Annotated in this window: 50 protein-coding genes and 2 tRNA genes (2 of these 52 cut by a window edge); 33 read left to right on the top strand and 19 right to left on the bottom strand. The window is 54.5% G+C overall.

The window, feature by feature from the left end; all coding sequences use genetic code 11:
* From DAQ1742_RS17985 to DAQ1742_RS17975, 3 genes are all read left to right on the top strand, one after another.
* On the top strand, positions 1–2,778 hold the 3' portion of the coding sequence (locus DAQ1742_RS17985; RefSeq protein ID WP_180706187.1) for a putative Ig domain-containing protein. It extends 3,276 nt beyond the left edge of the window; only the last 2,778 of its 6,054 coding nucleotides appear in the window; its start codon lies off the left edge, out of view; the stop codon is at positions 2,776–2,778.
* Positions 2,779–2,807: 29 nt separating this feature from the next.
* Positions 2,808–2,960 (top strand): hypothetical protein, encoded by a 153-nt coding sequence (locus tag DAQ1742_RS17980; RefSeq protein ID WP_180706186.1) that lies wholly within the window; start codon positions 2,808–2,810, stop codon positions 2,958–2,960.
* A gap of 117 nt (positions 2,961–3,077) precedes the next feature.
* Entirely contained in the window at positions 3,078–4,550 is a 1,473-nt protein-coding gene (locus tag DAQ1742_RS17975; RefSeq protein ID WP_051124249.1) for a TolC family protein, read from the top strand.
* A 90-nt stretch (positions 4,551–4,640) separates the two neighbouring features.
* Here DAQ1742_RS17975 and DAQ1742_RS17970 read toward each other — a convergent pair whose 3' ends face one another.
* Complete coding sequence (locus DAQ1742_RS17970) at positions 4,641–6,233, bottom strand: methyl-accepting chemotaxis protein (protein ID WP_035344428.1); 1,593 nt, start codon at positions 6,231–6,233, stop codon at positions 4,641–4,643.
* Positions 6,234–6,609: 376 nt separating this feature from the next.
* On the opposite strand from DAQ1742_RS17970, the gene DAQ1742_RS17965 reads away from it, so the two are divergent.
* Together DAQ1742_RS17965 and DAQ1742_RS17960 are read left to right on the top strand one after the other, a co-directional pair.
* Entirely contained in the window at positions 6,610–7,080 is a 471-nt protein-coding gene (locus DAQ1742_RS17965) for a MarR family winged helix-turn-helix transcriptional regulator (protein ID WP_035344426.1), read from the top strand.
* A gap of 115 nt (positions 7,081–7,195) precedes the next feature.
* Positions 7,196–7,621, top strand: coding sequence for an organic hydroperoxide resistance protein (locus DAQ1742_RS17960; protein ID WP_035344424.1), 426 nt, complete (start codon positions 7,196–7,198; stop codon positions 7,619–7,621).
* A 78-nt stretch (positions 7,622–7,699) separates the two neighbouring features.
* On the opposite strand, the gene DAQ1742_RS17955 is transcribed toward DAQ1742_RS17960, so the two are convergent.
* The 6 genes from DAQ1742_RS17955 to DAQ1742_RS17930 are packed head-to-tail and all read right to left on the bottom strand — an operon-like array spanning position 7,700 to position 13,329.
* Positions 7,700–8,518, bottom strand: a complete 819-nt coding sequence (locus tag DAQ1742_RS17955; protein WP_035344422.1) for an amino acid ABC transporter ATP-binding protein — start codon at positions 8,516–8,518, stop codon at positions 7,700–7,702.
* Between the two features lie 19 nt (positions 8,519–8,537).
* Positions 8,538–9,479 carry an amino acid ABC transporter permease gene (locus DAQ1742_RS17950; RefSeq protein WP_035344420.1) on the bottom strand — a complete coding sequence of 314 codons (942 nt, stop codon included), beginning with the start codon at positions 9,477–9,479 and terminating at the stop codon, positions 8,538–8,540.
* A 4-nt stretch (positions 9,480–9,483) separates the two neighbouring features.
* Positions 9,484–10,014 (bottom strand): GNAT family N-acetyltransferase, encoded by a 531-nt coding sequence (locus DAQ1742_RS17945; protein WP_035344419.1) that lies wholly within the window; start codon positions 10,012–10,014, stop codon positions 9,484–9,486.
* Between the two features lie 29 nt (positions 10,015–10,043).
* A complete protein-coding gene (locus tag DAQ1742_RS17940) occupies positions 10,044–10,991 on the bottom strand; it encodes an ABC transporter substrate-binding protein (RefSeq protein WP_051124123.1) in 948 nt (315 codons plus the stop codon).
* A 47-nt stretch (positions 10,992–11,038) separates the two neighbouring features.
* Positions 11,039–11,938 carry an ABC transporter substrate-binding protein gene (locus tag DAQ1742_RS17935; protein ID WP_051124248.1) on the bottom strand — a complete coding sequence of 300 codons (900 nt, stop codon included), beginning with the start codon at positions 11,936–11,938 and terminating at the stop codon, positions 11,039–11,041.
* A gap of 14 nt (positions 11,939–11,952) precedes the next feature.
* Positions 11,953–13,329, bottom strand: coding sequence for an LLM class flavin-dependent oxidoreductase (locus DAQ1742_RS17930; protein WP_035344417.1), 1,377 nt, complete (start codon positions 13,327–13,329; stop codon positions 11,953–11,955).
* A 433-nt stretch (positions 13,330–13,762) separates the two neighbouring features.
* Between DAQ1742_RS17930 and DAQ1742_RS17925 the strand changes: the two genes are divergently transcribed.
* A complete protein-coding gene (locus DAQ1742_RS17925) occupies positions 13,763–14,764 on the top strand; it encodes an LLM class flavin-dependent oxidoreductase (protein ID WP_035344415.1) in 1,002 nt (333 codons plus the stop codon).
* On the opposite strand, the gene DAQ1742_RS17920 is transcribed toward DAQ1742_RS17925, so the two are convergent.
* Positions 14,742–15,419, bottom strand: coding sequence for a hypothetical protein (locus DAQ1742_RS17920; RefSeq protein ID WP_035344413.1), 678 nt, complete (start codon positions 15,417–15,419; stop codon positions 14,742–14,744). The genes DAQ1742_RS17925 and DAQ1742_RS17920 overlap by 23 nt on opposite strands.
* Before the next feature lie 285 nt (positions 15,420–15,704).
* Positions 15,705–15,986 carry a hypothetical protein gene (locus DAQ1742_RS17915; protein ID WP_067487309.1) on the bottom strand — a complete coding sequence of 94 codons (282 nt, stop codon included), beginning with the start codon at positions 15,984–15,986 and terminating at the stop codon, positions 15,705–15,707.
* Positions 15,987–16,080: 94 nt separating this feature from the next.
* Between DAQ1742_RS17915 and DAQ1742_RS17910 the strand changes: the two genes are divergently transcribed.
* The 3 genes from DAQ1742_RS17910 to DAQ1742_RS17900 all read left to right on the top strand — a co-directional run bounded on the left by DAQ1742_RS17910 (position 16,081) and on the right by DAQ1742_RS17900 (position 17,477).
* Positions 16,081–16,156 (top strand) — tRNA-Gly (locus tag DAQ1742_RS17910).
* 100 nt (positions 16,157–16,256) lie between these two features.
* On the top strand, positions 16,257–17,183 hold the full coding sequence (locus tag DAQ1742_RS17905; protein WP_035344411.1) for a D-2-hydroxyacid dehydrogenase: 927 nt from the start codon (positions 16,257–16,259) through the stop codon (positions 17,181–17,183).
* A gap of 218 nt (positions 17,184–17,401) precedes the next feature.
* Positions 17,402–17,477: transfer RNA gene (locus DAQ1742_RS17900), tRNA-Gly, on the top strand.
* Between the two features lie 287 nt (positions 17,478–17,764).
* Here the strand turns inward: DAQ1742_RS17900 and queG are convergent.
* Complete coding sequence (gene queG / locus DAQ1742_RS17895; RefSeq protein ID WP_035344409.1) at positions 17,765–18,904, bottom strand: tRNA epoxyqueuosine(34) reductase QueG; 1,140 nt, start codon at positions 18,902–18,904, stop codon at positions 17,765–17,767.
* Positions 18,905–19,051: 147 nt separating this feature from the next.
* On the opposite strand from queG, the gene nnr reads away from it, so the two are divergent.
* The 11 genes from nnr to DAQ1742_RS17840 all read left to right on the top strand — a co-directional run bounded on the left by nnr (position 19,052) and on the right by DAQ1742_RS17840 (position 31,485).
* Complete coding sequence (nnr, locus tag DAQ1742_RS17890; RefSeq protein ID WP_083961097.1) at positions 19,052–20,632, top strand: bifunctional ADP-dependent NAD(P)H-hydrate dehydratase/NAD(P)H-hydrate epimerase; 1,581 nt, start codon at positions 19,052–19,054, stop codon at positions 20,630–20,632.
* Positions 20,629–21,102, top strand: coding sequence for a tRNA (adenosine(37)-N6)-threonylcarbamoyltransferase complex ATPase subunit type 1 TsaE (tsaE, locus tag DAQ1742_RS17885; RefSeq protein WP_035344407.1), 474 nt, complete (start codon positions 20,629–20,631; stop codon positions 21,100–21,102). The genes nnr and tsaE overlap by 4 nt, the downstream gene beginning before the upstream one ends.
* The gene (gene amiB / locus DAQ1742_RS17880) at positions 21,099–22,811 is read left to right on the top strand and encodes an N-acetylmuramoyl-L-alanine amidase AmiB (RefSeq protein WP_035344405.1); all 1,713 of its coding nucleotides are present in this window, start codon (positions 21,099–21,101) and stop codon (positions 22,809–22,811) included. The genes tsaE and amiB overlap by 4 nt, the downstream gene beginning before the upstream one ends.
* A gap of 28 nt (positions 22,812–22,839) precedes the next feature.
* Positions 22,840–24,741, top strand: coding sequence for a DNA mismatch repair endonuclease MutL (gene mutL / locus DAQ1742_RS17875; protein ID WP_035344403.1), 1,902 nt, complete (start codon positions 22,840–22,842; stop codon positions 24,739–24,741).
* Positions 24,734–25,696: a tRNA (adenosine(37)-N6)-dimethylallyltransferase MiaA gene (miaA, locus tag DAQ1742_RS17870; protein ID WP_035344401.1), complete on the top strand. Its 963-nt coding sequence runs from the start codon at positions 24,734–24,736 to the stop codon at positions 25,694–25,696. The genes mutL and miaA overlap by 8 nt, the downstream gene beginning before the upstream one ends.
* Positions 25,697–25,823: 127 nt before the next feature.
* On the top strand, positions 25,824–26,123 hold the full coding sequence (gene hfq, locus DAQ1742_RS17865; RefSeq protein ID WP_035344399.1) for an RNA chaperone Hfq: 300 nt from the start codon (positions 25,824–25,826) through the stop codon (positions 26,121–26,123).
* 89 nt (positions 26,124–26,212) lie between these two features.
* Entirely contained in the window at positions 26,213–27,493 is a 1,281-nt protein-coding gene (gene hflX / locus DAQ1742_RS17860; RefSeq protein ID WP_067487306.1) for a ribosome rescue GTPase HflX, read from the top strand.
* A 71-nt stretch (positions 27,494–27,564) separates the two neighbouring features.
* Positions 27,565–28,815, top strand: a complete 1,251-nt coding sequence (gene hflK, locus DAQ1742_RS17855; protein ID WP_035344395.1) for an FtsH protease activity modulator HflK — start codon at positions 27,565–27,567, stop codon at positions 28,813–28,815.
* A gap of 3 nt (positions 28,816–28,818) precedes the next feature.
* Positions 28,819–29,814, top strand: a complete 996-nt coding sequence (gene hflC / locus DAQ1742_RS17850) for a protease modulator HflC (RefSeq protein ID WP_035344393.1) — start codon at positions 28,819–28,821, stop codon at positions 29,812–29,814.
* Between the two features lie 71 nt (positions 29,815–29,885).
* Positions 29,886–30,086, top strand: coding sequence for a DUF2065 domain-containing protein (locus tag DAQ1742_RS17845; RefSeq protein WP_035344391.1), 201 nt, complete (start codon positions 29,886–29,888; stop codon positions 30,084–30,086).
* A gap of 100 nt (positions 30,087–30,186) precedes the next feature.
* Complete coding sequence (locus DAQ1742_RS17840) at positions 30,187–31,485, top strand: adenylosuccinate synthase (RefSeq protein ID WP_035344389.1); 1,299 nt, start codon at positions 30,187–30,189, stop codon at positions 31,483–31,485.
* 121 nt (positions 31,486–31,606) lie between these two features.
* Here DAQ1742_RS17840 and mpl read toward each other — a convergent pair whose 3' ends face one another.
* Positions 31,607–32,989 carry a UDP-N-acetylmuramate:L-alanyl-gamma-D-glutamyl-meso-diaminopimelate ligase gene (gene mpl, locus DAQ1742_RS17835; RefSeq protein WP_035344387.1) on the bottom strand — a complete coding sequence of 461 codons (1,383 nt, stop codon included), beginning with the start codon at positions 32,987–32,989 and terminating at the stop codon, positions 31,607–31,609.
* Between the two features lie 169 nt (positions 32,990–33,158).
* Here mpl and fbp point away from each other — a divergent pair, with 169 nt between their 5' ends.
* Positions 33,159–34,163 carry a class 1 fructose-bisphosphatase gene (gene fbp, locus DAQ1742_RS17830; protein WP_035344385.1) on the top strand — a complete coding sequence of 335 codons (1,005 nt, stop codon included), beginning with the start codon at positions 33,159–33,161 and terminating at the stop codon, positions 34,161–34,163.
* Between the two features lie 96 nt (positions 34,164–34,259).
* Here the strand turns inward: fbp and ruvX are convergent, their stop codons facing one another.
* From ruvX to metK, 7 genes are all read right to left on the bottom strand, one after another.
* On the bottom strand, positions 34,260–34,694 hold the full coding sequence (gene ruvX, locus DAQ1742_RS17825; RefSeq protein WP_035344384.1) for a Holliday junction resolvase RuvX: 435 nt from the start codon (positions 34,692–34,694) through the stop codon (positions 34,260–34,262).
* Entirely contained in the window at positions 34,694–35,257 is a 564-nt protein-coding gene (locus DAQ1742_RS17820; RefSeq protein WP_035346344.1) for a YqgE/AlgH family protein, read from the bottom strand. Before DAQ1742_RS17820 ends, ruvX begins: the two co-directional genes overlap by 1 nt.
* A gap of 86 nt (positions 35,258–35,343) precedes the next feature.
* Complete coding sequence (gshB, locus tag DAQ1742_RS17815; protein ID WP_035344382.1) at positions 35,344–36,297, bottom strand: glutathione synthase; 954 nt, start codon at positions 36,295–36,297, stop codon at positions 35,344–35,346.
* An 11-nt stretch (positions 36,298–36,308) separates the two neighbouring features.
* Positions 36,309–37,043 carry a 16S rRNA (uracil(1498)-N(3))-methyltransferase gene (rsmE, locus tag DAQ1742_RS17810; RefSeq protein WP_035344380.1) on the bottom strand — a complete coding sequence of 245 codons (735 nt, stop codon included), beginning with the start codon at positions 37,041–37,043 and terminating at the stop codon, positions 36,309–36,311.
* Between the two features lie 131 nt (positions 37,044–37,174).
* On the bottom strand, positions 37,175–37,873 hold the full coding sequence (gene endA, locus DAQ1742_RS17805; RefSeq protein WP_035344378.1) for a deoxyribonuclease I: 699 nt from the start codon (positions 37,871–37,873) through the stop codon (positions 37,175–37,177).
* 141 nt (positions 37,874–38,014) lie between these two features.
* Positions 38,015–38,551: a SprT family zinc-dependent metalloprotease gene (locus DAQ1742_RS17800; protein ID WP_035344376.1), complete on the bottom strand. Its 537-nt coding sequence runs from the start codon at positions 38,549–38,551 to the stop codon at positions 38,015–38,017.
* 119 nt (positions 38,552–38,670) lie between these two features.
* Positions 38,671–39,825 carry a methionine adenosyltransferase gene (gene metK / locus DAQ1742_RS17795; RefSeq protein ID WP_035344374.1) on the bottom strand — a complete coding sequence of 385 codons (1,155 nt, stop codon included), beginning with the start codon at positions 39,823–39,825 and terminating at the stop codon, positions 38,671–38,673.
* 883 nt (positions 39,826–40,708) lie between these two features.
* On the opposite strand from metK, the gene speA reads away from it, so the two are divergent.
* The 9 genes from speA to DAQ1742_RS17750 all read left to right on the top strand — a co-directional run bounded on the left by speA (position 40,709) and on the right by DAQ1742_RS17750 (position 53,033).
* Entirely contained in the window at positions 40,709–42,688 is a 1,980-nt protein-coding gene (gene speA / locus DAQ1742_RS17790) for a biosynthetic arginine decarboxylase (protein ID WP_035344373.1), read from the top strand.
* Between the two features lie 180 nt (positions 42,689–42,868).
* On the top strand, positions 42,869–44,059 hold the full coding sequence (tsgA, locus tag DAQ1742_RS17785; protein WP_035344371.1) for an MFS transporter TsgA: 1,191 nt from the start codon (positions 42,869–42,871) through the stop codon (positions 44,057–44,059).
* A gap of 212 nt (positions 44,060–44,271) precedes the next feature.
* The gene (tkt, locus tag DAQ1742_RS17780; protein WP_035344369.1) at positions 44,272–46,266 is read left to right on the top strand and encodes a transketolase; all 1,995 of its coding nucleotides are present in this window, start codon (positions 44,272–44,274) and stop codon (positions 46,264–46,266) included.
* 363 nt (positions 46,267–46,629) lie between these two features.
* Positions 46,630–47,646, top strand: coding sequence for an erythrose-4-phosphate dehydrogenase (epd, locus tag DAQ1742_RS17775; protein ID WP_035344367.1), 1,017 nt, complete (start codon positions 46,630–46,632; stop codon positions 47,644–47,646).
* Positions 47,647–47,713: 67 nt separating this feature from the next.
* Positions 47,714–48,877 carry a phosphoglycerate kinase gene (gene pgk / locus DAQ1742_RS17770; RefSeq protein WP_035344365.1) on the top strand — a complete coding sequence of 388 codons (1,164 nt, stop codon included), beginning with the start codon at positions 47,714–47,716 and terminating at the stop codon, positions 48,875–48,877.
* Between the two features lie 276 nt (positions 48,878–49,153).
* Positions 49,154–50,230, top strand: a complete 1,077-nt coding sequence (fbaA, locus tag DAQ1742_RS17765; protein ID WP_035344363.1) for a class II fructose-bisphosphate aldolase — start codon at positions 49,154–49,156, stop codon at positions 50,228–50,230.
* A 100-nt stretch (positions 50,231–50,330) separates the two neighbouring features.
* The gene (gene mscS, locus DAQ1742_RS17760; RefSeq protein ID WP_035344361.1) at positions 50,331–51,221 is read left to right on the top strand and encodes a small-conductance mechanosensitive channel MscS; all 891 of its coding nucleotides are present in this window, start codon (positions 50,331–50,333) and stop codon (positions 51,219–51,221) included.
* 107 nt (positions 51,222–51,328) lie between these two features.
* Positions 51,329–52,165, top strand: a complete 837-nt coding sequence (locus DAQ1742_RS17755; RefSeq protein ID WP_145916260.1) for an IclR family transcriptional regulator — start codon at positions 51,329–51,331, stop codon at positions 52,163–52,165.
* Between the two features lie 139 nt (positions 52,166–52,304).
* Positions 52,305–53,033 (top strand): oxidative stress defense protein, encoded by a 729-nt coding sequence (locus tag DAQ1742_RS17750; RefSeq protein WP_035344359.1) that lies wholly within the window; start codon positions 52,305–52,307, stop codon positions 53,031–53,033.
* Between the two features lie 43 nt (positions 53,034–53,076).
* On the opposite strand, the gene DAQ1742_RS17745 is transcribed toward DAQ1742_RS17750, so the two are convergent.
* Positions 53,077–53,970: a LysR family transcriptional regulator ArgP gene (locus tag DAQ1742_RS17745; protein ID WP_035344357.1), complete on the bottom strand. Its 894-nt coding sequence runs from the start codon at positions 53,968–53,970 to the stop codon at positions 53,077–53,079.
* A 202-nt stretch (positions 53,971–54,172) separates the two neighbouring features.
* Between DAQ1742_RS17745 and rpiA the strand changes: the two genes are divergently transcribed.
* The 3 genes from rpiA to DAQ1742_RS17730 form a co-directional block, all read left to right on the top strand.
* On the top strand, positions 54,173–54,835 hold the full coding sequence (gene rpiA / locus DAQ1742_RS17740) for a ribose-5-phosphate isomerase RpiA (protein ID WP_035344355.1): 663 nt from the start codon (positions 54,173–54,175) through the stop codon (positions 54,833–54,835).
* A gap of 320 nt (positions 54,836–55,155) precedes the next feature.
* On the top strand, positions 55,156–56,388 hold the full coding sequence (serA, locus tag DAQ1742_RS17735; RefSeq protein ID WP_035344353.1) for a phosphoglycerate dehydrogenase: 1,233 nt from the start codon (positions 55,156–55,158) through the stop codon (positions 56,386–56,388).
* Between the two features lie 738 nt (positions 56,389–57,126).
* A protein-coding gene (locus tag DAQ1742_RS17730) for a methyl-accepting chemotaxis protein (RefSeq protein ID WP_035344351.1) crosses the window boundary here: on the top strand, positions 57,127–57,671 show its start. It continues 1,159 nt past the right edge of the window; the window shows 545 of its 1,704 coding nt (coding positions 1–545); it begins with the start codon at positions 57,127–57,129; its stop codon lies beyond the right edge, outside the window.

The raw sequence follows: 57,671 nt of genomic DNA, 5'->3' as shown, positions 1-57,671 counted from the left end.
AAAACCCTCAACGAGGACACCCCTCAGAGTTTCAGCGCCTCGGATTTTGGTTTCAGTGATGTCGATAGTGCCGATACGTTGCAATCCATCACCATTGTCACCGCGCCGACCGCCGGTGAGCTGTTTATTGATAACGACAGTAATGGCGTGCGCGGCGGGGGCGATACCCTTATCAGCAATGGCTCGGTCGTCAGCGCTGCCGATGTCGGTAAATTAACCTTCCTCCCGGCGGCCAATGCCAATGGCACAAGCTATGCAAGCTTTAGCTGGAAAGTCAGCGATGGCACGGTGTCATCCACCGACACCGGCACCATGACGCTCAACGTCACAGCCGTTAATGACGCCCCAGCGTTATCGAGCGGTGCGACTGTCACATTGACGCCGACCAGTGAAGACGTGACATCATCCGCCGCTCTGGTGTCGTCATTACTCAGCAATGCCGGTTATAGCGATGCAGACAGCGCGGCTGCCAGCGGCATTGCCATTACCTCGGCAACAGGCCGTGGCGGCTGGCAATACTCTACCGATGGCGGAGCCCTCTGGTTCAACATCGGTACGGTTTCCGGCTCCTCGGCGCTGTTGCTTGGCCAGACGGCCCAGCTTCGTTATGTGCCAGACAGTGACAATGGCGAAACGGCAACTCTGGGCTTCCGGGCGTGGGATCAGACCAGCGGCACAGCAACGACAGGGGCCAGCAAAGGTCTGGCGGATACCTCGACATCTGGCGGCGGCAGTGCGTTTTCCGCTAACAGCGCCCTGGCATCGCTGGTAGTCACTGGCGTGAATGACGTGCCAACGCTTGGCAGCACGGTCAGCGGGCAAAGTGCGACCAAAGACATGCTGTTCAGCTTTACCGTGCCCGGCGGTACTTTTACTGACGTAGACAGCGGCGATGTGCTAACTTTAAGCGCCACGCAGGCAGACGGCTCGGCGCTGCCGGGCTGGCTCAGTTTCAACCCGGCCACACGCACCTTCTCCGGCACGCCGGGCAGCAGCGATGTGGGCACCCTGAGCCTTCGGGTGACGGCGATCGATAGCAGCAACGCGTCGGTGAGCACCACCTTCGGCCTTGCGGTCAATAACAGCAACCAGCAGCCGGTGCTGTCCACGCCTGTTGCCGATCAGTCGGTGGCGCAAAACGGCGCATTCAGCTTTACCGTGCCGGCCAACACCTTTACCGACGCCGACAGCGGCGATGTGCTGACCTTAAGCGCCACGCAGGCAGACGGCTCGGCGCTGCCGGGCTGGCTCAGTTTCAACCCGGCCACGCGTACCTTCTCCGGCACGCCGGGCAGCAATGATGTGGGCACCCTGAGTATTCGGGTGACGGCGACCGATGGCAGTAACGCGTCGGTGAGCACCACCTTTGCGCTGGCGGTGAGCAACGTCAATGACGCACCGGTGGTGAGCGGCACGCTGGCGGCGCAGGCAGTGGCGCAAAACGGCGCATTCAGCTTTACCGTGCCGGCCAGCACTTTCACCGACGCCGACAGCGGCGATGTGCTGACCTTAAGCGCTACGCGTGCAGACGGCTCGGCGCTGCCGGGCTGGCTCAGTTTCAACCCGGCCACGCGTACCTTCTCCGGCACGCCGGGCAGCAATGATGTCGGCAACCTGAGCCTTCGGGTGACAGCAACCGATGGCAGCAACGCCTCGGTGAGCACCACCTTTGCGCTGGCGGTGAGCAACGCCAATGACGCACCGGTCGTGAGCGGCACGCTGGCGGCGCAGTCGGTGGCGCAAAACGGCGCATTCAGCTTTACCGTGCCGGCCAACACCTTCACCGATGCCGACAGCGGCGATGTGCTGACCTTAAGCGCTACGCAGGCAGACGGCTCGGCGCTGCCGGGCTGGCTCAGTTTCAACCCGGCCACACGCACCTTCTCCGGCACGCCGGGCAGCAGCGATGTGGGCAACCTGAGCCTTCGGGTGACAGCAACCGATGGCAGCAACGCGTCGGTAAGCACCACCTTTGCGCTGGCGGTGAGCAACGTCAATGACGCACCGGTAGTGAACGGCACGCTGGCGGCGCAGTCGGTGGCGCAAAACGGCGCATTCAGCTTTACCGTGCCGGCCAACACATTTACCGACGCCGACAGCGGCGATGTGCTGACCTTAAGCGCCACGCGGGTAGACGGCTCGGCGCTGCCGGGCTGGCTCAGTTTCAACCCGGCCACACGCACCTTCTCCGGCACGCCGGGCAGCAGCGATGTCGGCAACCTGAGTATTCGGGTGACGGCAACCGATAGCAGCAACGCCTCGGTGAGCACCACCTTTGCGCTGGCGGTGAGCAGTGCGCCTTTGATGGCACCGAATATCACCCAGCTTATTCAGGATAGTAATGACACACCATCCCGCCTAAATACCGGTACAACCAGCCTGTCAGCGCCATCATTACCTTCGGTTGTGTCTGTCGGGAACGCCGCGCCGGTGACGTTAGGATCATTGTTGACCCCATCCTCTCTGGGCGCGTTAGAAGGCCGGGTTGAGAGCGCCAGCGCCACGGTAACGTCAGCGATTTTCCAGTCAACCCAGCGCACCTTGCCGCCGGAAAATGCGGTTGTCAGTCAGCTGGCAGGCGCATTCGCCCAGGTAGCGGGCAGCGGTGGGGCGAGTCTGTTTGATAGCTCGCTGGGATCATTTCCGAGCTTTAACACCGGGGGGCATTGGGCGGCAGTTCGTCGCTGGCCGGTTTGTTCTCCGGTATTCATTTACCTTCCCTGTCACCGATGGTGGTGTTCTCCGGCAGTAGCTGGCGCGATATCACCACCACTGTAACTCACACGCCACTCGCCATGCGTGCTGACGTGCTAACCGAATCGGCTGGCGCGCAGTTCTCACCGGGGCTGGATGTACAGTTACAGCAGATTGGCGTGCAGGAGTGGCAGCGTTTGTCGCTGATAGAACAGGCGTTGCAGGACATGGGAGCGGCTGAATCACATCACGGCGAGGCTTCTTAGCAACAAGGGTAAGGCAATTGAGAAAAACCAATAACAACGTAGAAAAACAATAACAGTCAGCTCAGGAACAGGAGTGGGATCGTGTCAAACTGTCGGAAGTTTTTTAGCCTTAGCGTGATGGTAATGGCCATGACCGGCTGTGCCGTTACCAGTCAGCCGCTATCAAAAGCGCAGCGCGAGCAGCACATCGCGCAGGATAAGGTCGCCATGTTCAGCCAGCAGGAGCCGGTGACGGCACCGATCACGCTGTATGACGCGATGGCCCGGGCGCTGAAATATAATCTGGAAGCGCGGCTCAAAGTGATGGAGCAGGCGTTGTCGCAGCAGCAACTGGAACTGGCCCGCTATGATATGTTGCCGCAGGTGGCGATGTCGGCCGGGTATGTCGGGCGCAGCAATACCAGTGCTTCGAGCAGCCGCAGTGTCTCCAGCGGTCAGCAATCCCTCGAACCCTCGACCTCGCTGGACAGAAACCGGGATGTGGCCGATTTGACGATGGTCTGGAACGTACTGGATTTTGGCGTCAGCTACGTTGGGGCGAAGCAAAAGGCCGACCAGCGCTGGATTGCTGATGAGCGCAAACGCAAAGTGGTGCACACCATTCTTCAGGATGTGCGCTCGGCGTATTGGCGAGCCGTTGCCGCCGAACGTCTGCTGGGGCGTATCGACAGCCTGATTGCGCGAGTGAACCAGGCGCGTGAAGCCAGTGAGCACATGAGCGCTCAGCAAGTTGGCGACCCGGTTGAGGCGCTGACGTATCGCCGTGCGTTGATCGAAGCGGTGCGCCAGTTGGAAGAGCAGCGCCGTGCCTTGTCGCTGGCAAAAACCGAACTGGCGACGCTGATGAACCTGCCGCTCGATACCCCTTATACGCTGGCCTTGCCAGACAGCCACGACATGGCGGTGCCTGCGCTGAATGTGGATGTCAACACGCTGGAGCAGGTGGCGTTACTGAGCCGCCCTGAGCTTCGCGAGCAAGAGTATCAGGTACGTATTCACGCCGCCGAAACCCGTAAAACCCTATTGCGTATGTTGCCGGGGCTGGAGGTGAGCGCCGGAGGGCACTACGACAGTAACTCTTTTATGGTCAACCAGAGCTGGGCGGATGTCGGGGTCAAAGTGACCTGGAACCTGTTTAACCTGATCTCCGGGCCCGCGGCCTATCAGGCGGCGCAGGCCGGTGAGCGAATTTCTGAGGTGCAGCGTCAGGCGATGTCGCTCGCGATTATGGCGCAGCTATATATTGCCCGGGCCAATTTCAATGAAGCGGTACGGCAGTATAAAACCAGCGCGGAATTGCGCGACCTTGACGGCCAGATAGCCGAACAGCTGAGAAACCGTTACAAAGCCAACAGCATTGGTGAACTGCAACTGATTCAAGGCGAACTGAACGCGCTGAATGCGAATTTGCGTCAGGATCTGGCGTATGCGGAACTGCGTAATACCTATGGTCAAATCCTCTCGACCGTCGGGCTGGATTTGCTGCCAAAAACGCTGCCGTCTACCCGTCTTGCCGATCTCAGCCGGGCATTACGCCAGTCTGAGGCCCAGTGGCAGCAGGGAAAAATCAGCGCGTTACAGTCGTTCTGAGAGCCGGTCGCGGAAATATTGTCGCTTTAGCCTGCCAGATGCAGGCTAAAGCGCGACAAGAGGGCAACAGACGCGTTGCCCTCATATTTTTTAGCGTGGTGCGCTGATGGCCAGCGCGTGCGAGCCTTCCAGGTGGAAGAACATCATGGTGTCATCCAGGCTTTTGGCCTGTTCGTGCAGCGACGTACTGGCAGAGGCTGACTCTTCAACCAGCGCCGCATTTTGTTGTGAAGCTTGTTCCAGCTGAGCAATAGCAATATTGACCTGTTCAATCCCTTTCACCTGCTCTGCCGAGGCCATGGCGATATGGGTCATAAAGTCGTGCACCCGGGCAATCTCCTCGACCAGACGGGTCATATCCTGCGTGGACAGTGCGGCCACTTTTTCCCCGAATGCAATTTCCTGTGCGGTTTTCTCGATTAACGCTTTGATTTCACGCGCTGACCCGGCACTGCGCTGCGCCAGGCTTCGCACTTCAGCGGCCACCACCGCGAAGCCTTTACCGGCTTCACCGGCGCGGGCGGCTTCCACGGCGGCATTCAGCGCCAGAATGTTAGTCTGAAAGGCAATGCCATCCATAATGCTGATGATGTCATTGATCTTGTTGGAGCTCTCGGCAATATGCTGGATCCGATCGATCATCTGGCTGAAATTGCTGGCGTTCTTCTGCGCCAGCGTGGAAACCGAGTCGGTCAGTGCCATCGCTTTACCGGTATTGGCGGTGTTCTCCTGCACCGATGAGGTTATCTGCTCCATGCTGGCCGCCGTTTGCTCTACAGAGGCTGCCTGTGCCTCGGTGCGGGCGGCAAAATCGCGGTTGGCGGCCGAGATTTGTTCTGCGCCTGTGGCAACCGAGCTGGCGGAGTCCCTGACGTTATGCACGATGTGGCGAAACGCCTGCTGCATATCTTGCAACGAGTGCATCAAGCCCCCCATTTCCGTATTGTGCTGCGGTGGAATATCCAGTGTCAGCACGCCTTTTTCCATCATGCCGAAATAGGTTCTGACCTGTTTTACCGGGCGTAGCACTACGGTGCGGATAAATTTCAGCGTAAACAGACTCAGGAGCAACACTGCCGCCAGCGTGGCGGTTAAAACCTTCAGCGTATGCTGGTAGAAATGGTCTGCATTCTCTGTTTCTTCGTGGCTGATGTCCTGAGCCAGCGTGACGAATTGGTTCAGCTTTTGGCGAAACATCGCGCCTTTTTCCAGCGCGGAGGGCACAAGCGTAGTGTAGAAGCGATCAACATTGCGCTCACGCAGGGTGGTCAGCATCGGGGCGATAGCATTGTTCATGTAGTCATTGAAATCATTGTCGATTTCATTGCGCAGCGTGCGGCCCTGTGCGCTCAGCGCGGGGGTAGCGCGCAGTTCCGTCATGGCGGCATTGGCCGAGTTGATGTAACCACTCAGGCGACCGAGCGCCGCTTCGATGGTGGCGTTATCTTTTTTATCCTCAATGGCTAATGCTGCATTAATACCCGCCAGCCGGGCATTGAGCATTTCGGCATACGCGGCATACAGCGGAACCAGTTGCTCGCCTTCAATGGCACTGACTTTGCGGATGGACTGATTACTTTGTACGGAAGAGTACAGACTGAATGTACATACCGTGAGTAACAACAGCGCAAATAAGGCGATAACGCCATACAGACCATGACTGATTTTGACTTTTGCTAACATCCCTTGTCTCCTTGGTACAACGGGTTTCCCTGCCTGACGCTACGATGTCTTCCGGCTGGCTGCCCGGAGAAACGACTGCTAAGGCATTACTTGGCGTGTGTGACATCAGATATAAGCGACACCAGAGATTGTCACGTACCCTGATTGCGCGCCAGCCTAATACTTTTATGACAAAGGGTTGTTGACGTAGATTAAAATGAGAATCCATCACGCTTGCGAATTGCGGTGATTGCGTAACGAATGAGCAGGCTGGTCGCTACCGTGTGTTGATAAAACCGTATTGGTAACAAGGTTTTAGTAAAGCAGTCTTCAGCGGGAGGCTGTTTTTCATCTAAATCGCTTGCTATTTAATTTCGAGCGATGTAGATTCAACGCCATGAACAGCAACGACACCCAAACGATGCCCACACTGAGTGATGACGCCTTCCGGCTGGACGGCCAGCTCTGTTTTGCGCTCTACTCGGCAAACCTGGCGATGAACAAGTTGTATCGCCGCCTGCTGAGTGAGCTCAATCTCACCTATCCTCAGTATCTGGTGATGCTGGTGTTGTGGGAGCGTGACGGGATAACCGTTTCTGAACTGGGCGAGCGTTTATTCCTTGATTCCGCCACGCTGACGCCGTTGCTAAAGCGCCTGCAAAGTGCCGGGTTGCTGAACCGGCATCGCGGCATGCAGGACGAGCGTCAGGTATTCATTATGCTGACAGACGAGGGCCGCGCGCTGCAACAATGCGCAAAAGCCGTGCCGGAAGGGGTGTTTTGCGCCAGTGAGTGCAACGCCGAACAGTTGCGCGCCATCAAGCAAGATTTAGAGACGCTGCGCAGCAGCCTGATACGGCATATTTAACCGACGGGATAAGCAGGTTGTACGATCTGCTTTTTTTAGACCCAACTAAGTAGTGTGCGATTTAATATTTAGCGATTTAAATTGCCCCATTTATTCACTCAACAGGAGTCACACCATGTCTATTGAAAACGTTCTCTATGTCGCTCATGCCCAGGCTAACGGTGGTCGTGATGGCCGCGCGGTCTCTTCCGATCAGCAACTGGATGTTAAGCTGACCACCCCGCGCGAGCTGGGCGGTGCCGGTGGTGAAGGCACCAACCCGGAGCAACTGTTTGCCGCCGGTTATTCAGCCTGCTTCCTCGGTGCGCTGAAGTTTGTCGGTGCGCGCGATAAAATCGCCATTCCGGCAGGCACCACCATTAATGGCAGCGTCGGTATCGGCGCGATTCCAAATGGCTTCGGCATTGAAGTGGAACTGAAAATCGCGCTGCCGGGGCTGGATCGTGCCGTGGCCGAAGCGCTGGTAGAGAAAGCACACATCGTTTGCCCGTACTCCAACGCCACACGCGGCAACATTGATGTCACGCTGACCGTTATCTGAGTCAGATGAAAAGTGGGCCCGACCAAACGGTGCGAGCGCCTGACATCGTCCCGGCTCTACCGAGAGCCGGGACGCAGCCTACAGTACCTTATTTAAAAAGCTGGCGGTGCGCGGATGGGCAGGGTGGTTCAGCACCTGATGCGCGTCGCCGCTTTCCACTATCTTGCCATCCACCATGAACACCACCCGATCAGCCACTTCACGCGCAAAACCTATCTCATGGGTGACAATCACCATCGTAACGCCCGATCGCGCCAGATCTTTGATCACGTCCAGCACTTCGCCCACCAGTTCCGGGTCGAGCGCGGAGGTTGGTTCATCAAACAACATCACTTTCGGGTTGAGCGCCAGCGCCCGCGCAATGGCAATCCGCTGTTGCTGCCCGCCGGACAGGTGGCGCGGGTAAGCATGCGCCTTGTGACGTAGCCCCACTTTGTCCAGCAATGTCAGCGCGACGTTCTTTGCTTCGGCGCTGGAGTACAACCGGTGCGCGCGCGGCGCTTCAATAATATTTTCCAGCACCGTCAGATGGGGGAACAGGTTGAAATTCTGAAACACGTAGCCGACGCCGATGCGCTGGCGCAGAATGTCGCGTTCTTTCAGTTCATACAGCGTATCGCCCTCGCGGCGGTAGCCGATGTAATCGCCATCGATGCGGATGGTGCCTTCGTCCACCCGTTCCAGATGGTTGATGGTGCGTAGCAAGGTGGATTTACCGGAGCCGGACGGCCCGATAATCACCGTGACCGAGCCGGGCGGCAGCGTCAGGTTAATGTTATCCAGCGCCCGGTGTGCGCCGAACCACTTGCCCACCCCCTGAATGTCTATCCGGCCCTGTTCGCTGATGGCGCGCGGCGCGGTACGTGGGATGGAATAGAGATCAATGGCTTCAGACATCGTGTTTCTCCCAGAAAATTCAGTGCGGGTGACGGGTTATCCGGCGCTGGAATAACCGCCACAGCGGATGTGTTGGCATTTCGCGCACGGCCCCGCGGGCCACGTAGCGTTCGACGAAATACTGCAACACCGACAGCACGCTGGTGATAACCAGATACCAGACGGTGGCGACCATCAGCAGCGGGATCACCTGTTGGGTGCGGTTGTAAATCACCTGTACGGTGTAAAACAGCTCGGGCAGCGCCAGCACGTATACCACCGAGGTGCCTTTGGCGAGGCTGATGATTTCGTTGAAACCGGTCGGCAATATCGAGCGCAGTGCCTGCGGCAGAATAATGCGCCAGGTACGGCGATACCCCGGCAGTCCGAGCGCGGCGGCCGCTTCGAACTGCCCGGCATCGACGCCGAGGATACCACCGCGAATAATTTCAGCGGTGTAGGCCGACTGCACCAGCGTCAGCCCCAGCACCGCCACGGCGAATGGGCCTAGGACATCAATGGTGGGGTAGCGAAAAAACTCGATGGATGTGAAAGGAATACCCAGCGCCAGCGCGTCATACAGGTACGAAAAGTTGTAGAGGATAATCAGCACCAGGATCAGCGGCAGCGATCGAAACAGCCAGATGTACAGCCACGCCAGCGTACTGAGCAGGCTGGATGACGACAGCCGGGCCAGCGCCAGACCGGTGCCCGCGATAACGCTAAACAGGGTGCCAAGCAGTGTCAGCAGCAGCGTGCGTCCAAGCCCTTCCAGAATCACCGGGTGAAAGAAATAGCTGGCGAACACCGGCCACTCCCAGCGGTTGTTGAACGCCACGGACTCGACGACGCCTGCGAAGATAAACAGTGAAAACAACGCCCCCGCGATACGCAGCGGATAACGCGCCGGTACCACGCGCAAGGGCGCTACCGGGACATCGGCCAGGTTCTGAGGCGCTGAAGAATGGAGCGATGATGTCATGAGCTTATACCTTTACCCGTTCTGGATGCCTTGCCTGAGTGGGCGTCGGCTCATACAGCGGTTTACGAAATGGCAACCGGCCATCGTGCGGGGGCAGGCTGTAATATTCGCTGTCGATGGCGGTATCAAACTGGGGCTGATAGCCTTCGCTCAGGTAGAGCCCGACCGCTTCCGGCTGGCGAAACCCGGTGGTGAGGAACACCTCGTTGTAGCCGAGCCTGCGGGCGTGATGCTCCAGTTCGCGCAGCACTCTCCTTGCCAGCCCCTGACGCCGCAGGGTTTTATCCGTCCAGATGCGTTTTAGCTCGGCCGTTGTTGCGTCATAACGTTTGAACGCACCGGTGGCAATGGGGCGATCGTCGCGCAGCAGCACAATAAAAATCCCGTCTGGCTGCTGATAAAGCCCTTGCGGCTCCGGTTCGTGGTTATCGAAGTAATCGCCGTAACGTTGTCGGTATTCGTCAAACAGCCCATCAATAATTGGCACGATACGGGCATCTTCCGGGTAAGTAATAATGAAACGGTCGTCAGACATGTTCTCCTCCTTGTTCGGTGGCATCCCGATTACGGCGCGACGTCACCCAGCCCCGGCGGGTTAATCTCCGAACGGCTGATGCGCTCGATGCTTTCTCCCCAGCGATTCAATACTTGGTCATATTCGCCCTGCTGGATCACGCCGTTGAGTGCGGTGTTAATGGCGTTCACCAGGCCATTGCCTTTGCGGGTTGCCACGGCAATGTGCGCCACCTGTGGCCAGCCGCCGTTGACCGTTCCGACCAGGCGGGTTTGCCCGTTCAGTGCGGCTTTGTACGCACCGGTAACGTTAGGGCCGAAGGTGGCGTCGGCGCGTCCAGACTGGAGGTTCAGGTTGGCGGCAGCGGTATCGGTAACGTAGACAGGCACAAACGCGGGCAGCCCGGCGGCGCGGTTTTGCTTGTCCCAGTCGAGCAAAATGGCCTCCTGATTCGTGCCGGAACCGACGATGATTTTCAGCCCGGCAATATCTTTCGCACTCTGAATCGCGGTGATTTTGCTGTTGGATTTCACGTAGAAGCCCAGCGTATCGGCGCGGTAGGTCGCAAAGTCAAAGCGCTCTTTGCGCGCTTTCGTGACGGTGACATTGGTGATCGCCACATCGTATTTGCCGGATGCCACGCCCAGCGGCCAGTCTTCCCACGAGGTTGATACCAGTTTCAGCTCCAGCCCGAGGCTGTCGGCCACCAGCCGGGCGATATCCGGTTCGCTGCCGATAAGACTCTTGTTGTCATCTGCCAGAAACATCAGCGGCGGTGAGGAGCCGGCTACCGCTACGGCGACGGTGAGTTTACCGGGTTCGACGAACGTGAACCCCGGCGGAATTTGTGCGATGGCCTGTGGGTTTTTGGCTGCATGAATCGGTTGCTGGTTGGCTTTGAGATCGATGCCAGCGGCATGGGCATTGGCGAGTAATAACCCGCCAGTCAGCAAGGCGGCGGCGAGCCGATAAAACGAACGAACGGTGAACATCTGCATAGCGTATTCCTTGAAGAGAAAAACATCAGCGGGGTGAGGGATGGGGGTTACTCATCCAGCCCGCGTGGATTGACCTCGGAGCGTGTGACTTTTTCGTCATTCTCACCCCAGCGATCGAGCACCTGTGCGTATTGCCCACCGGCAATGAGGCCGTTGAGGGCCGTGCTGATTGGCTGCGCCAGCCCATTGCCCTTGCGGGTGGTAACCGCGACTGGCGCGATGTTTGGGCCGATGCCGACCATGCGCGTTTGCCCGGTCAGCGCGGCCTTGTATGCCCCAATGGAGTGCGGGCCGAAAAACGCATCTACCCGGCCGGACTGAATACTCAGATTGGCGGCGGCATCATCGGTAACATAGATGGGTTGTACGGCAGGCAGCCCCTGGGCGCGATTCTGGCTATCCCAGCGCAGCAGGATGTTTTCCTGATTGGTGCCCGAGCCAACTATCACCTTTAGCCCCGCCACGTCTGCCGGCCCGCGAATGGCCTGAATCCGGCTGCTGGCTTTGACATAAAAACCCAGCGTATCGACGCGGTACGTCGCAAAGTCGAATTTCTCCTTGCGCGCTTTGGTAACGGCGATATTGATGATGGCGGCGTCATAGCGACCAGAGGCAATACCCAGCGGCCAGTCTTCCCAGGCCGTTGGCACCAGCCTGAGCTTGAGTCCCAGCGCGTCGGCAAGCAGCCGGGCGATGTCTGGGTCGCTGCCAATGCGGGTTTTGTTGTCATCGGCCAGCAAAGCCAGCGGCGGCGAGCTGAGATTGCTGATTGCTACCGTCAGTGTGCCCGGTTCGGCAAAAGCGAAGCCGGCCGGAAGCCCGGCAATCGCCTGTACATTTTTGGGCGCATGTATCGGCAACTGGTTGGCTTGCAGGTCGATACGGCCGGAGGTGGGCTCAGCCCGCCCACCAGCGCACACCAGCAGCCCGGTAAGCAGCACCGGCATCACGTAGCGCGTGCTCACGGTGCGGAACCCTCAGTGGGCTGACGCACGGTGGCATGGCGGTTTTGCGGATAATCCAGCGCCAGGCTCTCGCGTAGTGTGTGGCCGGGATATTCATGGCGGAACAGGCCGCGCTGTTGCAGCAGCGGCACGACGTTATCGACAAACCGGGTGAAGTTATCTGGCGTGGCGCTCTGGATGATGAAGCCATCGGCGGCACGCTGTTCGAACCACCATTGCAATCCGTCTGCCACGTCTTGCGGCGTGCCGCTAAACAGCGGGCGCGGCGTGGCCGCCTCCAGCGCCACCTGGCGCAGCGTCAGGCCGCGTTCGCGCGCATTACGCTTGATTTCATCGGTGGTGCTGCGAAAACTGTTCTGCCCCAGTGTGCCGATATCTGGAAACGGTTCATCCAGCGGGTGCTGTGAAAAGTCGTAATGTTCGAAATAACGGCCAAGATAATTGAGCGCTTCCTCAACCGTGACCAGCGCGGCAGTGTCCTGATACTGGCGCTCGACGTCCTCTGCGCTGTCGCCCACCAGCACGCTGACGCCCTGAAAAATGTGCAACTGGTCTTCGTGTCGCCCTTGTTCCACCAACTGTTGTTTAACGTCGCGGTAAAATTCCTGCGCTTCTGCCAGCGTGTGCTGGTGGGTGAAAATGGCATCCGCGTGGCTGGCCGCCAGTTTTTTTCCATCATCCGATGCGCCAGCCTGAAAGATAATCGGGCGACCCTGCGGCGTGCGGCCAATGTTCAGCGGCCCGGCAACCGAGAAGAATTCGCCCTGATGATTGAGCGTATGCAGTTTCTGCGGGTCGAAGAAGCGGCCGCTGGCTTTGTCGCGGATAAACGCATCGTCTTCCCAGGAGTCCCATAACCCTTTCACCACCTGTAAAAATTCGTCGGCGATGCGATAGCGCAGGGGGTGTTCCGGGTGCCGGGCGCGCGAGAAGTTTTTCGCCGAACCTTCCAGTGGCGAGGTCACCACGTTCCAGCCGGCCCGGCCGTGGCTCAGATGGTCGAGGCTGGCGAACTGCCGGGCAGCGGTAAACGGTTCACTGTAGGAGGTGGATAACGTGCCGACCAGACCAATGTGCCGGGTGGTCGCGGCCAGTGCCGACAGCAGCGTCAGCGGTTCGAAGCGGTTGAGAAAGTGGGGAATGGATTTTTCGTTGATATACAGGCCGTCTGCCACAAATGCGAAGTCAAATTTCCCTTGTTCAGCTTTTCTCACCGTATCGAGCACGAAGCCGAAATTGATGCTGGCGTCTGGCACCACGTTGGGGTGCCGCCAGGCCGACATATTACCGGCCGCGCCCTGCAATATTACCCCCAGCCTCAACTGACGCGGGGCTGTACTTGTTTTTTGCCTGTGAAGCGTTTGTTCACTCATCAACCGTATGCTCCCTGTAACGAAATCTGGTGAAAAGCAACCCGTCTGCGGCATGGATAACGCGCAGGAGAAGACTTATGTTCGGATGGTTAACCGATGGTTAAGAAAACTGGAAAATACTATTGACGAGAGGATACGGGATGTAAAACAACAAAATTGAATATGGCAAAGCACAAAAACGGTTCAGTGTCGGTTGTGATTTGTTTATTCAAAAAAATGAAATTGGACGGTGTCAGGGAATACGGTCTGACGCGCGATTTTATGATGAAAGATAAATCCATGAAAATAGGTAGTTCACTTCGCTGATTATTGTCACTCTCATTTTCCTGATAGTGAAAATTTTCACTAATCAAATCCTGTTTTGTTATTTATAAATTTTTACTGTCTATGAAAATATGCGGAAAATTTAATCGGGATCACAGAAGGAAAATATATGGGTTACCGTCTTGGTTTATTGGATCAAAGCCCGATAGCAGAAGGAATGACGGCGGCTGATGCACTGGCTCAGACTGTCGAATTGGCCTGTCTCGCTGAGGCATCGGGATATTTCCGTTTCTGGGTTTCTGAACACCATAATACCGATTTACTGGCGGGATCATCACCCGAGGTATTAATTGCCTGGTTACTGTCGCACACTCGCCATATCCGTATTGGTTCCGGCGGGGTTATGCTACAGCACTACAGCCCCTATAAGGTGGCGGAGAATTTTCATGTGCTGTCGTCGCTGGCTCCAGGGCGTGTTGATGTGGGGATTGGCAAGGCACCCGGCGGTTTTCCGCTGGCGACCCAGGCATTACAACAGGAAATCGCTCCGGCCCATCAGGTGCCGTTTGCGGATAAGCTGCGGCAACTGGATGCATTGCTGGAGCCTGCCTCGGCACAGCAGGCTGAGCTGCGTGCGACACCGTTGCCGCCACAGGCACCAGAGCGTTTTTTGCTGGGAGCCAGTGCAGAAAGTGCACGCCTGGCGGCGTCACTGGGGTGGCATTTCGTCTTTGCCGGGTTTATCCAGCCCAGTGAAAGCCTGCTGACAGAGACGCTGCTCACCTGGCGCGAGTATCAGCCTGAGCAGGCGCAGGCACTGTTGTCACTGTCGGTTATCGTCGCTGAGAGCCATGATGAGGCGAAAGCACTGGCCGGCGAGCGCTATAATTACAAGGTATATATTGAAGACCGTGCGCCGCTCAATGTGTTAACACAGGAGCAGGCGGATGTGCTGGTGCAACAGTCTGGCAGCACACGGTTTCGTATCGAAAAGCAGGCACAGAACATTTTGTATGGCACAACGCAAGAGGTGCACCGCCAGCTACAGCATTATCATCAGCGCTTTGGGATTAACGAATTCATCATTCACACCCCGGTTCATGACCCCGCCGCCCGGTTGGCCTCTATCCGGGGGCTGGCGGCCGGACTCAGGGAGCCTGATGCACGGTAGACGATGTCATCTCGCGTCTGGCGTTGTTTTGCTTAATGGTCAGCAACATTTCCAGCAGGCTTGGATAATCAAGCAGGCTGGAACAATCAAAGAGGTGCCCCCTGTCGCGGCTAGGTAACAAATGGCATTGTAATTCCCGCTCGTAGTGGCGCGGGTATTGTGCTTTTTCAATCGCCGGTAATGACCGGTAATTTTTTAGCACGTCAGTAAAAAAGCGTATCTGCCATTGTGGCTGGTGATAGTTCAGGCAAGCCTGCCTGACAATGTGCTGACGCCAGGCTTGATCTTGCGCATAGGCCTCACTCCAGGCGGCCCGTCGTTCATTGAGAGTAAATACGCCGCCTTCATCGTAAACAATCAGCGATAACTGGTGATACGTCAGCCCGCTAAATGGATTTGTGCTGCTGCCATTGACAAAGGCGGTAGCCTGCCGGGCACGCGTCAATCGCTCAGGAAGATGGCCTGCGGCGTGCGCGGGGATCTCATTTTGATAATCAGGGTGATTTTCTATGCCGGTGAGTTGATCGAGCAATTCGCGGGCTTTGTGATGTAATTCTTGTCTGCTCAGCGTGGCTTCACGGGCTCGGGCACGTACGGCCGCATCATGTAATTGCCTCTCGAGTAGGGAAGATAAAAATATATTGCTATCTGACATAGGCGTTCTCTCCGGGAATGAGCCAGCAACCTGCTTCTTAAAAGCCTGCGCGAAAAAGAATGAATAGTGGTTGTGGTGTTGTCAGGTAATAACGCTATGTGAAATTGACTGTTTTATTTTTGGTTTTTTCAGACAGTCATCGATATTTTATTTATTGTCGGCTTAATCTGCCAGAATGAGGGGTTGTGCTCAATCAGATTTTATAACCCTCACTCTTTATTTTTCCATAAGGAATATCAGCCACACTTTATGACTTTCTTGCTCTCTCCAGTCAATGATTAATATTCATGAATGTGCGCGCTGTTGCTGTCTTTTTGTCACATGAATAATTAGATATATGACAAGATTATATCCACAATAAATATTCACATGTGGTACGGATTCCGTTGACCAAAATAGACGGCATTGCGGCGTAGTAACCAAAGGGGCGTGCTGTTTTCGGCGGCTTTTGCTTTCTTGCAGGGCGATACCTGCAACACAGGCACTGACGAGTTTATAAACAAACAAAACCGATCGGGTGAAAAAGGGCTTGCCATCTGGGTTCAATACGTCCATAATCAGCGCCATTCCAAACGCCTTCAAGTGTTAAAGCCTTTATAATCAATCATTTATGATAGATTAAGAATTAGATGCTTCAGGGCGCTTTGAATACCTTTCCTCAGCGGGAATAGCTCAGTTGGTAGAGCACGACCTTGCCAAGGTCGGGGTCGCGAGTTCGAGTCTCGTTTCCCGCTCCAAATTCTTCTCTGTTTGTCATCACTTTTCTTTCCGTCTCAATTATTCAGCCCGATAGCAGTTTACGTTATCATCTGAATTATTTTTACGGCGATAAGTTCTATGACCTCTATTTTGTTGCTTGACTCTCGTGCGGATGAACTGCAAGCCATATTGAATCGCACACCATTAGCGCTGCCGCTGGTTATCGGTAATGGCGACGTGCGTCAGGCCGCGCAGTGTGACATTTGGGTTGGCGAGCCGGATAAGGCCGCGGGCCTGCTGGCGCAAGGGGTGAAACCACGCTGGCTGCAATCGACATGGGCTGGGTACAAACCGCTGCTGGCGACGACGTTGCCGCGTGACTACCGCCTCAGCCGTGCGGTGGGCGTGTTTGGTCAGGCGATAGCCGAATATGTGCTGGCCTATTTGCTGCACCATGAGTTGCACCTGTCTGCGCGTTGGCGCAGTCAGCAGGACGGCGAATGGAACAAGACCCTGCCGGGCTCATTGGCTGGCCGTCAGGTGTTGATTGTCGGGGCAGGAGAGATAGGCCGGGAGGTTGCCGGGTTTCTTCGGCCCTTTGGTGTGGTGTTACATGGTATTGCTCACACGCCGCGTGAGATAGCGCCGTTCGAGCGTGTTGACGGGCTTGGTGCGTTGACGGCAGCGGTGGCAGACGCGGATTACGTGATTAATATCCTGCCGGATACTCCGGCGACGACAGATATTTATCATGCTGAGGTCTTCGCGGCGATGAAACGCTCGGCGTTGTTTATCAATGTGGGGCGTGGCAGTGCGGTGGTGGACGCCGATTTGTGTCTGGCATTACAGCGAGGGGATATTGCAGCCGCGGTGCTGGATGTCTTTCGTCAGGAGCCGTTGGCGGCCTGTCATCCATTCTGGCACACACCGAACCTGACCCTGACCGCGCATGTGGCAGGCCCGCTGGTTCCGGCACGCCTTGTCAGGCTGTTGCTTGATAATGTGCCGCGTTATCTGGCCGGGCAAGCTTTGGAAGGCGAGGTGGACTTTTCTTCACCTTATTAAGCTCTACGGCCATTCGCTGACGGGAAGGCGATAAAATTATTTTTCCCCTCTTGTCAGCGCCCCCGGTTTGGTTCATAATGCTGCCCTCTTCGCGATGAAGTCTTTTAAATTACAGAAAAATCAAGCAGTTATCTGTAAATCGTTGAAGTAAATCAAAGTTGCCTTACGTCAGGCGTTGGCATTTTTCGTAAAAGCGCCAATACTTAGACGCCGTACATGCGGGAATAGCTCAGTTGGTAGAGCACGACCTTGCCAAGGTCGGGGTCGCGAGTTCGAGTCTCGTTTCCCGCTCCAGTTTTTTTCTCTCTCTCCCTGTTGTCTTTTTCATCAGCTTGTTGCTGACGTTTACATTTTCCTGAACAGACTTATCCACAGCTCTGGAACAGGATGTGAGTGCGATGCGTCCCGATCGCCTTAAGAGGCTTTAGTTTCAATGCATTGAAATAGAAAGATAATTTTATGATAAAAAACGCTATCAAAATCACTTGTACTTTTTGTGATGCTTGATTGACAACGTTTTTTTAAAATTATCCACAGCAAAATAGTGCGGTATCACCAGATCATCGCTGATGGGAAAAGTCTCAGGCATCACGGGGTAAACCCTTTTCAACGGCACGAACGAGTCGTTTCTTCTGCGGCAATTGCACGTCAATGGCGTGTTGTGCGCGGCGGGCCTGTTGCTGTGCTATCGCCCAGTGAATATGTTCATCAAGCAGGGCGTTTTCACCCAGCCGGGCTTGCAGCGCCAGCACAATCTGTGCGTCATACGGGGCGTTACCCAGTGCGACGGCAATATTGCGCAGCCAACGCAGATGGCCGATACGGCGAATCGCCGAGCCTTCGGTAATGCGTAAGAAATGCGCCTCATCCCAACCGAATAGCGTCAATAGTTCCGGGGCATGTAACGCCGCACGCGGGCTGAAGTCGGGCTCATCGGTCAGTTGTGAAAAGCGGTTCCAGGGGCAAATCAGCTGGCAATCATCACAGCCATAAATGCGATTACCCATCAAGGGCCTCAACGCTTCGGGAATAGCCCCTTCAAGCTCAATCGTCAGGTAGGAAATGCAGCGTCGCGCATCAATGGTATAGGGCTCGACAATCGCGCCCGTCGGGCAAGTGGTGATGCAGGCAACGCATTTCCCGCACTGTTCTTCTACCGGTTGGTCAACCGGCAAGGGAATATCCACGAGCAATTCGCCCAAAAAAAACCAGGAGCCCGCTTCGCGGTTTAATATCAGTGAGTGCTTGCCAACCCAGCCAAGCCCTGCTTTGGCGGCCAATGGCCGCTCCATGATGGGGGCTGAGTCAACAAACGGGCGGAATTGCAGTTCACCACAGTATTCCGCAATCTGTTCGCCCAGTTTTTTCAGCCGCTGACGCAGCAACTTGTGATAATCCCGTCCCAGCGCATAGCGGCTGACATAGCCCAGTTGCGGGTTTTTCAGTGTGCTGGCAAAGGCGGCTTTCGCGGGCAGGTAATTCATGCGTACGCTGATAACCCGCAAGGTGCCCGGTAGCAGTTCGTGCGGGCGGGCGCGCATCATGCCGTGGCGAGCCATCCATTCCATTTCACCGTGATATTGTTTATCGAGCCAGGCTTGCAGGCGCGGCTCTTCATGGGATAAGTCGGTATCACAAATGCCGACATGCTGGAAACCGAGCGCCAGCCCCCATTGTTTGATGTGCTGCGCGAGTGCGTCGAGATCGAAGGGATAAGTCATGGTGAATCATCAGGCAAAAATACAGCACCGGATTTTACCATACTGCTGTGCCGGCGTGTTTCACCTCTGGCGACAACCGGCATCCCTTGCTAACGTGAGTGATATCGTTGTTCATACCGCAGAGAAACTATGTGTCAGAACACGCCTATGTCTCAGAACACACACTTGCCCCACAATGCCTCTTTAGCTGAAAGCGACGGCGGCCTCTCACGCACCCGCGCGTTTTCCGCCAGACTGCCGGAGCCGGTTTTTTCATCCGAGTGGGTGCGCCGGGAAGAAAGCCGGGCGGCACAGGAAAGTGGCACGTCATTGGATGGGCTGATGCAACGCGCCGGGGAAGCGGCGTTTCACCTGGTATGCGAGCAGTATCCGGCGGCTCGTCATTGGCTGATTTTATGCGGTCACGGCAATAACGGCGGTGACGGGTATGTGGTTGCGCGGCTGGCCAACGCCGCAGGCATTGTGGTGACGGTGGTTTCCTGCCCCGGCGAACGCCCGCTGCCACCCCAGGCACAAGGCGCATATCAGGCGTGGCGGGCAGCAGGCGGTGAGGAACTGACGGCGGGTGCCAGATGGCCGCAAACAGTGGATGTGATTATTGATGCGCTGCTCGGCACCGGGCTAACCCGCGCGCCGCGCGCACCTTATGATGCGCTGATAGCCGAGGCGAATCGTCATCCGGCTCCGGTGGTGGCGCTGGATGTCCCCTCCGGGCTGAATGCACAGACCGGGGCTTGTCACGGTGAGGTGATCGTGGCGGCGCATACGCTGACGTTTATTGCGCTCAAACCCGGTTTGTTAACCGGTGAGGCGCGCAATGTGGTGGGACAATGCCATTATCATGCGCTGGGGCTTGAGGCGTGGCTCGCTTTGCAGCCTGCGTCCATACACCGGTTTGATGTGTTTTCACTGCCAAGGTGGCTGAAACCCCGTCGCGCGACAGCGCATAAAGGCGAGCATGGCCGGTTACTGGTTATCGGTGGCGATGAAGGCACCGGTGGCGCGATTTTCATGGCCGGAGAGGCTGCGCTACGTAGCGGCGCGGGTTTAGTGCGAGTGCTTACTCACCGTACCTATCTGGCGGCATTACTGGTGGCGCGGCCTGAATTAATGGTGCAGGAATTAACAGCCGAGACGCTGCGCGTTGGCCTCGAATGGGCTGATGTGGTGGTGATAGGCCCAGGACTTGGCCTGCGCGAGTGGGGGAAAAACGCACTGCGCAGCGTAGAAAATTGTAACAAACCAATGTTATGGGATGCGGATGCGCTCAACCTGCTGGCAATCAGTCCGCATAAACGTCAGAATCGCGTGCTAACGCCTCATCCCGGTGAGGCAGCACGTCTGCTAAACTGCCGCATTGCTGACATAGAAAGTGACCGCTTACTTGCAGCACAACAGCTGGTAAAACGCTATGGTGGTGTGGTGGTATTAAAAGGTGCCGGTACGGTATTGGCCAGCGCCGCAGGTGAAATGGCGATTGCCGATGTGGGCAACCCCGGCATGGCCAGCGGTGGGATGGGCGATGTGCTGTCTGGCATGATTGGTGCGATGCTGGCGCAAGGGCTGTCAATGTATGACGCGGCTTGTGCAGGCTGTGTGGCGCATGGTGCTGCGGCCGATGGGCTGGCGCACTTACGCGGCACGCGTGGGATGTTGGCAACCGATTTGATGGCGGTATTGCCGCAATACGTAAATCCTGAGCGGATATCCTTAGAAAAGACACAATGAAGACGCTTTTGTTACCTTTGCCCGATGAGGCAGCCACTGTCGCGCTGGGCGCGGCACTCGCCACCACTTGTGAACAGGCCACCACCCTTTATCTTTTCGGTGATCTGGGCGCAGGTAAAACCACGTTAAGCCGCGGCTTTTTGCATGCGCTTGGCCATCAGGGCAATGTAAAAAGCCCGACCTATACCTTGGTGGAGCCTTACGCGTTATTGCCCCGACCGGTGTATCACTTCGATCTCTATCGTCTGGCTGACCCGGAAGAGCTTGAGTTTATGGGCATCCGTGATTACCTGTCACAGGATGCGATTTGCCTCATTGAGTGGCCAGAACAAGGCGCGGGCATTCTGCCTCAGGCCGATGTCGAATTGCGCCTGGACTATCAGGGCGTGGGGCGTCAGGCGACCCTGATGGCTTGTACTTCGTTGGGTGAGGCCATGGTGACAGCGCTGGCAGAGCGCATGCGGTCATGATGGTGCGCCTGATAAATACCGTTCTGCTTGGGTTATTGCTGCTAACGTCGCCATTGTGGGCCAGTAACCTGACCGATATCCGGGTGAATAATGCTGCCAGTGAAGCGGTGATGACGCTCAGTTTCAGCGGCCAGCCGGTATATGACTATGCGGTAGCAAATAACCCGAGCCGTGTGACGATTGATATCAAGCAGTCTGGCGTAATGAAAGGGCTGCCGCTGGCATTCAACGGTCAGAACTTGATTGCCCGTATTCGAACGAGCCCGGCCAGCGATCCGAAAAGCCTGCGGCTGGTGCTGGATTTAACGCAGAAAGTGCAGGTTCGCGCAGCCAAAGAGAGCAATAGTGCGGTCTTTACACTCACGGCTGAACGCAAGCCACCACCGGCTAAACCGGTATCTTCGCCAGCGCAGCCCACCGCGCAGGCTGCACGTAACCCGATAGTGCCTCAGACGGCATCTGCTGCCGGGGCCTCAAACCGGGGGGGCGGGCGGATAGGTAACGGCGAGAAGATCACGGTCGCGATTGATGCCGGTCACGGCGGTCAAGACCCAGGGGCCATCGGCCCGGGGGGACTAAATGAAAAAACGGTCACTATCGCCATTGCCCGTAAACTGCGCGCTATCATGAGTGCCGACCCGGCGTTTAAACCGGTGCTCACCCGCGATGGCGATTACTTTATTTCCGTGATGGGGCGTTCTGAGGTTGCGCGTAAGCAAGGGGCGAATGTGCTGGTTTCGATTCATGCCGATGCCGCACCAAACCGCGGGGCTACCGGCGCATCGGTCTGGGTGTTGTCCAACCGGCGAGCGAACAGTGAAATGGCCGGCTGGCTGGAGCAGCACGAGAAACAGTCTGAGTTGCTGGGTGGCGCAGGCGATCTTTTGGCCAACAGCGCGGCTGACCCTTACCTCAGCCAGGCGGTGCTGGATCTCCAGTTTGGCCATTCCCAGCGCGTCGGGTATGACGTGGCGGTAAAAGTGTTGCGTGAATTACAGCGCGTGGGGAGCTTGCACAAACGCAGGCCGGAACATGCCAGTCTGGGCGTTCTGCGCTCACCGGATATTCCTTCTTTACTGGTGGAAACCGGGTTTATTTCTAATCCAAGCGAGGAGCGGCTGCTGGGCAGCAGTGAGTACCAGGAGAAAATTGCCAATGCCATTTATCAGGGATTGCGCAGTTATTTCCAGGCTCATCCGTTACAAAATGTCCCAAAGCAGGAAAACCGTCCGCTTCATACGCAGACGGTGAAAAACACAGCGGCTGAGCCACATCGCAATACGTCATCGGCCGCCGCCACAACCGGTGGCCAGCGTCATACGGTGGCTACCGGTGAAACGCTATCGGGTATTGCCGCGCGTTACGGTGTCAGTATGGCGGCGATTCGGGAGATAAATCGTCTAAAGAAAGACGGCGTGTGGGTCGGGCAGCGTTTGAAAATCCCCTCCGGAGCATTGGCCGCCAATACGCCGTCGTCTAAACCCTCATCGGCCAAAGCGTCATCCTCGAAGGCTGTCTCTACGGCATCAGTAAAAAAAGATGTCACCAGAAAAGAGGCAACGGTGAGAAAGCATAAAGTGGTACGCGGGGATACACTAAGTGCGATTGCCAGCCGTTATGGTGTGAGCATGAAAGCCATCCAGCAAGTCAACAATATGTCTACCGGTACCGTGCAGTTGGGCCAGACGCTGATAATCCCTTCTGCCTGAAACCCGAATGGATGAAATGAGGAGAGCCATGCCGATTCAGGTGCTGCCACCCCAGTTAGCGAATCAGATAGCCGCCGGTGAAGTGGTGGAAAGGCCGGCTTCTGTGGTGAAGGAGCTCGTAGAAAACAGTCTTGATGCCGGTGCCACGCGCATTGATATTGAGATTGAACGCGGTGGGGCCAAGCTCATTCGTATTCGAGATAACGGTTGTGGCATTGGCAAAGACGAACTGGCGCTGGCGCTGTCGCGTCATGCGACCAGTAAAATCGCCACGCTCGATGATCTGGAAGCCATCGTCAGTCTGGGGTTCCGGGGGGAAGCGCTGGCCAGTATCAGTTCGGTTTCCCGCTTGACCTTAACGTCACGCACCGAGGCCCAGAGCGAAGCCTGGCAGGCTTATGCCGAAGGCCGCGATATGGCTGTCACGGTAAAACCCGCGGCTCATCCGGTAGGAACAACGCTTGAAGTGCTGGACTTGTTTTATAACACTCCGGCACGCCGTAAGTTTCTGCGCACCGAAAAAACCGAATTCATGCACATTGATGAGGTGGTACGGCGTATCGCGCTGGCGCGTTTTGATGTTGCTATCACCTTGCACCATAACGGGAAAGTTATCCGGCAGTACCGTGCAGTGACGCAGGCCAGTCAGCGTGAAAAACGCCTCGGCAGCATTTGTGGCGCGGCATTTTTGCAACACGCATTGGCGATTTCCTGGCAGCATGGCGATTTGAATATTCACGGCTGGGTGGCAGACCCGGCAGGCTCTCGCCAGTTGCCTGAGATGCAATATTGCTACGTAAATCAGCGCATGATGCGCGATCGCCTCATCAATCACGCCATCCGTCAGGCTTATCAGGATCAATTGCAGGGTGAGCAGCAGCCAGCTTATGTGCTGTATCTGGAGGTCGATCCTCATCAGGTGGATGTGAATGTGCATCCCGCCAAGCATGAAGTTCGTTTTCATCAGGCCCGTCTGGTGCATGATTTCATCTATCAGGCGGTGATGACCGTGCTTCAGCAGGCACAGGCCGCATCGCCAGCACAGGACCAGGCCTGGCAGCAGGAAAACCGCGTTGCCGCAGGCGAAAATCACTTTGCCCGGCCTGCACCATCCCACGCCGAAGCGCCCTCTTTTGCCCCCTCTGGCCGTGCGCATTCGGCCACGCTGCGTGTCCGTGATAACCGTTATGACGGGGGGGGATATCAGAAAAAGCAGGGGGAGTTATATCAGCAATTGCTGCATGCCGTGCCTGCTGAACAGAGCCCGGCCCGCGAGGTACCACCGCTTGCCCCGCCAGCGCAGCAGGCCGCGGCGGGGCAGCCTGATGCGTCGAGTGTGCTGCATGATGACGACTCACCGCTGGAAAGCCATGCTTTAGGGCTTGGGCGGGTATTGATGGTCTGCCCCCCCTGTTATGCGCTGGTGGAGTATCATCAGCGTGTGGCGCTGCTATCCCTGTCTGTGGCTCAGCGTTATTTATGGCAAGCGCAACTGACCCCAACTGAACAAGACGGATTGCGGCCACAGCCGTTGCTTATTCCCCAGCGCCTGACACTGACGGCCGACGAGCGGGCGATGTTACAGCACCATCAGTCCTTGCTGGCGCATATGGGGATTGAGGTAGAGGCTGCTGCGGCACACGTCACATTGCGGGCAGTACCTTTACCATTGAGACACCAAAATTTACAAAACTTGATCTCTGAGCTGTTAGGCTATCTCACTGATTCTCATGATGTGAGCCCCACTGCGGTTGCTGTGTGGCTGGCCGGGCAGTTAGGCGGTGAACGTGATAACTGGACGCTGGCGCAGGCCGTACAACTGCTGGCAGATGTGGAGCGGTTGTGCCCGGCGTGTGTCAAAGCGCCGCCGTCAGAATTGTTACATGTGATGGATATTGAGGCCGCCATCAGGGCGTTAAAACATGAGTGAACTTGAAACAGCACATCAGCATCCGTGCACATCATCGTATCCACCGGCCATTTTTATCATGGGGCCGACCGCATCAGGCAAAACCGCGCTGGCAATGGCGCTGTGTGAACACTTGCCGGTCGAGATTATCAGCGTGGATTCAGCGCTGATTTATCGGGGGATGGATATTGGCACCGCGAAGCCAGGCCCGGATGAACTGGCCCGTGCCCCGCATCGGTTGATAGATATTCTCGACCCGGTGCAGGCCTATTCTGCCGCGGATTTCCGGCGCGATGCCCTGGCGGCGATGGCGGAAATCACAGCTGCCGGGCGTATTCCGCTGCTGGTGGGTGGCACCATGTTGTATTTTAAGGCGTTGCTGGAAGGGTTATCGCCATTACCTGCTGCTGATGCGCAAGTCCGTCAGGAGATAGAAAACCGGGCGCGTATCGAAGGCTGGGAGGCGCTACACCAGCAATTGAGTGTTATCGATCCTGTTGCTGCGGCTCGGATTCATCCAAATGATCCACAGAGACTGTCGCGAGCACTGGAAGTTTTTTTCGTTTCAGGTAACACTTTAACAGAGTTGACAAAGACATCCGGTGAAGCGTTACCCTACTGTGTTCATCAGTTTGCTATTGCACCTGCAAGCCGTGAACTGTTGCACGAGCGCATAGCGCTGCGCTTTCAGTTGATGTTGGACGCTGGTTTTGAAACCGAAGCCCGGGCATTGTTCGCCCGCTCTGATCTGCATCCTGCGTTACCTTCTGTCCGTTGTGTCGGATATCGCCAGATGTGGTCATATCTTTGCGGTGAGATCGATTACGATGAGATGGTGTATCGTGGCATTTGCGCAACCCGGCAGCTGGCGAAACGCCAAATGACCTGGTTACGTGGCTGGGAACAGGTTTGCTGGCTTGATAGCGATCGTCCCGACGAGGCGTTACACAAGGTGATACAGGTTGTTGGTGCATAGAACAGGCGATTGTGTACAATCGTTCGGGTCTACAATTGACTGATTCTCGGCACAAAATTTTTATAACGTTATTTTAGGGCCGCAAGGTTCTTTGTTACAAACAACAAGCAAATAAGGAAAATATAGAATGGCTAAGGGGCAATCTTTGCAAGATCCGTTCTTGAACGCTCTGCGTCGTGAACGTGTTCCGGTTTCGATTTATTTGGTTAACGGTATCAAGCTGCAAGGGCAGATTGAGTCTTTCGATCAGTTTGTGATCCTGCTGAAAAACACGGTTAGCCAGATGGTGTACAAACATGCCATTTCCACGGTAGTACCGTCACGTCCGGTATCTCATCACAGTAATAATCCTGGCTCAAGCAACTACCACGCCAATAACCAGTCTGCGCCGCAACAGCCGCAGCAGGAAAGTGATGACGCGGAATAACGCGTCTTTACCCGTTTACCACGGCGGAAAATGTGCTGATGACAGCCGTTTTCACCGCCGTGGTTGCTTTTATCTGAGAGGGTGCCCGGTTGTTTGACCGTTATGAAGCCGGTGAACAGGCCATACTAGTTCATATTTACTTTTCACAAGAGAAAGATACTGAAGATTTGCTGGAGTTCGAATCTCTGGTTTCTTCAGCCGGAATCGAGGCGATGCAGGTGATTACCGGCAGTCGCAAAGCCCCGCACCCCAAATATTTTGTTGGCGAAGGAAAAGCAGAAGAGATAGCGGCCGCCGTTAAGGCAACAGGGGCGTTTGTCGTTCTGTTTAATCACGCATTAACGCCAGCACAAGAGCGCAACCTGGAGCGGTTGTGTGAATGCCGAGTCATTGATCGTACCGGCCTGATTTTAGACATTTTTGCCCAGCGTGCACGTACTCACGAAGGGAAATTGCAGGTTGAGCTGGCGCAGTTGCGCCACCTGGCGACGCGTCTGGTACGCGGCTGGACTCATCTGGAGCGCCAAAAAGGCGGTATCGGCCTGCGAGGCCCGGGTGAAACGCAGTTGGAAACTGACCGTCGTCTGCTACGTAATCGCATCAGCCAGATTTTGTCGCGGCTCGAGCGTGTAGAAAAGCAGCGTGAGCAGGGACGGCGTGCCCGCATGCGTGCAGATGTGCCGACCGTTTCGCTGGTGGGATATACCAACGCCGGCAAATCAACCCTGTTTAATCATATGACGTCAGCGCAGGTGTATGCGGCTGACCAGTTGTTTGCCACGCTGGATCCGACACTGCGCCGTATTGAGGTTGATGATGTCGGTGATACGGTGCTGGCAGATACGGTCGGATTTATCCGCGACTTGCCACACGATCTGGTGGCGGCGTTCAAGGCGACATTGCAGGAAACCCGTGAAGCGTCGTTACTGCTGCATGTGGTTGATGCCTCTGATGCCCGTGTCGATGAGAATATCGATGCCGTGAACGATGTACTGTGTGAAATCGAGGCAGATGATATTCCGTTTCTTTTCATCATGAACAAGATTGATAGGCTGGAAAATTTTGAGCCCCGTATCGATAGAGATGAAGAGAATCGGCCCGTCAGGGTATGGCTTTCTGCCCAGTCAGGCGAAGGCATTGCGTTATTATTTCAAGCCCTGACTGAACGGCTTTGCGGAGAGATAGCACATTATTCTTTGCGCCTGCCGGTGCAAGCCGGGCGCTTGCGAAGCCGTTTTTATCAGCTTCAGGCAATAGAAAAAGAGTGGATTGAAGAAGATGGCAGCGTTGGGTTGATAGTCAGAATGCCGATTATCGACTGGCGACGTCTGTGTAAGCAGGAGCGGGAATTGCAGGATTATATTGTTTGAGTAACACAGACGTCTCATGACTCTGGGACATTGACCCCGAAAAATACCTATCATAATGAATGGAGCTAAACATGGCGTGGAATCAGCCCGGTAACAACGGACAGGACCGCGACCCGTGGGGGAGCAGCAATAACAATAGCGGCAACTCTGGCGGAAATAATAAAGGCGGACGAGATCAAGGGCCCCCTGATCTTGATGATATCTTCCGTAAGTTAAGCAAAAAGCTCGGTGATCTGGGTGGTAAATCGTCAGGGTCGGGTTCTCAAGTCGGTAATGGGAATACCGGGCGTATCGCAGGGTTGGTGGTTGCGGCGGCGCTGGTGGTTTGGGGCGTCAGTGGTTTTTATACCATCAAAGAAGCGGAGCGCGGCGTTGTCACCCGGTTTGGCAAGTTTAGCCATCTGGTTGGCCCAGGGCTTAACTGGAAACCTACGTTTGTGGATGCGGTGCGTGCGGTGAACATCGAGTCGGTACGTGAACTGGCGACATCTGGCGTCATGCTGACATCCGATGAAAATGTGGTGCGGGTTGAAATGAACGTGCAGTATCGCGTCACCCAGCCAGACAAATACCTGTTTAGCGTGACCAACGCAGACGATAGCCTGCGTCAGGCGACAGACAGCGCACTACGTGGTGTGATAGGTAAATACACCATGGATAAGATCCTGACCGAAGGGCGCACCATTGTGCGTACTGATACCCAACGCGTGCTGGAAGAAACCGTGCGTCCTTATGATATGGGGATTACCCTGCTGGACGTCAACTTCCAGACGGCACGCCCGCCTGAGGAAGTGAAGGCGGCGTTTGATGATGCGATTGCGGCGCGTGAAAACGAGCAGCAGTACATCCGTGAGGCTGAAGCGTATGCGAATGAAGTTCAGCCGCGCGCTAATGGCCAGGCACAGCGCATTCTGGAAGAGTCCCGTGCGTATAAAGATCGTACCATTCTGGAAGCTCAGGGTGAGGTGTCTCGCTTCTCGCGTTTGTTGCCGGAATATAAAGCCGCGCCAGAGATAACCCGTGAGCGCTTGTACATTGAAACGATGGAGCGCGTGTTGAGTCATACCAGTAAAGTGCTGGTCAGTGACAAGAGTAATAACCTGATGGTATTACCGTTGGATCAACTGATGCGTGGGCAGAATACCGGCACACCGTCTGGCAACGGCAGTGCCAATGCGGCTCCGGCCCCGTTACGCTTGCCAGCGGCAGGTAGCCCGGGTGCCAGCTATACGCCACGCACGTCTGGTGCGAATGGCAGCATTATGGAGCAGCGCCGCGCCAACGCGCAGCGTGACGAGATAATCCGCGTAGGGAGAGAATAATCAATGCGTAAGTCAGTCCTCTTTATTCTTATCCCATTACTGCTGGTGGTTTATGCCTCGCTGTTTGTAGTGCAGGAAGGCCAGCGCGGTATCGTGATGCGTTTTGGTAAAGTGCTGCGTGACAATGAGAATAAACCACAGGTTTATCTGCCCGGTTTGCATATAAAGATTCCGTTTCTGGAGTCGGTTAAAATGCTGGATGCCCGTATTCAGACGATGGAAAACCAGGCCGATCGCTTCATTACCAAAGAGCAGAAAGACCTGATTGTCGATTCTTACATCAAATGGCGCATCAGTGACTTTAGTCGTTACTATCTGGCTACCGGTGGGGGCGATGTGTCGCAGGCGGAAGTGCTGCTAAAACGTAAATTCAGTGACCGTTTGCGTTCTGAAATTGGTCGTCTGGATGTGAAAGGCATTGTGACCGATTCACGCGGGCAACTGATGTCTGATGTGCGAGAGGCGTTGAATAACGGCACCGGTGAAACAACGGAAGCCGACAATGCGATTGCTTCTGCGGCCGCACGCGTTGCGCGTGAAACCAACACTGACACCGCTCGTTTGAACCCAAACAGTATGGCGGCGCTGGGGATTGAAGTCATTGATGTGCGCATCAAGCAGATTAACCTGCCGACGGAAGTGTCCGATGCTATCTATCAACGTATGCGCGCAGAGCGTGAAGCCGTGGCGCGTCGTCATCGTTCACAAGGTCAGGAACAGGCTGAGAAGATAAAGGCAGCGGCAGATTATGAAGTCACCCGTACGTTGGCTGAAGCCGAGCGTCAGGGCCGTATTATGCGCGGTGAAGGCGATGCGGAGTCGGCGAAGCTGTTTGCCACTGCGTTTAGTCAGGATCCCGACTTTTACAGTTTCATTCGCAGTTTGCGTGCCTATGAACACAGCTTTAATAACGCGAATCAGGATGTGCTGGTGCTGAGTCCTGACAGTGATTTCTTCCGGTATATGAAGTCGCCGGAGAAAGCTATCTCTTCGCGTTAAGCGTGCGTTAGCGTCATTTATTGCTACTAAAAGCCCGTATCTACGGGCTTTTTTCTGTCCGGAGTCTTTGTATGAGTGTGAATATTTGGCTGGCGTTAGGGTTAGTGCTGGTGATGGAAGGGTTAGGGCCCTTGCTGTTTCCCCGTCTCTGGCGGCGTATGATCCTGACGATGGCCCAACTCCCTGACAACATTCTGCGTCGGTTTGGTGGCGCAATTGTGGTTGCCGGTTGTGTTATCTACTACATGTTGCGTAGCCGAATGAATGGCTGAAATTCTCATCAAGAAATGTGCGCAAACGTGTGCTAAAACTACTGAAAGCGAAAAGATGAGATGGTAGAATCCTTTTTTAACCAATCTGGTGATTCTTGAGATGGGTAAGAACGTCGTCGTACTGGGCACCCAATGGGGTGACGAAGGTAAAGGCAAGGTCGTAGACCTGCTGACTGAACGGGCCAAATATGTTGTGCGCTATCAGGGCGGTCACAACGCTGGCCATACGCTGGTTATTAACGGTGAAAAAACCGTTCTTCATTTGATTCCCTCCGGTATTCTTCGCGAGAATGTGGTGAGCATCATCGGTAACGGTGTGGTGCTGGCACCGGACGCACTGATGAAAGAGATGACCGCACTGGAAGCGCGTGGCGTGCCGGTGCGTGAGCGTCTGCTGCTTTCTGAGGCTTGCCCGCTGATTCTTCCGTACCATGTTGCACTGGATAACGCGCGTGAAAAAGCGCGCGGAGCCAAAGCCATTGGTACCACCGGACGGGGTATCGGCCCTGCCTATGAAGATAAAGTTGCCCGCCGTGGCTTGCGCGTGGGCGACCTGTTTGATCGCGAGACTTTCGCTGTCAAACTGAAAGAGATCATGGAATACCACAACTTCCAACTGGTGCAGTATTACAAAACTGAGCCGGTCGATTACCAGAAAACGCTGGATGATGTGCTGGCAGTAGCCGATATCCTGACGGCGATGGTTGTGGATGTGTCCGACCTGCTGCATAAAGCCCATCTGCGTGGCGATTTCGTGATGTTCGAAGGCGCACAAGGTACGTTGCTGGATATTGACCACGGTACTTACCCGTATGTCACCTCGTCCAACACTACCGCAGGTGGTGTCGCGACCGGTTCAGGTTTAGGCCCACGTTATGTGGATTATGTGCTGGGTATCGTCAAGGCGTATTCAACGCGTGTCGGTGCAGGCCCATTCCCGACTGAACTGTTTGATGACGTGGGTGAGCACCTGTCACACAAAGGCAATGAGTTTGGTGCCACCACCGGGCGTCGCCGCCGTACCGGCTGGCTGGATGCTGTGGCTGTGCGTCGCGCGGTACAGATTAACTCCTTGTCGGGTTTCTGTCTGACCAAGCTTGATGTGCTGGACGGCCTGAATGAAGTAAAAATTTGCGTTGGTTATCGTATGCCTGATGGCAGCGAGGTTGACGTGACGCCGCTGGCGGCTGACGGCTGGGAAGGCATTGAGCCGATTTATGAAGCTATGCCGGGCTGGTCTGAGAGTACCTTCGGTGTGAAAGAGTACGCTAAGCTGCCACAGGCGGCGCTCAACTACATCAAGCGCATTGAGGAAGTGACCGGTGTGCCGGTAGACATCATTTCCACCGGGCCTGATCGTGAAGAAACCATGATCCTGCGCGATCCTTTCGACGTCTGAGCCTGATTGCCGCGAAATGAAAAAGGACGGGTTCTTCCCCGTCCTTTTTGTTTGTTATCCCGTACCCTCGATTAATGAGTGGCACTGTTCAGAAAACCTGCATCGCCCTCAATCCATCGTTTTAGGCGGGGCTATTCAATGCACTCTCTTTGGCTTGCAGCGCATCCAGTAGTTTGTTGTGGATATTGCCAAAGCCGCCGTTGCTCATCACCAGAATATGATCGCCCGGCTGTGCGGTTTTCATTATCATCTCAACCAGAGTATCGATATCCGCGCTCCACCAGGCGGGCTGAATACACGCGTCAGCCACCTCTGCTACCAGCCAGGGAATATGTGCAGGCTGGTACAGGAATACGCCATCTGCGCGCCCCAGCGCCGGTGCTAACTCGTTTTTGCAATGGCCCATTTTCATGGTGTTGGAGCGCGGCTCCAGTACCGCCAGAATTCGCGCGGTGCCGCCGACTTTGCTACGTAACGCAGCAAGTGTCGCAAGGATAGCCGTTGGGTGATGTGCAAAATCATCGTACACGCTGACGCCGTGCGCCGTACCGCGTAATTCCAGCCGCCGACGCGCGTTGATAAAACCACCCAGCGCCTGACACGCTTGTGCCGGGGGAACACCGACATGCCGTGCGGCGGCTATCGCCATCAGGCCATTGTGCATGTTGTGCTCGCCGACCACACTCCAGTTAACCTCACCGACGAGTTGGTCATTGAGGTAGACCTGAAATACGCTGGCATCAGCAGTGACTTTCTTGGCTTTCCAGATACCCTCTTCGCCGACCAGTTCCTGCTCGCTCCAGCACCCCATGCCGATGACCTGTTTGAGATGCAGGTCGTGGGCGGGAACGATAATACGGCCTGTGCCCGGCACCAGACGAACCAGATGGTGAAACTGCTTCTGAATCGCTTTGAGATCGTCAAAGATATCCGCGTGATCGAATTCCAGATTGTTCAGAATTAGCGTGCGTGGGCTGTAGTGGACGAATTTGGAACGTTTGTCGAAGAAAGCGCAGTCGTATTCGTCTGCTTCAACAACGAAGAAAGGGCTATCGCCGAGGCGAGCCGAAACCGTGAAATTACCGGGTACTCCGCCTATCACGAAGCCGGGCTGATAGCCGCACGCTTCCAAAATCCATGTCACCATACCTGCGGTGGTGGTTTTACCGTGTGTACCGGCGACAGCAATGACCCAGCGCTCTCGCAATACGTGATCGTGCAGCCACTGTGGGCCGGACATATAGGGAATGTTCTGCTCCAGCACCGCTTCGACACACGGGTTGCCACGGGACATGGCATTACCGATGATGACCAGATCAGGCACAGGGTTCAGTTGTGCGGGGTCATAACCCTGTATGAGCGTGATCCCTTGTTCTTCCAGTAAGGTACTCATTGGCGGATAGACATTGGCATCCGAACCCGTTACCTGGTGTCCCTGCGAGCGGGCCAGCAGTGCCAGTCCGCCCATAAAGGTGCCACAGATTCCTAAAATATGAATACGCATACATTTTCCATCTATATTCAGAGAGTCTGCTGCCCATTCTAACGCCTGGGATACGCCATAAGAAATGGATTTGCTAGGTCTCGCTTTCTGTTTGGGCTACACTGCAAACGCAAACGCTGGCGGTACAAAACTGAAACCGCTTTTCATTCGTAGATTCTGGAATAGTGTTATGAAAACGTTAGGCGAATTTATCGTCGAAAAACAGCACGATTTCTCTCACGCGACCGGTGAGCTGACTGCGCTGCTGTCGGCCATCAAACTGGGTGCGAAGATTATCCACCGTGATATCAACAAAGCTGGTCTGGTGGACATTCTGGGCACCAGCGGTGTGTCCAACGTTCAGGGCGAAGTGCAGATGAAGCTCGATCTGTATGCCAATGAAAAGCTCAAGGCGGCACTGAAAGCGCGTGGTGATGTGGCCGGTATTGCCTCTGAGGAAGAGGATGAAATTGTCATCTTTGACGGCGAACGTGCTGAAAACGCTAAATACGTGGTACTGATGGACCCGCTGGATGGTTCTTCCAACATCGATGTTAACGTCTCCGTCGGGACCATTTTCTCTATCTATCGCCGTATTACCCCGCTGGGTACACCGGTGCGCGAAGAGGATTTTCTTCAGCCGGGTAGCCAACAGGTTGCCGCCGGTTATATCGTTTACGGCTCTTCCACGATGCTGGTGTACACCACCGGTCATGGTGTGCATGCCTTTACCTATGACCCGTCGCTCGGCGTATTCTGCCTGTCTCATGAGCGAGTCTGCTTCCCGGAAAAAGGCAGCATGTATTCCATCAACGAGGGGAATTACATTAAATTCCCGCAGGGTGTGAAGAAGTACCTGAAATACTGTCAGGAACAGGACGAAGCCACACAGCGCCCTTACACCACGCGTTATATCGGCTCTCTGGTGGCGGATTTCCATCGTAACCTGCTCAAAGGCGGTATTTATCTCTACCCGAGCACCGCCAGCTATCCTGAAGGGAAACTGCGTTTGCTATACGAATGTAACCCGATGGCATTTCTGGCAGAGCAGGCTGGCGGTAAAGCCAGTGACGGCAAAAACCGGATTCTGGATATCACGCCGCAGAAACTGCATCAGCGTGCGCCGTTCTTTGTCGGCAACACCTCAATGGTGGAAGACCTCGAAGGGTTCCTGCGCGACTATCCTGACGCGTAAAAACATGCCTTGTCTGTATCAGGCCCGCGTTATGCGGGCCTGATAATTCGCTATAGCGTACTTTCTGGCGGTTACAATGACGCACTGCGCTCGTGGTTAGTCAGCCGAATCCAGCGTCGTGCGTTCGAACCAGCTTTCCAGAATAATCACCGCAGATGCCGCATCAACGCTGCCTTTATCCAGTGCCCGAAATCCACCGCGACTGAACAAATCAGCCCGGGCCTCTACTGTGCTAAGGCGCTCGTCATGTAACGCCACCGCGATACCAAAACGGCCATGCAGACGCTGCGAAAATTTGCGTGCTCTGGCGGTGATCGGCTGCTCTGTCCCATCCATGTTCAGCGGCAAACCGACCACCACCAGGGCGGGTTGCCACTCTTTAAGAAGCTTCTCGATTTTCTGCCAGTCGGGAATACCGTCTTGCGCTTTGAGGGAGGTCAGCGGCCGGGCGGTGCCGGTGACTTCCTGCCCGATAGCGACACCGATACTGCGGGTGCCAAAATCAAAGGCCAGCAGGGTACGGTTTCCCATCAGGCATGCCCCGCTTCGGTGGCAATATTATGGATATCCACCCCCAGTTTTTTTGCCGCCGCCCGCCAGCGCTCGGCAATTGGGGTGTGGAACAGAATGTGTGTATCTGCGGGTACGGTAAGCCAGGCGTTATCGAGCAACTCGCTCTCCAGTTGACCGGCTTCCCAGGCAGAATAGCCCAGCGCCACCAGCGTATTGGACGGTTGGGTCGCGGTGCCGAGCGTCTCCAGCACATCTTTTGAGGTGGTTATCATGGTGTCATCAGAAATACTGATGCTGGACGCAAACCCTTCGTGGGGGGTATGCAGAATAAAGCCCCGATCGTCAGCCAGCGGGCCGCCGGAAAATACCGGTTTATCGAGACGAATGGCGTTGTCTCTCGGTGTGGGGGCTATCTTCAGTTTTTCCAGAATATTTTCGACAGTGAACTGTTCCATTGGCTTATTGATGATAAGTCCCATCGCGCCCTCTTCATTGTGCTCGCAGAGGTAAATCACGGCGCGCCGGAAGACTGAGTCCTGCAAAGAGGGCATCGCAATCAGAAAATGGTGCTGTAAATTCATCGTCTTGGTCATCACTTTGCTGTCGAAGTGGAAAGGCCGGTTCACGTCTGGCGTGAACCGGAATGCACCAGCGCCTGTGGTTAAGCTTAACGCTGTGCCAGCCGCCGCTCAATGGCGTCCATCAGCATGCCGGTAATCGAAATTTCCGGGTAAGCGGCTTCGATTTCACGCACGCAGGTTGGGCTGGTGACGTTAATTTCGGTCAACCGGTCGCCGATGATATCCAGCCCGACGAAAATCAGCCCTTTTTGTTTGAGCACCGGTGCAACCGTGCGGGCGATTTGCCAGTCACTTTCACTCAGCGGGCGCGCTTCACCACGGCCGCCAGCCGCCAGATTGCCACGCGTTTCGCCGCTTTTCGGTATGCGCGCCAGGCAATAAGGCACTGGCTCGCCATCCACCACCAGCACGCGCTTGTCACCGTCTTTGATGGCAGGCAGGTAGTTCTGCGCCATGCAGTAACGGCTGCCGTGTTCGGTGAGCGTTTCGATAATCACCGAGACGTTGGCATCTTCCGGCTTCAGCCGGAAAATGGATGCGCCGCCCATGCCGTCGAGCGGTTTTAGGATCACATCGCTGTGGTGCTGATGAAACGCCCGTAACCGTTCGGCGCTGCGCGTTACCAGTGTGTCGGGCGTCAGGTCGGCAAACCAGGCGGTAAATAATTTCTCGTTACAGTCACGCAGACTCTGTGGTTTGTTGACGATGAGTGTGCCTTTCTCTTCGGCGCGCTCAAGAATGTAAGTCGCGTAGATAAATTCGGTGTCAAACGGCGGGTCTTTACGCATCAGCACTACATCGAGATCGTGCAGGGCGATGTCCTGCGTATCGCCGAAGGTGTACCAATGGCTGTAGTCGTGCTGAACACTGAGCGTGCGGGTGGTGGCGCGTGCCTCACCCGCATGCAGGTAGAGATCGCCCATTTCCATATAGTGCAATTCAAAACCACGACGCTGGGCTTCCAGCAACATCGCAAAACTGGTGTCTTTTTTGATATTGATGGATGCAATCGGGTCCATCACGATGCCAAGCTTAATCATTGTTCTCTCCTTTATCCCAGATCGCCAAACCGCACCTGTAGCGCGGTAATGGCGGTGAGCGCGGTGGTTTCTGTGCGTAGTACACGGGGCCCCAACAGAATATCGGTAAACCCGTGTCTGGCAGTCATGGCAATTTCGTCTGCCGAGAGCCCGCCTTCAGGCCCAATCAACAGCCGGATGCGTGACAGCGGTAACGGCAGCGTATTGATGCTGTGTTGCGCCCGTGGATGCAGATTCAGCTTTAATCCTTCATCAGGCTGTGCGCACCAGCTTTCCAGCGTCTGTGCGGCACGGATTTCGGGCAGACGATTTCTGCCACACTGTTCACAGGCTGCAATGGCGATTTTTTGCCACTGCTGAATTTTCTTTTCCAGCCGTTCGGCATCCAGTTTGACGCCGCAACGTTCGGAAAACAGCGGGGTAATAATATTGACGCCCAGTTCGATGGATTTCTGGATGGTGAATTCCATTTTTTCGCCGCGAGACATCACCTGACCAAGATGCAGATGCAGCGGCGATTCCCGGTCTTCTTGTCTGCCTGCTGCATAACCCACGCGCACGGCTTTCTTTTCCACCTGCATTATCTGTGCGTCAAACACCTGGTTACTGCCATCGAAGAGCTGTAACGGCTGGCCTGCGGTCATTCGCAGTACCCGGCCTACATGGTTGGCCGCCTCATCGCTCAGGTTCGTTTCTCCCCCTTGTGCGGCGAGTGTTTCGGGGTGAAAAATGCGCGGTATTCGCATGAATTCTTTGGCCTTAACCTAATCTGGGTTCAATGGGCATCAGCGCCCGACAGGCTTTCGCCCGCGACGGTTACGCGGGCAAAGCCGTAGTCTGTTATACAGGAATCAAGCCGTTATAGTAGGGAGCCAGACTATGGCTGGCAAGCCTGTTGCACATACGGGTTGTGGTTGCCCTGTACGGCGGCAATACGTGCTTCGCGGGTGCATTCCCAGCGTGTCACCGGGTACTGCTTATTCCAGGCTTCAAATAGCTGGGTTTGCTGGCGTGAGAGGTTCAACTGGTAGCGATCCCGCATATAAAAATAGGTACGGGCAATTGCGCCACGCGCGCGTTCAGGCGGTTCGGCGAGCTGATTTTTAAAGTCAATTTTCATTTCGCACTGACCATACTGGCGCTCGCCACCGTTCCACTGGCTGTACATGAAATTACCGCGATCGCCATTCACCTCGCCGATGGCGGGTTGCAGGTTATGCAAATCAGTTTCCAGTTGCCGGTAAACCTCGTCTTTGGCGCAGTTCTTGCGCCCGCCGTCTTGCCAGCACTGACGCTGATGACCAAATTGCCAGGCCGGAACGACATGCTCCCATTCGATGCGGCTGGCGCGATTTGCATCTTTACGCACCTGATAACCGCAAGAAGCCAGATTCGGTACCCCTTTTTTGCCCTGCCAGTCTATCTTGCAGCCACAATAAAACGAGCCGGGCGCATCCTGATGGATCTTGGCCGCGGCGGCCTTGGCTTGTGTGAAGTTATTGATGTCCTGACCGATGGCTGTCAGCGAGGTCAGGCCCGCGCCGAGCGCGGCGACAATCACAACATTGCGAAGCATATTCCAGTATTCCCGGCGAAGTGAAAAACGGCAGCGTACCTGAAGAATGGCATACAGGCAAAGGTAAAAAAGGCAGCATGAAATGCTGTGATTTTCGTTTGAAAAGGGCGTGTAACCGGATTATTGGCATCGTTGTTTTGCTCATCGCTCCGGTGTGTGATCTCGCGGTGTCGTGCTCTGCATCGCCTGCAATCGGCTACCACAGTGGCGGCAGCGGTATTCCGCTTCACCCCGCATGACCCGGTTATGGCGACGTAATGTTAGCTCATGCTGGCGGCAGGCGCAGTGATAGCGGAAGGTCTGGCCTTGTACCGAGGCGACGGCAAACGTGTGTGTACGGCGCGCGGGGGTGTTCAGGACGGTTTCCATCATCCAGCGCCATTCTTTGCCATGCGGCGCGGTTTTGCCAAAACGCGCATACACCAACAGGTGGGCCAGCTCGTGTGGCACGACTTCGTCAATAAACGTGAACTGATTTTCCTGTAGCAACACCGGGTTAAGGCGGATTTCCCACGCTTTCAACCAGGCGCTACCGGCGATAGCCCCACGTTGCTGGTAGTTGACCGTAGGTTCAGGGTACTGTTGGCCCAATTGCTGATTGGCCTGATGGAGTTTTTCCCGCAGGCAACGCATGACGGACTGGTGCAGGGCAATCGGGAGTCGTGATGAGCGGTTCATGCTGGCAGCTTACGGTCTTGGCAGCCGCGATGCAATAACCAGGAAAACGAGAGACATCCTACATAAAAAACGGCGAAGCACAGGCTTCGCCGTCACGTTTAACGCATTATGATGGGCGGTTAATTCAGGCCAGCCGCATCGCGCAGTTTTTCTGCCACGTCGGTTTTTTCCCACGGGAACTCTTCGCGCCCGAAGTGGCCGTAAGCGGCCGTTTTCTGGTACATCGGGTGCAGCAAGTCCAGCATCTTGATAAGGCCATAGGGGCGCAAATCAAAGAACTGGCGCACCAGCTCAACCAAACGATCGCTGGTGACTTTCCCGGTACCGAAAGTTTCAACCATGATGGAGGTCGGTTCCGCCACGCCAATGGCGTAAGACACCTGAATTTCACAGCGATCGGCCAGGCCCGCAGCCACAATGTTTTTCGCCACATAGCGAGCGGCATAAGCGGCAGAACGGTCCACTTTTGACGGGTCTTTACCGGAGAATGCGCCGCCGCCGTGGCGAGCTGCACCGCCGTAGGTGTCAACGATGATTTTACGCCCGGTCAGGCCGCAGTCACCCATTGGCCCGCCGATGACAAAACGGCCGGTCGGGTTGATAAAATATTTGGTGTGTGCAGAGAGCCACTCAGACGGCAGAACCGGCTTGATAATCTCTTCCATCACCGCTTCCTGAAGCTCTTTCTGGGCGATGGATTCAGAATGCTGGGTGGACAGCACGACGGCATCAATACCGACGATTTTGCCATTGTCATAGGCGAACGTAACCTGACTTTTCGCATCCGGGCGCAGCCACGGCAGGGTGCCGTTTTTGCGCACTTCAGACTGGCGCTGCACCAGACGGTGTGCGTAGGTAATCGGCGCAGGCATCAGCACGTCGGTTTCGTTGGTGGCGTAGCCAAACATCAGGCCCTGATCGCCCGCACCTTGCTCCAGCGGATCTTTACGGTCAACGCCTTGATTAATGTCCGGGGACTGTTTGCCGATAGCGCTCAGCACTGCACAAGAGTTGGCGTCAAAGCCCATTTCGGAGTTGACGTAACCAATATCACGCACGGTGCGGCGCGTGATTTCTTCAATATCCACCCAGGCGCTGGTGGTAATTTCACCACCGACTAACACCATACCGGTTTTTACGTAAGTTTCGCAGGCAACGCGCGCTTTGGGGTCTTGCTCCAGAATCGCGTCAAGGACGGCGTCGGAAATCTGGTCAGCGATTTTATCAGGATGTCCTTCGGAAACCGACTCGGACGTAAAAAGGTGTTTAGCCATGAGTTTCTTTACCTTATAAGCTAAAGCCGTTAAGCAATGTATCCCCGTTATTCTTCAGGTTGTGGCCGTATGACTTTGTGTGTCGGCCGTACACCCTGCCTCTTTCTTTCGGAGCCTCTGCAACCAAAATGACTGGGGAGATACCATTAATCAGTATGGATGGATTAACATCTGGACGGCTATTCTAGGTTACACGTTGGCCCCTTGCCAGCAATTTTTGTCCCACAGCAGCCCATTGTTAATTAGGTATAGGCCGCTTTTCCCACAATGACAGGGATTTTTACCATTTTCATTTTGCTTTTCCGGGGAGGGATAGGTATAAACGGCGGGCGGTCTTGTTGTCCGTAATTCAGGTTGCCATCACATGTAGTACGCGCGGTTTTCCACCCTGAAAAACTGCACCGATGACGTAGTGGCCTTGATGATGTGAAACGGTTTTTCTGACGATTTTCGTGATAGCCCGGCCGCATTCTGCGGCGAGCGTGGAGGTGATAGGATTAATGATCCGTTGTTTATTGAGTGAGCTGCGCTTTCCTTTTGACGCCACGACGTCACTGACTCAATCCTTTGAATCCTTCGCGCCATTTGCCCGAAGTTGCCTGTCCCACAGCGCAACGCAGGACTCCCGAGCTGGCTAACCTGCTTTTTTCTTCGCACCAATGAATGCGTCCGGCATTCTTCTGGTGGTGTTTTCCCTGGTTTTTACCGACCCGAACCTCGGAGTCTGACATCGTGTTTTACACTAATAAGAGTCATAAAACGGCGGCATACTATGGTCTGCCGGTTGTTTCGCTATCGGCTTTCTGCGCCATCGCGGCGCGGCGGGTATCTGTTGCGGGAAAAAATGTGATTATTCATCAAGAAGTGCTAGAGGGGAGTCGCCATGTCTGACGATATGATTCAACCGTACTCGTCAGTGGCGGGTAAACACGATCATCTGCGCTCCATGCAGGAGGTAGCCATGAATGACCGCGATGCCAGTGAAATGCTGCGCACTTATAACATTGCCTGGTGGGGCAACAACTATTATGACGTCAATGAGCTTGGGCACATCAGTGTGTGCCCGGATCCCGACGTGCCGCAAGCTCGCGTTGATCTCGCCAAATTGGTGAAAGCGCGCCAGCAGGATAATCAACGGCTGCCTGCGCTGTTTTGTTTCCCGCAGATCCTGCAACACCGTTTGCGCTCTATCAACGCAGCATTCAAGCGCGCGCGCGAGTCGTTCGGCTATCAGGGCGGTTACTTTCTGGTTTATCCCATTAAGGTGAACCAGCATCGCCGCGTGATTGAATCTCTGATCAACTCAGGTGAGCCGCTGGGGCTGGAGGCGGGCTCGAAAGCAGAACTGATGGCGGTACTCGGCCATGCGGGAATGACGCGCTCGGTGATTGTGTGTAACGGCTACAAAGACCGCGAATATATCCGTCTGGCGTTGATCGGTGAAAAGCTGGGTCACAAGGTGTATCTGGTCATCGAGAAGATGTCCGAAATCAAGCTGGTGCTGGAAGAAGCAGAGCGCCTTAATGTGGTGCCTCGTCTGGGGGTGCGTGCGCGTCTGGCCTCGCAAGGCTCGGGCAAATGGCAGTCAAGCGGCGGCGAGAAGTCGAAGTTTGGCCTTGCAGCCACTCAGGTGCTGCAACTGGTGGAGTTGCTGCGTAATGCCAACCGCCTCGATTGCCTGCAATTGCTGCATTTCCATCTTGGCTCTCAGTTGGCCAATATTCGTGATATCGCCACCGGTGTGCGCGAGTCGGCGCGTTTTTACGTTGAATTGCATAAGCTTGGCGTCAATATTCAGTGTTTTGACGTTGGCGGTGGGTTGGGCGTCGATTATGAGGGCACGCGCTCACAGTCAGACTGCTCGGTCAACTATGGCCTGAACGAATACGCCAATAACGTGATTTGGGGGATTGGTGATGCCTGTAATGAATACGGCCTGCCACATCCGACGGTTATCACGGAGTCCGGGCGCGCGGTGACGGCACACCACACCGTTTTGGTCTCGAATATTATTGGTGTCGAACGTAACGAGTTTTGCGAGCCCACGCAGCCGGATGCCGATGCCCCGCGTGCGCTGGAAAGCTTATGGAATACCTGGCAGGAAATTCAGGAGCCGGGCAACCGCCGCTCACTGCGCGAATGGCTGCATGACAGCCAGATGGATTTGAACGATATCCACACGCAGTATACCCACGGTATGCTGGATTTAACCCAGCGCGCGCAGGCAGAACAGCTCTATCTCAATATCTGTCAGCGTCTGCAACAGCAGCTTGACCCGAGTAACCGTGCTCACCGGCCGATTATCGACGAGCTGCAAGAGCGGATGGCGGATAAGCTGTACGTGAACTTTTCGCTGTTCCAGTCGATGCCGGATGCCTGGGGGATTGACCAACTGTTCCCGGTGTTGCCGCTGGAAGGGCTGGACAAGCCGCCGCAGCGTCGTGCCGTACTGCTTGATATCACCTGTGATTCTGATGGGGCGATTGACCACTATGTGGATGGCGATGGCGTAGCCACCACCATGCCAATGCCACCGTATGACCCGGAAAATCCGCCGCTGTTAGGCTTTTTCATGGTCGGGGCGTATCAGGAAATTCTCGGTAATATGCATAACCTGTTTGGTGATACTTCCACGGTGGATGTGTTTGTGTTTCAGGATGGCACCGTTGAGATTGAAGAGTCAGATGAAGGCAATACGGTGGCAGACATGCTTGAGTATGTGCAGCTTGACCCGAGTGTGCTGATGTCGCGTTTTCGTGACCAGGTGAAAGCAGCCGATCTGGAACCGGAATTGCAAGCACAGTTCATGCAAGAGTTTGAAACCGGCCTGTATGGTTATACCTATCTGGAAGACGAAGAGTAAGACGGTGCAATAAGATAGAAAGGTTGAGTGCTCCGGTGCTCAACCTTTTTTTCGTTAATGCCGGGTTCTTGCATCGCGTAATGGCGAAGTGAAAGTCGCAAAGATAATCTGATTATGGGGTTTATGGCGCGGGCTCACTGCGGGCGGCGCTTTTTATGTTTCTTATGACAGGAAGGAAATATGTCTGATCTTAATCGTCAGCGGCTGTTTTTTACCAGTTGCTTCTCTTATGCGCTGACCGGCGCGCTGGTCATTGTCACCGGTATGGTGATGGGTGATATCGCACAGTATTTCAACGTACCGATTGCCGATATGAGCAACACCTTTACGTTTTTGAATACCGGTATTCTGTTGTCCATTTTTCTCAATGTTTGGCTGATGGATGTTTTCGCGCTGAAAAAACAGCTGATCTTCGGCTTCATCCTGATTGTGCTCTCCGTTATCGGGTTGTTTGTTGGTAAATCGCTGGCGGTGTTCTCAGCCTGTATGTTCGTGCTTGGCGTGGTCAGCGGTATTACCATGTCGATTGGTACTTTCCTGATAACCCAGCTCTACGTTGGCCGCCAGCGCGGTGCGCGTCTGCTGTTTACCGATTCCTTTTTCAGTATGGCCGGGACTATCTTTCCGATTGTCGCCGCGGCATTGCTGTCTCGCCATTTTGGCTGGTACTGGATCTATGCCTGTATCGGGCTGCTGTATGTCGTGATTCTGGTGTTGACGCTGTTGTCTGATTTCCCTGAAATTGGCGCAAAAAAAGCGGATGTACAACAGAATGTCGTGCAGGAAAAATGGGGCACGGGTGTGCTGTTCCTGTCGGTGGCGGCATTGTGCTATATCCTCGGGCAACTGGCGTTTATTCAGTGGGTGCCGGAATACGTGACCAAAACCTTCAACATGGACATTGGTGATGCAGGGGCGCTGGTCAGCAGTTTTTGGACGTCTTACATGATTGGCATGTGGGTGTTTAGCGTGGTGCTGAAATTCTTTGATTTGCAGCGCGTTGTTACGGTGCTGGCGCTGCTGGCGACCGGGGCGATGTACCTGTTTGTCAGCGCCGGGCAACCTGATTTGCTGAAATATTTCATCTTCGGCCTCGGGTTTATTTCCAGCGCGATTTACACCACCCTGATTACGCTGGGCTCGCAGCAGACAAAAGTGCCCTCACCGAAGCTGGTGAATTTTATTCTGACCTGTGGGACGGTCGGCACCATGCTGACGTTCATCGTTACCGGCCCGATTGTGCAGCACCTCGGCGTGCATGCGGCGTTAGTTACCGCTAACGGCCTGTATTTTGTCGTGTTTGTGATGTGCCTGTTGCTGGGGCTGGTGACTCGCCATCGCCTGCATGGTCATGAAAGCGCCACGCATTAATCCGTTGAGGCGTGTTGACCTCTCATCAGGGGGCTAATCCCCTTATCTTTGACACGCGGCGCACTTCGGTGTGCCGCGTGTTGTTCCATGTGCAATCAACCGCTTTTTCATGTACATTTGGCAATATCCTTTCTTTGCCATTTTGAGCTAACGTATTGATTAATATGTTTTATGTTCGAAAGGCTATTGTTCAATCCGATCTGGAGTAAAGCATGTCCTCTCGTAAAGAACTTGCCAATGCTATCCGTGCGTTGAGTATGGATGGCGTGCAGAAGGCCAAATCCGGTCATCCGGGCGCACCGATGGGGATGGCGGATATCGCTGAAGTATTATGGCGTGACCACCTAAACCATAACCCGGCTAATCCGAACTGGGCCAACCGCGACCGCTTTGTGCTGTCCAATGGCCATGCATCGATGCTGATTTACAGCCTGCTGCACCTGACCGGTTATGACCTGCCGATTGAAGAACTGAAAAACTTCCGCCAGTTGCACTCCAGAACACCGGGGCACCCGGAAGTGGGTTACACACCGGGCGTGGAAACCACCACCGGCCCGCTGGGACAGGGGATTGCCAATGCGGTCGGCATGGCGATTGCTGAGCGCACGCTGGCGGCGCAGTTCAACCGCCCGGGTCATGACATCGTTGATCACCACACCTATGTCTTCCTCGGTGATGGTTGCATGATGGAAGGGATCTCCCACGAGGTCTGCTCGCTGGCCGGAACCCTGAAACTGGGTAAACTGGTCGCGTTCTACGACGATAACGGTATTTCCATCGATGGCCATATCGAAGGGTGGTTTACCGATGATACCGCAGCCCGTTTTGAATCCTATGGCTGGCATGTGGTGCGCGGTGTTGACGGCCACGATGCTGATGCTATCGAGCGCGCTATCGAAGAAGCGAAGCGTGTGAGCGATAAGCCCTCTCTGTTGCTGTGCAAAACCGTCATTGGTTTTGGCTCGCCGAACAAAGCCGGTACGCATGATTCCCACGGTGCGCCGCTGGGTGATGCCGAAGTGGCCGCTACGCGTGAACAACTGGGCTGGCAATACGGCCCGTTTGACATCCCGGCTGATATTTATGCCGCCTGGGATGCCCGCAAAGCCGGTCAGAGCAAAGAAGCTGCCTGGCAGCAGGCGTTCAACGCTTACGCCAGCGCTTACCCGGAACTGGCGGCTGAGTTCAGCCGTCGCGTGAGCGGTGAATTGCCGGTTAACTGGCAGGCCGAGTCTGCCAGAATTATCGAACAATTGCAGGCCAACCCGGCGAAGATTGCCAGCCGTAAAGCCTCGCAAAATGCGCTGGAAGCCTATGGCAAGCTGCTGCCTGAATTCCTGGGCGGCTCCGCTGACCTGGCACCGAGCAACCTGACGATTTGGTCTGGCTCCAAAGCGTTGAATGAAGATGCTGCCGGTAACTACATTCACTACGGTGTGCGTGAATTTGGTATGACCGCTATTGCGAACGGTATCTCGCTGCACGGTGGTTTTGTGCCGTATACCGCAACGTTCCTGATGTTCGTTGAATATGCCCGTAATGCGGTGCGTATGGCGGCACTGATGAAAGTGCGCAGTATCTATGTCTACACCCATGACTCGATTGGCCTGGGTGAAGATGGCCCGACCCATCAGCCGGTAGAACAACTGGCAAGCCTGCGCGTCACGCCGAATATGAGCACCTGGCGTCCGGCCGATCAGGTTGAAACTGCGGTGGCCTGGAAATACGCTATTGAGCGTAAAGATGGCCCGACGGCGCTGATTCTGTCTCGTCAGAATCTGGCGCAGCAGGAGCGTACTGCCCGGCAACTGGCCGATGTGGCGAAAGGGGCTTATGTGCTCAAAGACAGCGGCGGCCAGCCTCAGGTGATTTTGATTGCGACCGGTTCTGAAGTAGAACTGGCCGTGGCTGCCTGGCAGCAATTGACCGCTGACGGCATCAAGGCTCGCGTGGTGTCCATGCCGTCTACCGATGCGTTCGATAAGCAGGATGCTGCTTACCGCGAAGCGGTGTTGCCTGCTGCGGTCAGCGCGCGTGTGGCTATTGAGGCCGGTATCGCTGATTACTGGTACAAATACGTTGGCCTGAATGGTGCCATCGTCGGTATGGAAGGTTTTGGTGAATCTGCCCCCGCAGAAAAACTGTTTGAAGTCTTCGGTTTCACCACCGATAACGTGGTGGCAAAAGCCAAAGCACTGCTGAAATAAATCCAGCGTACTTGTGTTGACCACTCAGTCAGGCCGGGACATTTCCCGGCCTTTTTTTTGATGTTGACGGCCAAAACCGGCCGGTTCAGCACAACCGCGACCCCTAAGAAAAAACAACAAAGTGTGCGGTAATTTTTTGACGCGGATCACCCTTCTGGCATCCACCCTGACGCCATATTTCCTTTGCCCTGCAATTCGTTTATGCTAGCTGAAGCGTTTCAGTCATTGGTGTGGCGGCATGTTATATGCCGTATTTGTGGTGATGAGCTTGATGCGAGAGAGCATGCAATAAGCGGTTTATTCCTGGCGGCGTACTGATTATTCTATGATGCGCGGTGTCTTTATCACTACACAGGGAATTTCATGACGATCCGTATTGCGATAAACGGTTTTGGTCGTATCGGTCGCAGCGTACTGCGCGCACTGTATGAATCCGGGCGACGGGCTGAGATTTCGGTGGTGGCAATCAATGAGCTGGCGAATGCTGAAGGTATCGCCCATTTGCTTAAATATGACAGCAGTCACGGCCGTTTTTCGTGGGATGTGCGTCAGGAGTGTGACCGTCTGTTAGTCGGTGATGACACCATCCGTCTGTTGCATGAGCCTGATATTCATGGGTTGCCGTGGCGTGAGCTCGGGGTGGATATCGTACTGGATTGCAGTGGTGCCTATGGTAGCCGCGCTGATGGCGAGGCCCATCTGGCGGCAGGGGCGAAGAAAGTGTTGTTCTCCCACCCAGGTGCGCCAGAGCTCGATGCCACTATTGTTTATGGCGTCAACCATCGCGACCTGCTTTCAGTGCACCGGCTGGTGTCGAACGCCTCTTGCACCACTAACTGTATTATTCCGATTATCAAACTGCTGGATGATGCGTATGGCATCGAGAGCGGTACAGTGACCACTATCCATGCTTCGATGAACGATCAACCGGTGATCGACGCTTATCATCATGATCTCAGGCGCACACGCGCCGCCAGTCAGTCGATCATTCCGGTGGATACTAAGCTGGCGGTGGGGATCACCCGCTTTTTTCCGAAATTTGAAGACAGGTTTGAAGCGATTTCGGTGCGAGTACCTACCATTAATGTCACGGCGATCGATTTGAGCGTCAGTGTGAAAAATGCGGTAAACGTAAGTGAAATCAATACGCTTTTTCGCCAGTCAGCGCAGAATACATTTCGTGGTATAGTTGACTATACCGATTTGCCGCTGGTTTCCGTGGATTTTAATCACGATCCGCACAGTGCGATTGTGGATGGAACACAAACCCGTGTTAGCGGCGGGCATCTGATCAAAACGCTGGTCTGGTGCGATAACGAATGGGGCTTTGCCAACCGGATGTTGGATACAACACTGGCAATGGCAGCCTGCGGTTTCTGATAGTCGGCGGCGGGAAACTGCCGCCTCACTCAAGCAACTTTAAAGAGAATCAACAAGAGGGTTCACCATGGCTGTAATTAAGATGACCGACTTGGATCTGGCTGGCAAACGTGTGCTGATCCGTGCGGATCTGAACGTGCCGGTTAAAGATGGCAAAGTGACGTCTGACGCGCGTATCCGTGCTTCCCTGCCGACCATTGAAACCGCCCTGAAACAGGGTGCCCGTGTGATGGTCACCTCGCATCTGGGTCGCCCGACTGAAGGCGAGTACAACGAAGAGTTTTCGCTGCTGCCGGTGGTGAACTACCTGAAAGAGCATCTGTCCTCTCCGGTGCGTCTGGCGAAAGAGTATCTGGACGGCGTTGAGGTCGCGGAAGGCGAACTGGTTGTGCTGGAAAACGTGCGCTTTAACAAAGGCGAGAAGAAAGACGACGAAGTGCTGTCTAAAAAATACGCCGCACTGTGCGACGTGTTTGTGATGGATGCATTCGGAACCGCCCACCGTGCGCAGGCCTCAACTCACGGTGTGGGTAAATTTGCACCGATCGCTTGTGCTGGCCCGCTGCTGTCCGATGAACTGGAAGCGCTGGGTAAAGCATTGGGCAACCCGGCTCGCCCGATGGTGGCCATCGTCGGTGGTTCAAAAGTATCCACAAAACTGACGGTGCTGGATTCGCTGTCTAAAATCGCCGATCAGCTGATCGTCGGTGGTGGCATCGCCAACACTTTCGTTGCGGCACAGGGCCATAACGTCGGTAAATCTCTGTATGAAGCCGAACTGATCCCTGAAGCGAAAAAACTGCTGGAAACCTGTGATATTCCAGTACCGAGTGACGTGCGTGTCGCAACTGAGTTCTCTGAAACGGCTCCGGCGACCCTGAAATCTGTGACCGCAATTAAAGACGATGAGCAGATTCTGGATCTGGGCGATGTTTCTGCGGAGCGTCTGGCTGACATTCTGAAAAATGCGAAAACCATTTTGTGGAACGGCCCGGTTGGCGTGTTCGAATTCCCGAACTTCCGCAAAGGCACAGAAATCATCGCTAACGCAATTGCCAACAGTGATGCGTTCTCTATCGCCGGTGGCGGTGACACACTGGCGGCCATCGACCTGTTCGGCATTGCCGACAAGATCTCCTATATTTCTACCGGCGGCGGCGCTTTCCTGGAGTTCGTGGAAGGTAAAAAACTGCCAGCGGTCGTGATGCTGGAAGAGCGCGCTCGTCAGTAAGGCGCGTAGAGGCTGAACGCGGGTGACGTGGCCCGCGTCCTGTTACCTGGCCCTCGGTCAGGTAACAGATGCCCGCGCTTTTCACCTTCGTGCGATGCCCGCTTGCGGTGCTCGCTACGGTAAGTGGTTGTTATAATAGTCACTGTGATTGCAGTGGCGATTGTAACAACCATTGTCGCCGTGACCATCATTGTCAATGATCGTCATGGTATTAATGGATTGTAAGTAACAGACAAATCTCTAACCCTCCACGGCCAACGAAACAGGACACGTAACATGTCTAAAATCTTTGATTTCGTAAAACCTGGTGTCATCACCGGTGATGATGTTCAGAAAGTTTTCGCAGTTGCCAAAGAAAACCGCTTTGCGCTGCCCGCAGTTAACTGCGTCGGTACGGATTCCATTAACGCTGTTTTAGAAGCCGCAGCCAAAGTGCGCGCGCCGGTTATTGTTCAGTTCTCTAACGGTGGTGCGGTATTTACCGCCGGTAAAGGTCTGAAAGCTGAAGGTCAGCAGGCGGCAATTCTGGGTGCGATTTCCGGTGCTCATCATGTTCATCAGATGGCGGCACACTACGGTGTACCGGTGATTCTGCACACTGACCACTGCGCGAAAAAACTGTTGCCGTGGCTGGACGGCCTGCTGGATGCTGGCGAGAAACATTTTGCTGCGACCGGTAAACCGCTGTTCTCTTCTCATATGATTGACCTGTCTGAAGAGTCACTGGAAGAAAACATCGACATTTGCAGCCAATATCTGGCGCGTATGGCCAAACTGGACATGACGCTGGAAATTGAACTGGGTTGCACCGGCGGCGAAGAAGACGGTGTGGACAACAGCCACCTGGATAACTCCGCGCTCTATACCCAGCCGGAAGACGTGGCTTACGCCTATGAAAAACTTAACGCCATCAGCCCGCGTTTCACTATCGCGGCTTCTTTCGGTAACGTCCACGGTGTTTATAAGCCGGGTAACGTGCAACTGACGCCGAAAATTCTGCGCAACTCGCAGGAATATGTGTCAGAGAAATTCAATCTGCCGCACAACAGCCTGGACTTCGTTTTCCACGGCGGCTCCGGCTCTTCTGCCGAAGAAATCGCCGAAGCGGTGAGCTACGGTGTGGTAAAAATGAACATTGATACCGACACCCAGTGGGCGACCTGGGAAGGCATCCTGAATTACTACAAGAAAAATGAAGGCTATCTGCAAGGCCAACTGGGTAACCCGGAAGGTGACGACAAGCCGAACAAAAAATACTATGACCCGCGTGTCTGGCTGCGTGCCGGTCAGGCCAGCATGGTAGCCCGTCTGGAACAGGCGTTTAAAGAACTGAACGCTATCGACGTACTATAATCTATCGACCGATATCATTATCGACCTGATGATTTGACTAAGGCTCCTGCGGGAGCCTTAATTTTTCCTGCGTATCCAACAACCCAACGGGAGTGAATGAATGGAAGAGCTGAATGTCACTGAAAGTATGGGCCGTTTGCACACCTGGCTGGTAGATAACCAGCATGTGTTGCTGCAATACGCGGTCAACATGATTGCGTCATTAATGATTTTGTTCGCTGGGATGGTAGCTGCTCGTGTGGTTGGCAACACGCTTAACCGCCTGATGACGGGGCGAGGCATTGATGCAACCGTCGCTGATTTTCTGTCGGCGCTGGTGCGTTATGGTGTCATTGCCTTTACTCTGATTGCCGCATTGAGTCGGGTTGGCGTTCAGACGGCATCGATTATTGCCGTACTGGGTGCGGCGGGTTTGGCCGTCGGTTTAGCGCTTCAAGGGTCATTATCTAACTTCGCTGCCGGTGTATTGCTGGTGGTGTTTCGGCCATTTCGCATTGGGGAGTTTGTCGATCTCGGCGGAATTAGCGGGACGGTTATCCAGATTCAGATTTTTTCTACCACGCTTCGTACTGCGGATGGAAAAATTATTGTAGTGCCAAATGGTAAAATTATCGCCGGTAATATTATCAACAGTTCCCGTGAGCCCGATCGACGCACTGAGATTGTCGTTAGCGTAGCCTATGATGCTGATATCGATATGGTAAAAAAAGTGCTGGGCGATATTGTGGCGGCGGATAAGCGTATTCAGCATGAGAAAGATGTCACTATCCGGCTCAATGAAATGGGCGCGTCTTCGCTGAATTTTATTGTCAGAGTTTGGACAACCAACGGTGACGCGATGGCCGTGTATTGGGATCTGCTGGAAAACTTCAAACGGGTGTTGGATCAACACCGTATTGGTATTCCTTACCCGCAGATGGATGTTCATTTGCACCATGCTACCCCTTCTCTGCACGCCGGTTTACCGGATAAACCTACTGATAATGCGTGATTGATGTCCACCCTGTTGCGCTTGCGGGCCGGTTTCTCCTGTTGCATCAAATAGAACGCTGTTTCATGATGTTTCATCAGTCAGAGTTGGATGTCCTGACTGATGCGATGAGAGGAAAATCAGACGTGATAAATGAACAGAGCAGGGATGAAGAGGGAAAAGCGGAGAAACCGCTGGGTAGTCAAAGTTTGTTTCGCGGTTTGCAATTGATAGAAATTTTGAGTGATTACCCAAACGGGTGCCCGCTGGCACGGATTGCCGAGCTCGCCTGTATGAACAAAAGTACGGTGCACCGTTTGTTACAGGGCCTTGCCGGATGCGGCTATGTGGCTGCTGCCCAGCAACCCGGTAGCTATCGCCTGACCACCAAGTTTATTGCTGTTGGTCAAAAGGCGCTTTCATCACTCAATGTGCTGCATGTTGCCGCTCCACACCTCGAGGAATTGAACCTGAGAGTGGGGGAAACCGTCAATTTTTCAACGCGTGAAGATGATCACGCCATCTTAATCTATAAGCTGGAACCCACGACGGGCATGATGCGTACCCGTGCCTATATTGGTCAGCATATGCCGTTACACAGTTCGGCGATGGGAAAGATCTTTATGGCTTATGGTGCCGCAGATTACCCCGGAGAATACTGGCGTACTCACCATCACCTGATTCGCCCGCTGACGACCAATACCATTATTGAACTGGACAGAATGGAGCAGGAACTGGCGGAAATTCGGCACCATGGTCTGGCAATGGACAGGGAAGAGAACGAGCTGGGCGTATCGTGTATTTCCGCACCGGTGTTTGATATTCAGCAACGCGTGGCCTATGCCGTTTCCATTTCGTTGTCGATGGCACGCTTACAGCAGATTGGAATGGCCGCGCTGGTGACACCGTTGCGTGAAACGGCGCAGAACATCTCCCGTGAGCTGGGTTTCATGCCCTCAGTCTGACGGTGATATACCAGATGGCACCAGCCAAGGGCATGACGAAGCTGCCATTCTCGGATATTCGCCTATACTGATTTACCGATATTGAGAGTAGCCTGACCCGGTTAGGTTATGTCTCTCAATCACAGGTAAAGGGGATAACGTGAAGCTGAATGTTCTGGCATGGACAGCCCTGCTCGGGCTGGGACTGGCGTCAGCACCGGTGCTGGCGAGTTATGAATTACCTAACGGGCCACATATCGTCACCTCAGGTACGGCCAGTGTCGAGGCGATACCCGATGTTGCCCAACTGGTAATTGAAGTCAGTGTGTCGTCCAAAGATGCTGCTGATGCTAAAAAGCAGGTGGATGAACGGGTTGCTCAATATTTCACCTTTCTGGATAAAAGCGGTATTGATAAAAAAGACATCAATGCGGCTAACCTGCGTACACAACCAGAGTATGACTATTTGAAGAATGGCAGTGCAGCGCTGAAAGGGTATCGTGCCGTGCGTCAGGTAGCGGTGACGGTGCGCCAACTGGATAAGCTTAATGAGCTGCTTGATGGGGCGTTAAAAAGCGGCCTGAATGAAATTCATACGGTTGAACTGGGGGTCTCTAATCCAGAGGTTTACCGTGACCAGGCAAGGAAAAAGGCGATAGAGCAGGCGACTCAGCAGGCACAGTCGCTGGCGAACGGGTTTAGCACGACCTTAGGGCCGATTTATAGCATCCGCTATCATGTTGCCAACTATCAGCCGATGCCGGTTGCGCGCATGTTTAAAGCCGCTGACCGGGCAGCACCCGCGGAGGTGTCGCAAACCTATGAGCAACAGGCTATCCATTTCGATGATCAGGTCGACGTGGTGTTTGAATTACAACGTACCCCGTGATAATCGGCCGTGCCCCGCTGCCACTGGCAGAGGGGCGCTCACGTTAGGATTGGCGAAGAACCTGACGTCCGTGACTGAGCAACGCATCCGTTACCTGTCGCATCATTCTGCTTTCTGGTGCGAAGCGGTGCCAGTACAGCATCCGTCGCTGGAATAACCCCGGAGTCAGGTCGATAAGCTCACCATTGGCGAGTTCTTTTTCGATTTGCAGATGGGGGATCATGCAGCAGGTAGTACCCTGGCGGGCGAGCTGCACAAAGGCCTCAGACGAATTGACGATATGGCAAGGCACACTGCCTGGCGGCAAATCAAAGTTCTGCTGCAAAAACGCCTGATGCATATCATCAAGATGATCAAAAGCGACAGCCGGTGCGCGCAGCAGTGCAGAACGGGTCACCCCGTTCGGGAAATAGCGGTTGGCAAAATTGGGCGAGGCCACGAACAGGTAGTCGAGTGCGCCCAGTTTATCAACCAGACAGCTCGGCAGCGGCTGGGGCTGAATACTCACTGCGCCAACCACTTCGCCGCGACGCAGACGTTCCTGAGTGCGGGTTTCATCTTCTACCTGTAAATTCAAACGGATAGGTGAATCCACCAGTACCGGTTGTAATGCGGGCAATAACCAGGTGGCAAGGCTGTCGGCATTCACTGCCAGTGACAGCAACAGCGGCGTTTCATTACTGCTTTCATTACCCAGCCATTCTTCTTCCAGCAACTCCACCTGATGTAGCAGTGCCAGCAGTTTTTGGCCTTGCTCAGTAGGGCGTGGTGGAATGGTTCTTACCAACAGTGGCTGGCCGAACAGGTTCTCCAACTGTTTGATACGCTGCGAGACGGCGGACTGCGTAATACAAAGTTTTTGTGCGGCACGTTCAAAACCGCGCTCACGGATCACGGCGTCCAGCGCCTGAAGCGTGCGATAGTCCGGGCGTTTCATGGAGATGAAGATTCCTTTGCGTAAAAACCATTTTGGCAATATGCCACATTTTTGTGAGGCATCGCCGAAAAAATCACATTATTTGGCGTATTTGCACCGAAATATTCCCACCCGCTACCGACAAAAGCCTCCTTTTGGGGCGACCATGTCTTATAATACGCACACGTTTTCGTCGCTATTTACCCACAGGCATAAACACACTATGACGCAGGATGAACTGAAAAAAGCCGTTGGCTGGGCCGCTCTCGATTTTGTTCGCCCCGGCACCATTGTTGGCGTAGGAACAGGCTCCACCGCCGCGCACTTTATTGATGCGCTGGGATCCATCAAGCATCAGATTGAGGGGGCAGTTTCCAGTTCGGATGCGTCTACCGCCAAACTCAAAAGTCTTGGTATTCAGGTATTTGACTGTAATGCCGTAGATGTGCTGGATGTGTATGTGGATGGCGCTGATGAGATAAACCCGCATATGCAGATGATCAAAGGTGGCGGTGCCGCGCTGACGCGTGAAAAAATTATCGCCGCGATAGCGCGTCAGTTTATCTGCATTGTTGATGCGTCCAAACAGGTGGATGTGCTGGGGCGTTTCCCATTACCGGTGGAAGTAATTCCTATGGCGCGTGCGTATGTCGCTCGAGAGCTGGTTAAACTCGGAGGGCAACCGGTGTATCGTGAGGGCGTGTTGACTGATAACGGCAATATTATTCTCGATGTGCACAATATGGATCTATCCAATGCTGTTTCGATGGAGGACCATATCAATGGTATCGCCGGTGTGGTGACCGTTGGGCTGTTTGCGAATCGCGGTGCGGATGTGGCGCTGGTTGGAACAGCTGATGGGGTGAAAACCGTCCGGCTAAAATAAATCGCAGGTCAGGAAGCCTGCCTGCGTTGCGCGCCTCAATCCGGCCCCTGTTTGCAGCGGCTGGATTTTTTTATCTAAAAAATCCAGCTTTGCATAACGGCTCAATTTTGGTACTTAATATTAGATTTTCTTATTTCGTATCATTCCTGTATGGCTCACTGAAAGGTTGGCAGTATTTTTCGCCATTAAGCGGCCACCATCAGGCCGTAGTGGGAGAGGGGCAGGCAATCGTTTGTATTGCCGCTTGCGTATTTTTTGTTATGTTTGCACAGACTGGTTTTCGAACCGTCACATCTGAAGTCTGAAAATAAGGTCGGGAAATGGCAAAGGTATCATTGGAAAAAGACAAGATTAAGTTCCTGCTGCTGGAAGGGGTTCACCCGAATGCACTGGAAAATCTGCGTGCGGCGGGTTACACCAATATTGAATATCACAAAGGCGCGCTGGATCCTGAAGCGCTCAAAGCATCGATTCGCGATGCGCATTTTGTGGGGATTCGCTCACGTACCCATCTGACGGAAGAGATTTTCGCTGCGGCAGAGAAGCTGGTTGCTGTGGGGTGTTTTTGTATCGGGACTAACCAGGTTGAGTTGTCGGCCGCGACCAAGCGCGGTATTCCGGTTTTTAACGCGCCTTTTTCCAATACCCGTTCCGTTGCTGAGTTGGTTATCGGTGAATTGCTGTTGCTGCTGCGTGGTGTGCCTGCGGCTAATGCCAAGGCTCATCGTGGTGTATGGCACAAACAAGCCGTAGGCTGTTTTGAAGCGCGTGGTAAAAAGCTTGGCATCATTGGTTACGGCCATATCGGTACACAATTAGGCATTCTGGCTGAAAGCCTCGGGATGCATGTGTATTTCTATGACATCGAAAGCAAGCTGCCATTGGGGAATGCCCAACAGGTGCGCCACCTGTCTGATTTGCTGAATATGAGCGATGTGGTGAGCCTGCATGTGCCGGAAACGGACAGTACGCAGAACATGATAGGTGCCAACGAACTGGCATTGATGAAGCCCGGTTCCATCCTTATCAATGCATCCCGCGGCACGGTGGTCGATATCCCGGCATTGAGCGAAGCTCTGGCCAGTAAACACCTTTCCGGCGCGGCGATTGATGTGTTCCCGCAAGAGCCTGCAACCAACAGCGACCCATTCCAGTCACCGTTGTGTGAGTTTGATAACGTCATTCTGACGCCGCATATCGGTGGTTCTACCGAAGAAGCTCAGGTGAATATCGGTGATGAAGTGGCTGGAAAACTGGCGAAATACTCTGATAACGGTTCTACCTTGTCAGCCGTCAACTTTCCGGAAGTCTCGTTGCCGGCACATGGCGATCGCGCCAGCCGTCTCCTGCATATCCATGAAAACCGTCCCGGTATCATGACGCAAATCAACCACATTTTTGCCGATCTGGGAGTGAACATTGCCGCTCAGTACCTGCAAACCAGCCCGGAAATTGGCTATGTGGTGATTGATGTGGAAACCGATGGTGCAGACAGTGCGTTGCAACTGATGAAATCCATTCCCGGCACCATCCGTGCGCGCCTGCTGTATTAATCAGCCCGTGTTGTTTTCATTGGGTATCCGATGAGAACTGAAAAAGCCAGCCAATAACGGCTGGCTTTTTACTGCCTGTGGTTTACATCGCGACGGATAAGTGCATCCTGAGCGTTCTCGTTACAGGCGAAAACGCGGCATTACCACAAAACAGCCGGTTCTCGTGACTGCCCCCTGAAAATGTTAAGGCAAGGTGCATGCTTTTCCCTTTCAGCCTGCGTCGATACGCCAAAAAAATCAGCATAATCACCTCGCCTGGTGAGGCAGTATTATGTTTTATGACAATGATTACGGTTACGTTTGGCAATTACATTATTTTAATGTCCAGAATGAGATCGCACACAGGGAACCCGATGATTTGTGCTGTCCACTTATCTAACGGGCGTGATAAAGTCATAACACCTTTTCTTTTTTAAAGAAACGAAGCGATAATTAAATTAAAATATCGTTTTGTTTTTCTTGTTTGGCGTGAGCTGCGGTATTTCTAACCATTGATAGTGATATTGGCATCAGAGTTTTCACGCTTTCTCAGGAAATCAGGTATGGCGCAACGCCATCGATACGACATTCATTCTCGTTGCCCAATGCGGTGACTGTGGTTTGTGCGGCAGGATTGACGCCATCAGCCAGTTCTCCGAAACCACACTCTGGCAACGTGAAACATGACAGATATACGTGCTTCTGCTGCGGTTTGTGGCGGAAGCGATTAGCATCTTGTGGTGAAAGTGAGAAATCAGAATGGTAAACCAAAAAGGGACTATCTCTTCGATAAACAATATTCGTCTTGTGACGCTCTTTATTACATTGCTAACCATTATTCTGGTTCTGTTTGCGCTCTCAATTGGCACAGCCAGCTATTTCCTTAAACAGAGTAATGCATCGCTGGATAGAGCGAATCTGGTATCGGATATGCGTGCGGGCATCAGTAGCAGTATGGATAACTTTCGTGTTTCCCGTCAGTTACTGGTGCAGGCTGCGGCTGCGGCGAGAGTGGGTGATCAGGACTCGTATACAAAAGCCCTCAATGAAGGGGTGGAGCGTATCAAGAGCTCTCAGAAGCGTTTTGATGATTATATGGCAAGGACTGATAAATCCGACGAGGAAAAATCATTTGATGCTGATTTGACGTCCAATTATGTTGCTTACCGCGATAAGGTCATGATGCCGATGGTTGGCTTTGTGCGTAATGGCGAGTTCGAAAGTACCATTGAACTGGAAACCACGCAGGCTCGCCAGTTAGATACCAGCTATGCCATTCAGGTACGAAAAGAAGTGAAATACCT

Origin of the sequence: Dickeya aquatica, from assembly GCF_900095885.1 — a bacterium.
Lineage (GTDB): Bacteria > Pseudomonadota > Gammaproteobacteria > Enterobacterales > Enterobacteriaceae > Dickeya > Dickeya aquatica.
The sequence above is the reverse complement of the archived record's forward strand: the minus strand, read 5'-3'. Positions and strand labels throughout refer to the sequence as shown.

What these genes read in the sequence shown, in the direction of transcription:
- DAQ1742_RS17820 (WP_035346344.1), bottom strand. Translation starts at nt 35,257, where the DNA reads ATGAATTTACAGCACCATTTTCTGATTGCGATGCCCTCTTTGCAGGAC.
- DAQ1742_RS17905 (WP_035344411.1), top strand. Translation starts at nt 16,257, where the DNA reads ATGACCTCTATTTTGTTGCTTGACTCTCGTGCGGATGAACTGCAAGCC.
- DAQ1742_RS17925 (WP_035344415.1), top strand. Translation starts at nt 13,763, where the DNA reads ATGGGTTACCGTCTTGGTTTATTGGATCAAAGCCCGATAGCAGAAGGA.
- hflC (WP_035344393.1), top strand. Translation starts at nt 28,819, where the DNA reads ATGCGTAAGTCAGTCCTCTTTATTCTTATCCCATTACTGCTGGTGGTT.
- tsaE (WP_035344407.1), top strand. Translation starts at nt 20,629, where the DNA reads ATGAAGACGCTTTTGTTACCTTTGCCCGATGAGGCAGCCACTGTCGCG.
- DAQ1742_RS17800 (WP_035344376.1), bottom strand. Translation starts at nt 38,551, where the DNA reads ATGAACCGCTCATCACGACTCCCGATTGCCCTGCACCAGTCCGTCATG.
- rsmE (WP_035344380.1), bottom strand. Translation starts at nt 37,043, where the DNA reads ATGCGAATACCGCGCATTTTTCACCCCGAAACACTCGCCGCACAAGGG.
- rpiA (WP_035344355.1), top strand. Translation starts at nt 54,173, where the DNA reads ATGACGCAGGATGAACTGAAAAAAGCCGTTGGCTGGGCCGCTCTCGAT.
- miaA (WP_035344401.1), top strand. Translation starts at nt 24,734, where the DNA reads ATGAGTGAACTTGAAACAGCACATCAGCATCCGTGCACATCATCGTAT.
- serA (WP_035344353.1), top strand. Translation starts at nt 55,156, where the DNA reads ATGGCAAAGGTATCATTGGAAAAAGACAAGATTAAGTTCCTGCTGCTG.
- pgk (WP_035344365.1), top strand. Translation starts at nt 47,714, where the DNA reads ATGGCTGTAATTAAGATGACCGACTTGGATCTGGCTGGCAAACGTGTG.
- metK (WP_035344374.1), bottom strand. Translation starts at nt 39,825, where the DNA reads ATGGCTAAACACCTTTTTACGTCCGAGTCGGTTTCCGAAGGACATCCT.
- mpl (WP_035344387.1), bottom strand. Translation starts at nt 32,989, where the DNA reads ATGCGTATTCATATTTTAGGAATCTGTGGCACCTTTATGGGCGGACTG.
- DAQ1742_RS17930 (WP_035344417.1), bottom strand. Translation starts at nt 13,329, where the DNA reads ATGAGTGAACAAACGCTTCACAGGCAAAAAACAAGTACAGCCCCGCGT.
- DAQ1742_RS17960 (WP_035344424.1), top strand. Translation starts at nt 7,196, where the DNA reads ATGTCTATTGAAAACGTTCTCTATGTCGCTCATGCCCAGGCTAACGGT.
- gshB (WP_035344382.1), bottom strand. Translation starts at nt 36,297, where the DNA reads ATGATTAAGCTTGGCATCGTGATGGACCCGATTGCATCCATCAATATC.
- hfq (WP_035344399.1), top strand. Translation starts at nt 25,824, where the DNA reads ATGGCTAAGGGGCAATCTTTGCAAGATCCGTTCTTGAACGCTCTGCGT.
- DAQ1742_RS17935 (WP_051124248.1), bottom strand. Translation starts at nt 11,938, where the DNA reads ATGCCGGTGCTGCTTACCGGGCTGCTGGTGTGCGCTGGTGGGCGGGCT.
- DAQ1742_RS17755 (WP_145916260.1), top strand. Translation starts at nt 51,329, where the DNA reads ATGAGAGGAAAATCAGACGTGATAAATGAACAGAGCAGGGATGAAGAG.
- DAQ1742_RS17920 (WP_035344413.1), bottom strand. Translation starts at nt 15,419, where the DNA reads ATGTCAGATAGCAATATATTTTTATCTTCCCTACTCGAGAGGCAATTA.
- tsgA (WP_035344371.1), top strand. Translation starts at nt 42,869, where the DNA reads ATGTCTGATCTTAATCGTCAGCGGCTGTTTTTTACCAGTTGCTTCTCT.
- epd (WP_035344367.1), top strand. Translation starts at nt 46,630, where the DNA reads ATGACGATCCGTATTGCGATAAACGGTTTTGGTCGTATCGGTCGCAGC.
- DAQ1742_RS17970 (WP_035344428.1), bottom strand. Translation starts at nt 6,233, where the DNA reads ATGTTAGCAAAAGTCAAAATCAGTCATGGTCTGTATGGCGTTATCGCC.
- DAQ1742_RS17955 (WP_035344422.1), bottom strand. Translation starts at nt 8,518, where the DNA reads ATGTCTGAAGCCATTGATCTCTATTCCATCCCACGTACCGCGCCGCGC.
- DAQ1742_RS17950 (WP_035344420.1), bottom strand. Translation starts at nt 9,479, where the DNA reads ATGACATCATCGCTCCATTCTTCAGCGCCTCAGAACCTGGCCGATGTC.
- DAQ1742_RS17845 (WP_035344391.1), top strand. Translation starts at nt 29,886, where the DNA reads ATGAGTGTGAATATTTGGCTGGCGTTAGGGTTAGTGCTGGTGATGGAA.
- hflK (WP_035344395.1), top strand. Translation starts at nt 27,565, where the DNA reads ATGGCGTGGAATCAGCCCGGTAACAACGGACAGGACCGCGACCCGTGG.
- fbaA (WP_035344363.1), top strand. Translation starts at nt 49,154, where the DNA reads ATGTCTAAAATCTTTGATTTCGTAAAACCTGGTGTCATCACCGGTGAT.
- DAQ1742_RS17915 (WP_067487309.1), bottom strand. Translation starts at nt 15,986, where the DNA reads ATGGCGCTGATTATGGACGTATTGAACCCAGATGGCAAGCCCTTTTTC.
- nnr (WP_083961097.1), top strand. Translation starts at nt 19,052, where the DNA reads ATGTCTCAGAACACACACTTGCCCCACAATGCCTCTTTAGCTGAAAGC.
- DAQ1742_RS17840 (WP_035344389.1), top strand. Translation starts at nt 30,187, where the DNA reads ATGGGTAAGAACGTCGTCGTACTGGGCACCCAATGGGGTGACGAAGGT.
- tkt (WP_035344369.1), top strand. Translation starts at nt 44,272, where the DNA reads ATGTCCTCTCGTAAAGAACTTGCCAATGCTATCCGTGCGTTGAGTATG.
- queG (WP_035344409.1), bottom strand. Translation starts at nt 18,904, where the DNA reads ATGACTTATCCCTTCGATCTCGACGCACTCGCGCAGCACATCAAACAA.
- amiB (WP_035344405.1), top strand. Translation starts at nt 21,099, where the DNA reads ATGATGGTGCGCCTGATAAATACCGTTCTGCTTGGGTTATTGCTGCTA.
- DAQ1742_RS17945 (WP_035344419.1), bottom strand. Translation starts at nt 10,014, where the DNA reads ATGTCTGACGACCGTTTCATTATTACTTACCCGGAAGATGCCCGTATC.
- DAQ1742_RS17965 (WP_035344426.1), top strand. Translation starts at nt 6,610, where the DNA reads ATGAACAGCAACGACACCCAAACGATGCCCACACTGAGTGATGACGCC.
- DAQ1742_RS17940 (WP_051124123.1), bottom strand. Translation starts at nt 10,991, where the DNA reads ATGCAGATGTTCACCGTTCGTTCGTTTTATCGGCTCGCCGCCGCCTTG.
- endA (WP_035344378.1), bottom strand. Translation starts at nt 37,873, where the DNA reads ATGCTTCGCAATGTTGTGATTGTCGCCGCGCTCGGCGCGGGCCTGACC.
- ruvX (WP_035344384.1), bottom strand. Translation starts at nt 34,694, where the DNA reads ATGGGAAACCGTACCCTGCTGGCCTTTGATTTTGGCACCCGCAGTATC.
- DAQ1742_RS17745 (WP_035344357.1), bottom strand. Translation starts at nt 53,970, where the DNA reads ATGAAACGCCCGGACTATCGCACGCTTCAGGCGCTGGACGCCGTGATC.
- DAQ1742_RS17975 (WP_051124249.1), top strand. Translation starts at nt 3,078, where the DNA reads ATGGTAATGGCCATGACCGGCTGTGCCGTTACCAGTCAGCCGCTATCA.
- speA (WP_035344373.1), top strand. Translation starts at nt 40,709, where the DNA reads ATGTCTGACGATATGATTCAACCGTACTCGTCAGTGGCGGGTAAACAC.
- fbp (WP_035344385.1), top strand. Translation starts at nt 33,159, where the DNA reads ATGAAAACGTTAGGCGAATTTATCGTCGAAAAACAGCACGATTTCTCT.
- mscS (WP_035344361.1), top strand. Translation starts at nt 50,331, where the DNA reads ATGGAAGAGCTGAATGTCACTGAAAGTATGGGCCGTTTGCACACCTGG.
- mutL (WP_035344403.1), top strand. Translation starts at nt 22,840, where the DNA reads ATGCCGATTCAGGTGCTGCCACCCCAGTTAGCGAATCAGATAGCCGCC.